Annotated in this window: 57 protein-coding genes and 1 pseudogene (1 of these 58 running past the window's edge); 39 read left to right on the top strand and 19 right to left on the bottom strand. The window is 69.4% G+C overall.

Features of this window, described 5'->3' with window-relative positions:
- From snpA to ACWGIH_RS07985, 3 genes and pseudogenes are all read left to right on the top strand, one after another.
- A protein-coding gene (snpA, locus tag ACWGIH_RS07995; protein ID WP_453447240.1) for a snapalysin crosses the window boundary here: on the top strand, positions 1–308 show its end. The gene continues 385 nt to the left of window position 1, outside the view; 308 of the gene's 693 nt are visible here — the last part of the coding sequence; the start codon falls outside the window, past its left edge; the stop codon is at positions 306–308.
- Positions 309–577: 269 nt separating this feature from the next.
- Positions 578–1,105, top strand: a pseudogene (locus tag ACWGIH_RS07990) (DinB family protein).
- A 165-nt stretch (positions 1,106–1,270) separates the two neighbouring features.
- On the top strand, positions 1,271–1,783 hold the full coding sequence (locus ACWGIH_RS07985) for a hypothetical protein (protein ID WP_453447239.1): 513 nt from the start codon (positions 1,271–1,273) through the stop codon (positions 1,781–1,783).
- 131 nt (positions 1,784–1,914) lie between these two features.
- Here ACWGIH_RS07985 and ACWGIH_RS07980 read toward each other — a convergent pair whose 3' ends face one another.
- Positions 1,915–2,928, bottom strand: coding sequence for a saccharopine dehydrogenase (locus ACWGIH_RS07980; RefSeq protein ID WP_453447237.1), 1,014 nt, complete (start codon positions 2,926–2,928; stop codon positions 1,915–1,917).
- A gap of 85 nt (positions 2,929–3,013) precedes the next feature.
- On the opposite strand from ACWGIH_RS07980, the gene ACWGIH_RS07975 reads away from it, so the two are divergent.
- Positions 3,014–3,598 (top strand): TetR/AcrR family transcriptional regulator, encoded by a 585-nt coding sequence (locus ACWGIH_RS07975; RefSeq protein ID WP_453447235.1) that lies wholly within the window; start codon positions 3,014–3,016, stop codon positions 3,596–3,598.
- A gap of 71 nt (positions 3,599–3,669) precedes the next feature.
- On the opposite strand, the gene ACWGIH_RS07970 is transcribed toward ACWGIH_RS07975, so the two are convergent.
- Positions 3,670–4,893: a glycosyltransferase family 2 protein gene (locus ACWGIH_RS07970; protein ID WP_453447234.1), complete on the bottom strand. Its 1,224-nt coding sequence runs from the start codon at positions 4,891–4,893 to the stop codon at positions 3,670–3,672.
- Positions 4,880–5,155 (bottom strand): hypothetical protein, encoded by a 276-nt coding sequence (locus ACWGIH_RS07965; RefSeq protein ID WP_453447232.1) that lies wholly within the window; start codon positions 5,153–5,155, stop codon positions 4,880–4,882. Before ACWGIH_RS07965 ends, ACWGIH_RS07970 begins: the two co-directional genes overlap by 14 nt.
- A 94-nt stretch (positions 5,156–5,249) precedes the next feature.
- Here ACWGIH_RS07965 and ACWGIH_RS07960 point away from each other — a divergent pair, with 94 nt between their 5' ends.
- Positions 5,250–5,690, top strand: coding sequence for a DUF6325 family protein (locus ACWGIH_RS07960; RefSeq protein WP_453447230.1), 441 nt, complete (start codon positions 5,250–5,252; stop codon positions 5,688–5,690).
- Between the two features lie 27 nt (positions 5,691–5,717).
- The gene (locus ACWGIH_RS07955) at positions 5,718–6,038 is read left to right on the top strand and encodes an SHOCT domain-containing protein (protein ID WP_453447228.1); all 321 of its coding nucleotides are present in this window, start codon (positions 5,718–5,720) and stop codon (positions 6,036–6,038) included.
- A gap of 93 nt (positions 6,039–6,131) precedes the next feature.
- Here ACWGIH_RS07955 and ACWGIH_RS07950 read toward each other — a convergent pair whose 3' ends face one another.
- From ACWGIH_RS07950 to ACWGIH_RS07935, 4 genes are all read right to left on the bottom strand, one after another.
- On the bottom strand, positions 6,132–6,608 hold the full coding sequence (locus tag ACWGIH_RS07950) for an ATP-binding protein (protein ID WP_453447227.1): 477 nt from the start codon (positions 6,606–6,608) through the stop codon (positions 6,132–6,134).
- A gap of 239 nt (positions 6,609–6,847) precedes the next feature.
- Positions 6,848–7,468, bottom strand: a complete 621-nt coding sequence (locus tag ACWGIH_RS07945) for a dihydrofolate reductase family protein (RefSeq protein WP_453447225.1) — start codon at positions 7,466–7,468, stop codon at positions 6,848–6,850.
- On the bottom strand, positions 7,468–7,974 hold the full coding sequence (locus ACWGIH_RS07940) for an SRPBCC family protein (protein WP_453447224.1): 507 nt from the start codon (positions 7,972–7,974) through the stop codon (positions 7,468–7,470). Before ACWGIH_RS07940 ends, ACWGIH_RS07945 begins: the two co-directional genes overlap by 1 nt.
- Positions 7,975–7,977: 3 nt before the next feature.
- A complete protein-coding gene (locus ACWGIH_RS07935; protein WP_453447222.1) occupies positions 7,978–8,319 on the bottom strand; it encodes an ArsR/SmtB family transcription factor in 342 nt (113 codons plus the stop codon).
- A gap of 273 nt (positions 8,320–8,592) precedes the next feature.
- On the opposite strand from ACWGIH_RS07935, the gene ACWGIH_RS07930 reads away from it, so the two are divergent.
- The 3 genes from ACWGIH_RS07930 to ACWGIH_RS07920 all read left to right on the top strand — a co-directional run bounded on the left by ACWGIH_RS07930 (position 8,593) and on the right by ACWGIH_RS07920 (position 10,277).
- Positions 8,593–9,090 (top strand): ATPase, encoded by a 498-nt coding sequence (locus ACWGIH_RS07930; protein WP_453447221.1) that lies wholly within the window; start codon positions 8,593–8,595, stop codon positions 9,088–9,090.
- On the top strand, positions 9,087–9,428 hold the full coding sequence (locus ACWGIH_RS07925; protein ID WP_453447219.1) for an ArsR/SmtB family transcription factor: 342 nt from the start codon (positions 9,087–9,089) through the stop codon (positions 9,426–9,428). Before ACWGIH_RS07930 ends, ACWGIH_RS07925 begins: the two co-directional genes overlap by 4 nt.
- Positions 9,429–9,548: 120 nt before the next feature.
- The gene (locus ACWGIH_RS07920; protein WP_453447327.1) at positions 9,549–10,277 is read left to right on the top strand and encodes a DUF899 family protein; all 729 of its coding nucleotides are present in this window, start codon (positions 9,549–9,551) and stop codon (positions 10,275–10,277) included.
- 140 nt (positions 10,278–10,417) lie between these two features.
- Here the strand turns inward: ACWGIH_RS07920 and ACWGIH_RS07915 are convergent, their stop codons facing one another.
- The 4 genes from ACWGIH_RS07915 to ACWGIH_RS07900 form a co-directional block, all read right to left on the bottom strand.
- On the bottom strand, positions 10,418–10,792 hold the full coding sequence (locus ACWGIH_RS07915; protein WP_453447218.1) for a VOC family protein: 375 nt from the start codon (positions 10,790–10,792) through the stop codon (positions 10,418–10,420).
- 165 nt (positions 10,793–10,957) lie between these two features.
- Positions 10,958–11,773: an SAM-dependent methyltransferase gene (locus ACWGIH_RS07910; RefSeq protein WP_453447216.1), complete on the bottom strand. Its 816-nt coding sequence runs from the start codon at positions 11,771–11,773 to the stop codon at positions 10,958–10,960.
- A gap of 81 nt (positions 11,774–11,854) precedes the next feature.
- Positions 11,855–12,106 (bottom strand): DUF397 domain-containing protein, encoded by a 252-nt coding sequence (locus ACWGIH_RS07905; protein ID WP_453447214.1) that lies wholly within the window; start codon positions 12,104–12,106, stop codon positions 11,855–11,857.
- Positions 12,103–12,969, bottom strand: coding sequence for a helix-turn-helix domain-containing protein (locus ACWGIH_RS07900; RefSeq protein WP_453447213.1), 867 nt, complete (start codon positions 12,967–12,969; stop codon positions 12,103–12,105). The genes ACWGIH_RS07905 and ACWGIH_RS07900 overlap by 4 nt, the downstream gene beginning before the upstream one ends.
- Positions 12,970–13,290: 321 nt before the next feature.
- On the opposite strand from ACWGIH_RS07900, the gene ACWGIH_RS07895 reads away from it, so the two are divergent.
- Both ACWGIH_RS07895 and ACWGIH_RS07890 read left to right on the top strand, forming a co-directional pair.
- Positions 13,291–13,770, top strand: coding sequence for an ATP-binding protein (locus tag ACWGIH_RS07895; protein ID WP_453447211.1), 480 nt, complete (start codon positions 13,291–13,293; stop codon positions 13,768–13,770).
- A 49-nt stretch (positions 13,771–13,819) separates the two neighbouring features.
- Complete coding sequence (locus tag ACWGIH_RS07890) at positions 13,820–14,200, top strand: hypothetical protein (RefSeq protein WP_453447210.1); 381 nt, start codon at positions 13,820–13,822, stop codon at positions 14,198–14,200.
- A 207-nt stretch (positions 14,201–14,407) separates the two neighbouring features.
- On the opposite strand, the gene ACWGIH_RS07885 is transcribed toward ACWGIH_RS07890, so the two are convergent.
- Positions 14,408–14,788: a nuclear transport factor 2 family protein gene (locus tag ACWGIH_RS07885; protein WP_453447209.1), complete on the bottom strand. Its 381-nt coding sequence runs from the start codon at positions 14,786–14,788 to the stop codon at positions 14,408–14,410.
- A 438-nt stretch (positions 14,789–15,226) separates the two neighbouring features.
- On the opposite strand from ACWGIH_RS07885, the gene ACWGIH_RS07880 reads away from it, so the two are divergent.
- From ACWGIH_RS07880 to ACWGIH_RS07870, 3 genes are all read left to right on the top strand, one after another.
- Positions 15,227–18,040, top strand: coding sequence for a glycosyl hydrolase (locus ACWGIH_RS07880; RefSeq protein WP_453447208.1), 2,814 nt, complete (start codon positions 15,227–15,229; stop codon positions 18,038–18,040).
- 234 nt (positions 18,041–18,274) lie between these two features.
- The gene (locus ACWGIH_RS07875) at positions 18,275–19,117 is read left to right on the top strand and encodes a lysozyme (protein ID WP_453447206.1); all 843 of its coding nucleotides are present in this window, start codon (positions 18,275–18,277) and stop codon (positions 19,115–19,117) included.
- A gap of 70 nt (positions 19,118–19,187) precedes the next feature.
- Positions 19,188–20,804: a hypothetical protein gene (locus ACWGIH_RS07870; RefSeq protein WP_453447205.1), complete on the top strand. Its 1,617-nt coding sequence runs from the start codon at positions 19,188–19,190 to the stop codon at positions 20,802–20,804.
- A gap of 3 nt (positions 20,805–20,807) precedes the next feature.
- Here the strand turns inward: ACWGIH_RS07870 and ACWGIH_RS07865 are convergent, their stop codons facing one another.
- The gene (locus ACWGIH_RS07865) at positions 20,808–22,049 is read right to left on the bottom strand and encodes a PucR family transcriptional regulator (protein ID WP_453447203.1); all 1,242 of its coding nucleotides are present in this window, start codon (positions 22,047–22,049) and stop codon (positions 20,808–20,810) included.
- 706 nt (positions 22,050–22,755) lie between these two features.
- Here ACWGIH_RS07865 and ACWGIH_RS07860 point away from each other — a divergent pair.
- The 18 genes from ACWGIH_RS07860 to ACWGIH_RS07775 all read left to right on the top strand — a co-directional run bounded on the left by ACWGIH_RS07860 (position 22,756) and on the right by ACWGIH_RS07775 (position 39,439).
- Positions 22,756–24,192 carry a DUF6801 domain-containing protein gene (locus ACWGIH_RS07860; RefSeq protein ID WP_453447202.1) on the top strand — a complete coding sequence of 479 codons (1,437 nt, stop codon included), beginning with the start codon at positions 22,756–22,758 and terminating at the stop codon, positions 24,190–24,192.
- A gap of 98 nt (positions 24,193–24,290) precedes the next feature.
- Positions 24,291–25,307 carry an ABC transporter ATP-binding protein gene (locus ACWGIH_RS07855; RefSeq protein WP_453447200.1) on the top strand — a complete coding sequence of 339 codons (1,017 nt, stop codon included), beginning with the start codon at positions 24,291–24,293 and terminating at the stop codon, positions 25,305–25,307.
- Positions 25,304–26,101, top strand: a complete 798-nt coding sequence (locus ACWGIH_RS07850; protein WP_453447199.1) for an MlaE family ABC transporter permease — start codon at positions 25,304–25,306, stop codon at positions 26,099–26,101. Before ACWGIH_RS07855 ends, ACWGIH_RS07850 begins: the two co-directional genes overlap by 4 nt.
- 3 nt (positions 26,102–26,104) lie before the next feature.
- Positions 26,105–26,935 carry an MlaE family ABC transporter permease gene (locus ACWGIH_RS07845; protein WP_453447197.1) on the top strand — a complete coding sequence of 277 codons (831 nt, stop codon included), beginning with the start codon at positions 26,105–26,107 and terminating at the stop codon, positions 26,933–26,935.
- Positions 26,932–28,251, top strand: coding sequence for an MCE family protein (locus ACWGIH_RS07840; protein WP_453447195.1), 1,320 nt, complete (start codon positions 26,932–26,934; stop codon positions 28,249–28,251). Before ACWGIH_RS07845 ends, ACWGIH_RS07840 begins: the two co-directional genes overlap by 4 nt.
- Entirely contained in the window at positions 28,248–29,282 is a 1,035-nt protein-coding gene (locus tag ACWGIH_RS07835; protein WP_453447193.1) for an MCE family protein, read from the top strand. The genes ACWGIH_RS07840 and ACWGIH_RS07835 overlap by 4 nt, the downstream gene beginning before the upstream one ends.
- Positions 29,279–30,322 (top strand): MCE family protein, encoded by a 1,044-nt coding sequence (locus tag ACWGIH_RS07830; RefSeq protein ID WP_453447192.1) that lies wholly within the window; start codon positions 29,279–29,281, stop codon positions 30,320–30,322. The genes ACWGIH_RS07835 and ACWGIH_RS07830 overlap by 4 nt, the downstream gene beginning before the upstream one ends.
- Positions 30,322–31,506: an MCE family protein gene (locus tag ACWGIH_RS07825; RefSeq protein WP_453447191.1), complete on the top strand. Its 1,185-nt coding sequence runs from the start codon at positions 30,322–30,324 to the stop codon at positions 31,504–31,506. Before ACWGIH_RS07830 ends, ACWGIH_RS07825 begins: the two co-directional genes overlap by 1 nt.
- Positions 31,503–32,654, top strand: a complete 1,152-nt coding sequence (locus ACWGIH_RS07820; RefSeq protein ID WP_453447189.1) for an MlaD family protein — start codon at positions 31,503–31,505, stop codon at positions 32,652–32,654. The genes ACWGIH_RS07825 and ACWGIH_RS07820 overlap by 4 nt, the downstream gene beginning before the upstream one ends.
- On the top strand, positions 32,654–33,865 hold the full coding sequence (locus ACWGIH_RS07815; protein ID WP_453447188.1) for an MlaD family protein: 1,212 nt from the start codon (positions 32,654–32,656) through the stop codon (positions 33,863–33,865). The genes ACWGIH_RS07820 and ACWGIH_RS07815 overlap by 1 nt, the downstream gene beginning before the upstream one ends.
- A gap of 14 nt (positions 33,866–33,879) precedes the next feature.
- Positions 33,880–34,380 (top strand): hypothetical protein, encoded by a 501-nt coding sequence (locus ACWGIH_RS07810; RefSeq protein ID WP_453447186.1) that lies wholly within the window; start codon positions 33,880–33,882, stop codon positions 34,378–34,380.
- A gap of 37 nt (positions 34,381–34,417) precedes the next feature.
- Complete coding sequence (locus ACWGIH_RS07805) at positions 34,418–35,008, top strand: hypothetical protein (RefSeq protein ID WP_453447184.1); 591 nt, start codon at positions 34,418–34,420, stop codon at positions 35,006–35,008.
- A 19-nt stretch (positions 35,009–35,027) separates the two neighbouring features.
- Positions 35,028–35,573: a hypothetical protein gene (locus ACWGIH_RS07800; RefSeq protein WP_453447182.1), complete on the top strand. Its 546-nt coding sequence runs from the start codon at positions 35,028–35,030 to the stop codon at positions 35,571–35,573.
- Positions 35,574–35,584: 11 nt separating this feature from the next.
- Positions 35,585–36,232 (top strand): hypothetical protein, encoded by a 648-nt coding sequence (locus ACWGIH_RS07795; protein WP_453447180.1) that lies wholly within the window; start codon positions 35,585–35,587, stop codon positions 36,230–36,232.
- Between the two features lie 30 nt (positions 36,233–36,262).
- Positions 36,263–36,841: a hypothetical protein gene (locus ACWGIH_RS07790; protein ID WP_453447178.1), complete on the top strand. Its 579-nt coding sequence runs from the start codon at positions 36,263–36,265 to the stop codon at positions 36,839–36,841.
- A gap of 22 nt (positions 36,842–36,863) precedes the next feature.
- Positions 36,864–37,514: a DUF5819 family protein gene (locus ACWGIH_RS07785; protein ID WP_453447177.1), complete on the top strand. Its 651-nt coding sequence runs from the start codon at positions 36,864–36,866 to the stop codon at positions 37,512–37,514.
- Positions 37,511–38,533: an HTTM domain-containing protein gene (locus ACWGIH_RS07780; protein ID WP_453447175.1), complete on the top strand. Its 1,023-nt coding sequence runs from the start codon at positions 37,511–37,513 to the stop codon at positions 38,531–38,533. Before ACWGIH_RS07785 ends, ACWGIH_RS07780 begins: the two co-directional genes overlap by 4 nt.
- 159 nt (positions 38,534–38,692) lie before the next feature.
- Entirely contained in the window at positions 38,693–39,439 is a 747-nt protein-coding gene (locus tag ACWGIH_RS07775) for an SAM-dependent methyltransferase (RefSeq protein WP_453447173.1), read from the top strand.
- Between the two features lie 55 nt (positions 39,440–39,494).
- Here the strand turns inward: ACWGIH_RS07775 and ACWGIH_RS07770 are convergent, their stop codons facing one another.
- Positions 39,495–40,643: a DUF6801 domain-containing protein gene (locus ACWGIH_RS07770; RefSeq protein ID WP_453447171.1), complete on the bottom strand. Its 1,149-nt coding sequence runs from the start codon at positions 40,641–40,643 to the stop codon at positions 39,495–39,497.
- Between the two features lie 104 nt (positions 40,644–40,747).
- Positions 40,748–42,019 carry a DUF6801 domain-containing protein gene (locus ACWGIH_RS07765; RefSeq protein WP_453447169.1) on the bottom strand — a complete coding sequence of 424 codons (1,272 nt, stop codon included), beginning with the start codon at positions 42,017–42,019 and terminating at the stop codon, positions 40,748–40,750.
- A 452-nt stretch (positions 42,020–42,471) separates the two neighbouring features.
- Between ACWGIH_RS07765 and ACWGIH_RS07760 the strand changes: the two genes are divergently transcribed.
- Complete coding sequence (locus ACWGIH_RS07760; RefSeq protein WP_453447167.1) at positions 42,472–43,464, top strand: DUF6801 domain-containing protein; 993 nt, start codon at positions 42,472–42,474, stop codon at positions 43,462–43,464.
- 155 nt (positions 43,465–43,619) lie between these two features.
- Here the strand turns inward: ACWGIH_RS07760 and ACWGIH_RS07755 are convergent, their stop codons facing one another.
- From ACWGIH_RS07755 to ACWGIH_RS07745, 3 genes are all read right to left on the bottom strand, one after another.
- Positions 43,620–44,660 (bottom strand): COG1470 family protein, encoded by a 1,041-nt coding sequence (locus ACWGIH_RS07755; protein WP_453447165.1) that lies wholly within the window; start codon positions 44,658–44,660, stop codon positions 43,620–43,622.
- A 158-nt stretch (positions 44,661–44,818) separates the two neighbouring features.
- Positions 44,819–45,988, bottom strand: a complete 1,170-nt coding sequence (locus tag ACWGIH_RS07750; RefSeq protein ID WP_453447163.1) for a DUF6801 domain-containing protein — start codon at positions 45,986–45,988, stop codon at positions 44,819–44,821.
- A 517-nt stretch (positions 45,989–46,505) separates the two neighbouring features.
- A complete protein-coding gene (locus tag ACWGIH_RS07745; protein WP_453447162.1) occupies positions 46,506–46,742 on the bottom strand; it encodes a hypothetical protein in 237 nt (78 codons plus the stop codon).
- Positions 46,743–46,834: 92 nt separating this feature from the next.
- Here ACWGIH_RS07745 and ACWGIH_RS07740 point away from each other — a divergent pair, with 92 nt between their 5' ends.
- The 6 genes from ACWGIH_RS07740 to ACWGIH_RS07715 all read left to right on the top strand — a co-directional run bounded on the left by ACWGIH_RS07740 (position 46,835) and on the right by ACWGIH_RS07715 (position 54,211).
- Positions 46,835–48,046 (top strand): glycosyltransferase, encoded by a 1,212-nt coding sequence (locus ACWGIH_RS07740; RefSeq protein WP_453447160.1) that lies wholly within the window; start codon positions 46,835–46,837, stop codon positions 48,044–48,046.
- Between the two features lie 98 nt (positions 48,047–48,144).
- A complete protein-coding gene (locus tag ACWGIH_RS07735; RefSeq protein WP_453447158.1) occupies positions 48,145–49,401 on the top strand; it encodes a lipase family protein in 1,257 nt (418 codons plus the stop codon).
- A gap of 35 nt (positions 49,402–49,436) precedes the next feature.
- Entirely contained in the window at positions 49,437–50,642 is a 1,206-nt protein-coding gene (locus ACWGIH_RS07730; protein ID WP_453447156.1) for a lytic transglycosylase domain-containing protein, read from the top strand.
- A 92-nt stretch (positions 50,643–50,734) separates the two neighbouring features.
- Positions 50,735–51,106, top strand: coding sequence for an iron chaperone (locus ACWGIH_RS07725; RefSeq protein WP_453447154.1), 372 nt, complete (start codon positions 50,735–50,737; stop codon positions 51,104–51,106).
- Between the two features lie 195 nt (positions 51,107–51,301).
- Complete coding sequence (locus tag ACWGIH_RS07720) at positions 51,302–52,594, top strand: ATP-binding protein (RefSeq protein ID WP_453447152.1); 1,293 nt, start codon at positions 51,302–51,304, stop codon at positions 52,592–52,594.
- 99 nt (positions 52,595–52,693) lie between these two features.
- The gene (locus tag ACWGIH_RS07715) at positions 52,694–54,211 is read left to right on the top strand and encodes a hypothetical protein (protein ID WP_453447150.1); all 1,518 of its coding nucleotides are present in this window, start codon (positions 52,694–52,696) and stop codon (positions 54,209–54,211) included.
- Between the two features lie 135 nt (positions 54,212–54,346).
- Here the strand turns inward: ACWGIH_RS07715 and ACWGIH_RS07710 are convergent, their stop codons facing one another.
- Complete coding sequence (locus ACWGIH_RS07710) at positions 54,347–54,943, bottom strand: DinB family protein (protein WP_453447149.1); 597 nt, start codon at positions 54,941–54,943, stop codon at positions 54,347–54,349.
- Between the last annotated feature and the right edge of the window lie 233 nt (positions 54,944–55,176).

The raw sequence follows: 55,176 nt of genomic DNA, 5'->3' as shown, positions 1-55,176 counted from the left end.
GCGAGGGCAACGATTCGCGCGGCTCGTACGCCTCCACCGATGGGCGCGGTCACGGCTACATCTTCCTGGACTACCGGCAGAACCAGCAGTACAACTCCACGCGGGTCACTTCTCACGAGACGGGTCACGTGCTGGGTCTGCCCGACCATTACTCGGGCCCGTGCAGCGAACTGATGTCCGGCGGCGGCCCGGGCACGTCCTGCACCAACGCCTACCCCAACGCGACAGAGCGCCAGCGGGTGAATAACCTGTGGGCCAGGGGAATCGCCACTCTCAAGGACAAGGGTGAGCTGACCAAGGTCCACTGACCGGGCACTACGCCACCGCAGGGCGCACGGTCACCAACCGCCAACTGCCCCCCGGGGTGACCGCCCCGACCGCGTGCGGCGCGCCCTCCTCCGACGCAGGTCGCCCTGCCTCGGGGGAGGGCATCGCGCTTCCGCGGCCGACTCGGGTGCGTGGGTACCTTCGTACGCCGTCCGGATGTGTCGCTGCTGGTGATGGGAGGGGTGATCGCAGGCGTTCGTCGTCGGCGAAGGCCCGTGTAAGTCAGGCCGGTGTGTGCCAACTTGCAGACATGACTACGACACCGGATGGACGCACTGTCCCGCCCGCGCATGCTGGTGAGCGCGCCATGCTGGAAGCGTGGCTCGACTTCCACCGTGCCACTCTCGTTCTGAAGTGCTCGGGCCTCGAAGATGATCAATTACGGTTGGCTTCGGTTGCGCCGTCGTCGATGACCCTGCTGGGCCTCGTCCAGCATCTGGCTGTGGTGGAGCAAAACTAGTTCCAGCGGGTGTTCGCAGGCCAGGACCTGCCCGCAGTCTTCGAAGAGAGCAATGTCGACGGCTTTGCGCTTGCGGAAGACCGAGGACTCGAGGAAGCCACGGCGGTCTGGCAGAGGGAGGTTGCTAGGGGACGTGAGCTCATCGCTGCGGCTTCACTGGACGATGCCGGTCATCTCTCGGAGCGGGACGCCGGGTACCTAGGTGATGCAGGGGTCTCGCTGCGCTGGATCATGCTTCACATGATCGAGGAGTACGCACGCCACAATGGCCATGCCGACCTGATCCGAGAACGCATCGACGGGCTCGCCGGGACGTGAAATATGGATGGGGGCACTCGGAATGGTCTGGCCGAGGCAGTCTGAGGGCAGAGCCATCGACGCACGCGCGCGGCCAGGTGCCCGGTGAAAATCGCTCGCCTGAGCGGTGGCGTGAGGGGGTAGGTCCTTCGGAAGCGAACGAGAGGGTGGCGGGTGGAGGCTGGCATGGCGGCGATACTCGGTGCGGCAATCGGCGCCGTCGGTGGCCTGCTCACCCTCAGCACCCAGCTGCGGACCGTCGATGCTCAGCACCGGGCGGAGGAGAAGCGTTGGGTCGCGGACTTGCGGCGCGAGACGTACACAAGCTTCGTCACGTGCGCGAAGGAACTGTCCAACGCCGTCTGGAAAGCGTCCGATCTGTTGCACAGAGAAGGCACTGTCGAAGACTGGGAAAGCGCCCGCAGCAGCGTGCACGACGCCTGGACGCAGTTCAGCGCTGCTGCGGCTGCCGTGACGATAGCCGGCCCGCACTTCGTGGCTGTGGCGGCCGAAGATCTGCGCGAGGCGCTGAGGCAGTGGGAGTTGCTCACCGGAGTGTGGATACGCGCAGCGATCGAGGGCGGAACCGGGCGGCTCGACGAGCATGACGCACGATTCATGGCGGCGTTCGAGGCCAAGAAGCCCTTGGAGGCGGCGTTCCAGACCGTCGCACGTCGGGCGTTGGACACCGAAACGTGAGGTCGATCAGAGACTGAGGGGATCGCAGCGACAGCCCCTCACGGAGGCGCGCGGCGAATCGGGATCTCGGATGCTGATGTGACCGCCTCGTACGTGAGTCCGCGTGGGGAGCGGATTTTGTGGAGTGAGGGTCAGCTGCCGCCGGATAGGTCGGTGAAGGAGGCGCCGGTCTCTGCCATCCGTTCGACCGCATAGGCCGGGTCGATGAGTGCCTCGGGAGTGTGGATGCCCGGCATGACGGGTTCGCCGCGTAATTCGAGCAATCGCTCGACGCCGAGGGCGATGCCAAGTGCGGTCAAGGGCCGCTGGCCTGCGGGGTGGACCAGGCAGTGGCTCGTGCTGATCGGCGCACCTGCTGGGTCTGCTCCTTCGAGGTCGATCCGGACCTCGAAGGAAGCGGGGTCGCCGCGGCGCCGGCCCGCGGACTCGCCGACGGCGAAGTCGAAGCGGACGTTCGGCGCGTCCGTCGCGAGGGCGAGGCTTGGTACGTCGAGGATGGCGATGCTCTGGCCGGTCAGGACGGTGCCGTCGCTACTGCGCACATCGGCCTGTGCGTCGGGGCCGTTGATCCAGGTGAAGACGCCGTCTCGGCGTACCAGTCCCGCCGAGGTGACGGTGGACCAGCGCTGGAGATCCGCTCTTCCCGCTGGCCCGCCGGTGTCCAGGTCGTCCAGAAGAGCACTGATCCGGATGGTGTCGACCCGGTCGAGGTGCCGGGCCGCGTGCAGTGCCGCGAGGGTGACGGTACCGGCGCAGTAGTGGCTGGCCATCAGGATCGGTGCGGCGCCTGCCCGTTGGGCGCCGACGACGACCTCCGGCGCGATGTCCGTCAGGCCGCTGGAGATGCTGAGGTAGGGCAGCCCGCGATGCTGTGCGTAGCGCAGGCCGTGCAGGTGGTCGTCCCATAGCGCGGCGACCACCGCCGAGTAGCGGTGATCGGCAGGGAGGCCGAGATCGCCGCGTCGCAGATCGATGGTCACGGCCGTTGCGGCGCCCAGTTCGTCGGCTACCCGCTGGGTGCGGCCGATGTCACGGCCCGCGATCGTCAGCGGCAGTGCCGGATGCCATTGGCGCAGGAGGGCAGCGGTTGCCGCGCCTGCCTGACCCGTGCCGCCCAAGATCAGTACTGATTCCGCCTGTCCCACTTGGGTTCCCCTTCACATCCATGAAGCTACATTTTGTAACCTACGTTTTGTAGCTTAGGTTGGGGCGTGAACGCAAGGGAGGACCATGGCCACCACACCGACCCGCCTGTCCAAGCAGGCCAGGCGGGAGCAGCTCCTCGACACCGCCGTGGCGATCGTGCGCACCCAGGGGACGGACGGTTTGACGCTGGTCACCCTCGCGGAGGCAGCCGGGGTCAGCAGACCGATCACATACGACCACTTCGCCACGCGTTCCGGCCTGCTGCTCGCGCTCTACCGGCGACTCGACGAACACCACCGGGCCGCGATCCGGCAGGCGTTGCAGGATGCCCCGCCCGGCGCTGCGGAGGTCGCCCGTGTCATCAGCGCCGCCTACTTCGCCTGCACCACCGATATGCCAGAGCTCGGCGCCCTCTCCGCCGCGCTGAAAGGAAGCCCGGAAATGGCGGCGGTCCAGCACGAGTTGACCGACAACTACACGGACCTGATGGCCACGGCGTTGCTGCCGTACTCCGGGCTTTCGCGCCAAGCCCTCCAACTGCGTTGCGTCGGCGTGCTGGGTGCGGCCGAGGCGCTTGCCGCCGAGCTGAACCGAGAGCGGGCAACCGACGGCGAAGCGGTCAGCGCGCTGGCCGACTTCATCGTGAGTGGCCTCGACGAGCTGACGTAGGGGAGTTCGCGGCGGGCGGTGGAGTGCTCCAAGAGGGCCGGGGGGGGAGATGGGTTTCCGGTACGTAGCGCCTAGAGCGAGCTGCGTGGCAGGTCCCAGACGACCCTCTTGTCGCGTGGGCCACGCAGTAGGCCCTTGGTCTGGGCGGTGATCGCGGCCAGGGCGTTGATCGTCCAGTAGGCCAGCGGGTAGATCGGGAGGAGGAGACAGGCGTACAGGAGCTTGGGGTCGAGGTGGCGTTCCACAAGAACGGCGACGGCGATCTGGAGGACCGCGACGACGGCGATGCCGACACCCCAGGCGATCATCCAGCGGAACTTGGTGTCTCCGGGATGGGTGATCCAGTGGACGACGCCCCACACGGTGGCGACCAGCATGGTGATCACCCAGAGGTAGGAGAGCAGCGCCTCCAGGGCGATCGGCCACAGGGCCCAGTGGCGGGGGCGGAAGACGGTGCGGGCGTGGGTGCCCAGGACTTCGCCCTGTCCGCGCGCCCAACGGGTGCGCTGGGCCCAGATCCCCTTGACGTTCTCCGGGACCTGCATGCCGACCAGGGCATGAGGTTCGAAGCCGGTCAGGTGGCCCGCTTGGAGGAGCCGCCAGGTGAGCTCGATGTCTTCGGTGGCCATCTTCGGGTCGTAGCCGCCGATGGCGAGGACGGCGTCGCGGCGGAAGAGGCCAAGGACGCCCGCCACCGTCCCCACTCGCCCGGCCAGGGCGTGGGTGCGGCGCATCAGGCCGATCAGTGAGGCCGACTCCAGCATCTGCATGACGGTGATCACCTCGCGCCGGTTGGTCACGCGCGGGCTGCCCGCGATGGCCGCGTAGCGGGGGGAGCGCTGGATACGGGCAACGAGATAGCGCACGGCATCGGCGTGCAGATGAGTGTCCGCATCGGTGACCAGGACGAGGTCGTGGCGGGCGCGGCGCATGCCGTCGTTGAGGCGGTCGGCCTTGCCGACATTCACGCCGTCGTCGAGCACGGAGATCCGGAGGTCGTCGCCTGCCGCGGCCCTGGCCGCGGCCACTGTCCCGTCCCCGGAGCCGTCGTTGAGAATGAGAACTTCGAGGTCGGGATAGTCCACGGCCTTGAGCGCCGCGATGCAGCGGGCGATCACTCGTTCCTCGTTGTAGGCCGGGACCAGGATGGTCACCCCGGGCCAGCCGCCCGGCGGAACGGTGAGGGCCGAGCGCTCCTCCAGGACGCGGAAGAGGACCCCGCCCACCATCCACGCGGCACCCGTCACCACCGGATAGAACGCCAGGAAGACCAGCAGGACGTCAAGGAAGCTCACGGCGCTCCTCCCGGTGCCGCATCGCGATGCAGCAGGCCAGCGCGACAGCGAAGACGCACCAAGAGACCACCACGGCGAGCAGCAGATGGCGCAGGATGTAGCTGTGTCCCAGCAGGACGACCGCAAGGACGCCTGCCGCCACCCAGACCAGGGTGCCGAGCGCGAACGCGACGACCCTGCGGTTCCGGGAAGCGGGACGGTTGGGCTCGAAGCTGACGCTGCGGTCTGGCCGACGTGACCGGCCTGGTTGCCGAGCATTCATTGGGTGCACCTCTTCGCGTGGCTCGCGCGTCGCGCATTTGCCACCTTATGCTGCGTAATGTCCGCACTGCATTTCAGGGGAAGGTGGCCCGACCGTGCCCAGTGGCTTGTATGTCGACTCCGTCGGACCGGTCGATGTCGCCGTGGTCGCCTTCGAGGGCAACCGCTTCAACGGCGACGTGGCACCGGCGCTGAGGGAGTTGCAGAAGAACGGCACCGTACGCGTTCTCGACCTGAGCTTCGTCCGCAAGGCGGCCGACGGCTCCCTCGACATCCTCGAACTGGCCGACGAAGAGGTGGCGGACGCGTTCCAGCAGGTGACCGACGACCGGTTCGACCTCCTCAGCGACGAGGACCTGCGGTCCGTCGCGGACACCCTCCCCCCGGAGTCGTCAGCGCTCGTCGTCGCCTGGGAGAACACCTGGGCGGCCCGCCTTGGGGCGGCGGTGCGTGAGTCCAGGGGTGAACTGCTGTTCCTGGAGCGCATCCCGAGGGAAGCCGTCGTCGAGGCCGTGGCCGCGCTCGACTCCGAGTGACAACGAGACACGAGAGCGAGGTTCGGCATGCCGCAACGATTTGGACGGCCCGGTCTTCTGGGCACGATCGCGCGCACCGCGGTGATCTCCGGCACCGCGACCGCGGTCTCCAACCGTGTGGAGCGCGGAATCGGCCGGCGAGACATGCGTCGGCAGGCGGACGCGCAGGCTCAGCAACAGGCGTGGACGGACCAAGTGCGGGCGCAGACGACGGTGCCATCGGCGCCGGCGTCCGCTCCCGCGACGGACCGCGTCTCGCAGCTCACCGCGCTCGCCGACCTGAAGGCCCAAGGGCTGCTGACGGACGCGGAGTTCGCCACCGAGAAGGCGCGGGTCCTGAACTCCTGATGTGTCTGCGGCAAGGTTTGCAAGGTTTGATCGCTGACGCGACCTCAGGATGATTCAGCCGTTGGTGAGGATGACCGGGAGATGGCGTAGCTGTCAGGTCACTTGGCAGCCGGCCGCGTCACCGCCCGGGTCGTCGGCCAGGACGATGGCCGTCGTGATGCGTTTGCCGACCGGCTCGCGGTGGACCGCGAAGCTGCGGCACATCGCCATGACGAGTTCAAGGCCGTGCTGACCGATCCGCGTGGGGTCCGGTCCCATGATCAACGGCAGTGTCGTGCTGCTGTCCCACACGGTCACCTCCACGGCCCCCTCGTTGACCTCCAGCGTCAGAAGACATGGCCCTGGGGCATACCGATGGACGTTGGTCACCAGCTCGCTCACCACCAGCTGCACTGTGCCCATCGCCCGCTCCGACACCGGCAGCCCGTGCACCGCTTGGACCGTCGTCAGGAAGGCGCCGGCCATGTCACGAGCCGCAGCGATCTCCGCGCTGCCCTCGAACGCGGCAGAAACCGACAGCGGGTGGCCTGCGAGCAGATGCTGCCCTTCGTCGTACCCAGCCAGGTCCATGCAGACCGCCTCACGTTCGAAACGGAGTCGAGTTTACATTTCCGGTACCCCGTAACTCTCGCCGTAGTCCTGGCATTTCGGAACGGCGGCCCCCACGCCGCCCGGTTTCCCGCCGACGCCGGCCACGCATGCCCGCCGGAACCCTGCTGCCGCGGCTCCGGGTAGCCCTGCTTCTCCAGCGCCTTGGGGGTGTCCGGGAATCAGCTGCCCTCGCCGGGTGAGCGCTGCGGCCGGGACAGTCACCGCTCCCGGACGGCGTAGGTCAGATGCGTCACCCTCGGGGAGGGCTCTGAGCGGATCTGCTCCAGGGCCACGCGGCTTGCGTCCACGCCCTCGAACAGGCGGATTCCGGAGCCGAACAGCACGGGGGAGAGCGCGATGGAGAACTCGTCGACCAGGCCGGCGTTCACGTACTCCAGGATCGTCGCGCCGCCGCCCGCGATGCGGACGTCCCGGTCGCCGGCGGCCGCGCGGGCCTGGTCGAGGGCGGAGTCGATGCCGTCGTTGACGAAGTGGAAGGTGGTGCCGCCGGGTCGCTCCCAGGGGTCACGCTTCTCGTGCGTCACGACGAAGACCGGCGTGTGGAACGGTGCCTCCTCCGGCCACATCTGCTCGCCGGCGTCGAACATGTTCTTGCCCATCACGCTCACGCCGGTGCGCTCGAACGTCTCCCGCACGATGTCGTTGTCGCGTCCTTCCTCACCGCCCCCGCCCAGCTTCAGGTTCTCCCGGAAGAACCGCTGCGGAAAGACCCACTGCTGCAGCTCCATCCACTGCCGCCCCATCAACTCCTCGGAGGACTCGGGCGCGATGAAACCGTCCAGCGACATCGACACGCTGAAGAACACCTTGCCGGACATCAGCCCTCCGCCCCCTTCCGGGCGATCTCGGTGACGTAAGCAGCCAGGTTGCCCAGGGTCTGCCGACCGGCCTCGATCGCGTGGTACTTCTCGACCGCCTCGTCGCGCAGCTCCTTGGTGGGGAACAGCGTGTGCATGGTGATCCGGGTCGTGGTGCCGTCGGGCTCGAACGTCAGGATTGTCTCGAAGGCGTTCGGGTCGTCGCGGGTCTCGCCGTGAAGCAGTGCGATCCGCTCCGGCGGGGCGATCTCGGTCCAGGTGATCCACTCCTGGTAGTCCGTCCCGTCCGGTCCGTGCAGCACGAAGTCCCATGCGCCGCCGACGCGGAACTCGAACGCCCGCGTGGTGGTGGTGAACCCTTCCGGTCCCCACCATCGCGACAGGTGCCGCACCTCGGTGAACGCCTCGAACACCAGCTCCCGTGGGGCGTCGATGGTCCGGGAGATGACGGTCTCGCGGTCGGCTGTCGCCGTCTGTGCCGGCGTCCCGTGTTCTGTCGTGCTCATCAGCTACTCCGCTTTCCTTGTCTGCTTCAGGTCCTGCACGTAGGCGTCCAGTCGGTCGAAACTCTCGTTCCAGAACTGCTCGAAACCGCCGGTCCACTCGTGGACGGGCCGCAGCCCGCCGGCGTCGAGTTCGTACAGGCGCTGCTTGCCTGCCTTGCGGTCACGCACCAGCCCGACCTCCCGGAGCACCCGCAGGTGTTTGGACGTCCCCGGCTGGGTCATCCCCAGCTCCTCTGCCAACTCCGTCACCGAGCGCTCACCCGCCCGCAGCAGTGCCAGGATCTCCCGGCGCTGCGGTTCGGCGATCGCGTTGAAGACATCCGACGTCGTCGCTGCTCGTGCCATGGATCAATCGTATGCCCATAACGGCATACGTCAAGGGGGGGGGTGGTGTGATCGACCGAGGGGTGGTGACGCGCTGGATGGCGCCGTCCCTCGGCTTGCGAAGTCGGCGTGACCCGACGCTACTGCAACCCATGGGTTGCAGTAGTCTCCCTTGATGTGCAATCGTTGGGTTGCAGGTTGTTGTACGGGGTGATGCGGGGAGTCACCCCGACACCCTGGGCGACCCGAGCTTGCGCATGACCCGGACTGACTACGGAGAAGGGTAAGAAAGCCATGAGCGACACCACCTACACCGACACCGAACTCGCCGAACTCGACTCGATAGCCCGGCAGATCGACATCGACGCCCCGGCGGACCGGGTCTGGGAGTTGGTTGCGCGCCCCGGCTGGTTTGTCAACGACGGCGCAGTCGACGCCGAGCCGGACCTGCGTCACGAGGGCGACGTGACCGTCGTCTGCCATCCGACGCTGGGCGAGTGCCGGTTCCGGACCGTGACGCTGGACAAGCCGCGCTACGCCGCGTTCCGCTGGATCGGCACCCCGTTCCGGGATGAGTCGACGCCCTCGACACTCGTCGAGTTCTGGATCGACGAGCGGGGTGAGGGCGGGGTGACGCTGCGCGTCGTCGAGAGCGGGTTCTCCGGCCTCGCCGACGACCCGGCGACGTGGCTGAAGGAGCGCGCGGGTAACGACAAGGGCTGGCTCACCGAACTGCAGGCCGCGAAGGTGTTCGTCGAGAACCCCGCGCCGATCCCGACTGCGCAGCCGTGACTGTCGCCCTCCCGGTCGTGTGTGCCGCGCTCGGCGATCCGATGCGCTGGCAGATCCTCACCCGGCTCGGCGAAGGCCCGATGTCGGCGTCCGCGCTGGCCAGGGAGCTGCCGGTGAGCCGACAGGCGATCGGCAAGCACCTGGAAGTACTGCGCGAGGTCGAACTCGTCGAGTCCGAGCAGCGCGGGCGCGAGGTCGTCCACCTCGCCGTCGGCGCCCGGCTCGGCGCGCTGGCCCGGGAGCTGGACCGAATAGGCCGCTCATGGGACACCCGCCTGCTGCGGATCAAGGAACTGGCGGAGCGTCCCGACCCGGACGCTCCTGAAGCCTCCGGCTGACGGAAGCCGACCGAGGTCTCATGGCTGAGCCCTCACGACTGAGGCCTCACGGCTGATGGTTGACGACGATGGGACACGATCGTGACCGAGCACGAAAGCAGGACGAAGGGCCCCGACCGCATGCCGGCGAAGCCGCCGGTGACGGAACGGGCCGCCTTCCAGGCCCAGTTGGACGAACTGCGGATCCGCGAGAAGGCACACACGCGGGAAGGCGACGCGATCGCCGCAGCTCGGCGCCGCCTGCCCATGGTGGAGGTGGCCGCCGACCTCGAACTGACCGGACCGGACGGGCCGGTCAAGCTGCTCGACGCGTTCGAAGGACGCCGGCAGCTCATCGCCTACTACTTCATGTGGCACGACGGCCATGACGCGGCCGGACAGTGCGAAGGCTGCACCTGGGTCACCACCCAGGTGCAGGAGCTGTCCTACCTCCACTCTCGCGACATCACCTACGCGGTCTTCTGTCAGGGCCCGTACGAGGAAAGCCGCCGGTACCAGGAATTCATGGGCTGGGAGGTGCCGTGGTACTCGGCCTTCCCGGCACGGGACGAGCTCCTGGTCGGACGCCGGGCAGGCATGATGCATCTGGTCTGCTACCTGCGCGACGGCGACCGCGTCTACGAGACGTACTGGACGACGCTGCGCGGCGTGGAGGAGATGGACTACAGCTACGCGCTCATGGACCTCACCGTGTACGGGCGCCAGGAGCTGTGGGAGGACTCGCCCCCCGGCTGGCCGCAGGACCTGGACGCGCCCCCCGACCAGCCGATGCGGAGCAACGGACGCCCCATCTCTCAGTGGTCCCGCATCAAGGCCGGGCGTTCCGACGACCTCACGCCTCGGCCTTGACGCGGTCGGGCCCAGATGCCCGGGTGCTCGACGATCAACTGGATCACCCAGCTGGATCACCGGTGATCTCGCGTAGTCGGGAGTCGAGTCGCGTACTCCTCAGGCGAACTTGGTGACGGCGATGTGCCAGTTGCTCTCGCTCAGTGGTAGCAGAGGCAGAACGGATGACCGGCCGGGTCCGCATAGACGCGCCAATTGGCTCCCGCGTGGATCTGATCCGTCCGTTCCAGCACGGTCGCGCCGAGGGCGAGCGCCCGCTTCTCCTCACCGTCAAGGTCGTCCACGTCGAAGTCCAGGTGGACCTGCTGCGGGTGCTGCTGGCCGGGCCACTCCGGCGGTCGGTAGCCGTCCACCCGCTGACAGGCCAGCGGGGTCCCCTCGAAACCGTGCACCTCGATCCAGTCGCGATCCTCCGGGTCCTGCACCACCCGGCCGCCGAGGAGCTCCGCGTAGAACTCAGCGAGCCGTACCGGATCGGCGCAGTCCAGCGCGACCGCCTGCAGCTTTCGAATCAATTTCCAGCCCCTCGCTCTTTGACCGCTTCCGTGCCGCTTTCGTGCCGCTTTCGTAGGGAGGGATCTTATCCACCGCCACGCTCGCGGCCCGAAGGCTCACGGAGTCACGAGCTCCATGGCTGCCGACGCAGCGGCCGAACGGCCCGGTTCTCGGCGTGTTCCCGGTCAGCGTTTGATGGCCACTCCCGCCAAGAGGCTGATCTGAGCGTCCGTGGGCTCTGTCCCGTCGGCGGGTTCGGTGGGGCGCCAGCGATGGCAGCAGCAGATGCCGGGCTCGATCAGGTCGAGTCCGTCGAAGAAGGCGCGGATGTCGCTGTGTGAGCGGAACTGGACCGGAGTCCCGGAGTTGGCATAGGCCTCGGCGACGTTGTTCCAGGTGACGGGGTCGAAGTCGGGCGTGCAGTGGTTCATGGCGAGGGCGCTGCCGGGGGCCAGCGGGTCGAGCAGCCTGCGCACGATGGCGTAGGGGTCGTGCGGGTCGGTCACAAAGTGCATGAGTGCGTTGAGGGAGAGGGCGATGGGCTGGCCGAAGTCCAGGACGTCGCAGTCCTCTACGGCGCTCATCAGCGCATCGGGGTCGGTGACATCGGCCTCGACGTAGGCCGTGCGTCCCTGTGTCGTGCTGCGCATGAGGCGTTCGGCGCACTTGAGGACGAGGGGATCGTTGTCGGCGTACACGACGCGGGCGTGGGGCGTGGTGGACTGGGCGACTTGGTGCAGGTTGGGTTCGGTCGGGATACCTGTGCCGATGTCCAGCCACTGGCGGATGCCGTACTCCTGGGCCAGCACACGGGTGGCCCGGTGCATGAACGCCCGGTTCTCGCGGGCGGTCACGGGAAGGCCGGGGTGGGCCTTGGCGGCGATCAGAGCCGCCTCTTTGTCGACCTCGAAGTGGTCCTTGCCTCCGAGGAAGTAGTCGTACATGCGGGCCGAATGCGCCTTGCTCGTGTCGAGATGCCGGCCGGCCTGGCTGGGGGTCATGTTCTTCCCTTCATGCGTGGATGTGTCGGCCCGCAGGCCAAGAAGGGCACCGGTCTGGTCTCCCGTATGCCCGTCGCAGGGTCACCCGGCGGTCAGATGATCGGCCAGGCCCTCTTTGACCCCGCGCAGGAACGCGGCGATCTCCTCCGGCGCGCAGATCAGTGCTGGCCCGTCAGGATCGGTCGACTGCCGTAGGGCCACACGGCCGTCGGCGAGCTTCTTCGTCTCGACGCACTGCCCGCCGTTCGGCCCGCTCCAGGGGTGCTCCCAGCCCTGCTCCCCGAGCTCGCGGGCCGGCATCCCGTTGTAGACACCCTCGTCGGTCACCGTCACGAGTACTCCTTGCGCATGTGCTTCAAAAGGTTCCTGCTGTCCTCGGACGACGTCAGTAGCGCCATTCTGGAATGCGCCTCGAGGTGGGCGACGACGTCCGCGCGTTGGTCCAAGTAGAGGGCAGCCGAGAGGAGTTCGCTGTACACGACGTCGGGCAACTCGGGTTCCTCGAACCGGAAGTACGTGAACGGGGCACACGCCCCGACGTGCGCACCCGCGGCGAAGGGCACGATGTCGAGGCTGATGTGGGCGAGTTCGGAGACCTCCAGGAGCCGCTCGATCTGCTCCCGCATCACGTCAGGGCTGCCCACTTGGCGGTGCAGGACAGCTTCCTCCATGACCACCCACAGGGTGGGTGCGTCGTCCCCTTCCAGCAGGCTCTGGCGCCGCAGTCGCAGTTCGACGCGGCGTGTCAGCTCCTCCTCGCTGCCGTTGGGCAGTCCGCCGCGCAGTACGGCGCGGGCGTAGTCGGGGGTCTGCAGCAGGCCGGATACGTACTGGGGTTCGTAGGTGCGCAGGGTCTTGGCGCCCGTCTCCAGGCTGACGTAGGCGGTGAACCAGCTGGGAACCGCGTCGCGGTAGGAGTGCCACCAGCCGGGCTCGTTGGCCTGCTCGGCCAGGTCGACGAACTCGTCGATCTCCCGGTGGTCGGCGCCGTAGGTCTCCAGAAGCTTTTCCACGTAGAGAGGTTTCAGGGCGACCTCGGCCTTTTCCAGCCGGCGGATCGTCAGGGTCTTGACGCGCAGTGCTCTGGCCGCGTCGTCCAGGGAAGCGTCGGCACCGAGCCGCATGTCCCGAAGCCGACGGGCGAGGATCATGCGCAGGACGGTCGGAGCGCTGGTGCTGGAACGGCCTTCGCTCACCGCCAAACCTCCTGAGGGCTCATCAACAACACCATTCTGACAGTGACTTGATGACGACGCCAGGGTGACATCTGCCGGGTGAAATTATCAGGGAGTCGGTTGCAGCGTGAGGTGATCACGCGCATAGTCGGCATATGCGCGGTCGCCTCACAGCCCTGACGCGGCATCCGGCCCTGGCCGGATGCGGGACGGTGATGCCCTCTTCGCCACGCCACCACAGGCACAGGGCACCTGACCGTGCACCCGCCTCGCACTGCTCGAGCTGCAGCCCGCACCCCCACATCGCGCCTGCCCCGAGACAGGCCCTGGAAGGCGAATTTCTTGACTCTGCCCACGCACTCAACCCCGGCCGAGCCTGTCGGCTCGACCACGGCCGTGTCGCGACGCGAGTACTGGTTCGGCCTGCCCGCCGTGCGCACCAGCGCGAGAGCCGCCCGCGACACCGTTCGCCACCGGCTCCGCGCCTGGCAGGTGACCGGCGCCACCTGCGGCGACGCGGTATTGCTGGTTTCGGAGCTGACAACGAACGCGGTACTTCACACCGACAGCGAAGAGGTCCTGTGCGGCCTCACGCTGACCGGCGGCGAGCAGCGCCTACGGATCGAACTCCACGACGAGGGCCGCACCCCGGTCCGCCCGCCCGAGCAGCGAGCCGATTCCTGGGACGAGAGTGGGCGAGGCCTGTTCCTGGTCCAGGAACTCGCCGACCGCTGGGGTTCCGCGCGCTCGGCGTGGGCCGAAGGCACGGTCGTGTGGGCGGAGTTGACGGCAGCCCCCGGGTGGCGGCAAACCGCCCGATAGCGACCCCTTCGCGCGGCGATCCCCCTCGATTCACCCAGAGAAGGCACCCATGAGTCCCCCCGGCGACACCTCGTCTCCCGTCGTGCTGTACGTATGCGCCGACCGAACTCCGGGCCCGCACGGGACGGCCACGCAGTGCGCGCGGACAGAGGGCCACGCGTTCGCCCAGGAGCGAGGATTGACGATCGCCGAGGTCGTCACGGACACCTACGGTGAGCCCGACCCGGCCCAGCGCAGCGGGTGGCGACGTGTGCGCCAGCTCGTGCAGAAAGGCCACGTCACCGCAGTACTCGTCCGCTGGCCCAGTGCCATCGCGCCGGAGTCCGCGGACGAACTCCGGCGCGACGAAACGGCCTGGCTCCAGCGCCGCGGTGTGCGCGTCCGGTATACGTGGGCGCCGCTGTCCTCGGCGGGCGACGAAGCCTGGTGATCCCGCGTGCTAGGTGTTCATGGGACATGGCTGGGACATGACTCATGACTGGGGTGTGGTGTGGTGGCTGGGCCTGGAATCGAGTCCTGCGGCCGGGGACTGTGCTCGATCACAGCGGCGACCTGCGCGGCTCAAACCCTGCGGAGCCTGCCGTCATGCAGCCCATGCGCCAAGATCGTGCGCCGAACACCGGCCTGGAATGGTCGGCTAGTCGGCGTACACCGGCGTGAGGTCGATGTAGATGCGCCAGTTCTGCGCCTTGCCGCCGCGGAAGGTGAGGATGTCGGCATTGGGCACCGTGATCTGCCTGCCGTCTGTCCGGGTGTAGGTGACCTCGGTCTGGACGATGACGATGTCGTCGATTTCCCAGGTTCGCAGCAGGCGGTGCGAGAGCCCGGCGATGGTGGCGAAGAAGTCGGCGACACCCCGCCGTACCGCCAGGCGGCCGATCAGTTCAGGGCTGTTGGCGAAGCGGAACACCACGTCCTCGGTGAGGTGGGCGACGAACTTGTCCGGGTCGAAGGTGTCGATGTCTCGAAAGATGCGCGCGACGTCACGGCGCCCTTCCGTCGCTCGGGTGCGGTCCACGGTGTTCTCCTCCGGTCCGAAGGCGTGACGGGCTACCCAGCGCGGGCGGCGCCGGAGGCGCACGTAGTTTGATGGGGGCAACTCCCTTTTGGTGTATGGGAGTTGTTGCAGCATCCCAAGAATGACCGGATGGTGCGACCTGAACGGCGCCCGGACGGAGATTGCCCGAAAAGGGGTACCTGCAGCCATTGGCGCGACTGCGCAGCTGGTCGGGCGGGGGTGGCAGCGCGGGGCAGGGGTGAGGGGTGTGGCCTTCAGGAATACCTGGCGGCCACACCTATGTGCCGTCATCTCATGAACTCAGCGCTTCACCGCGTGATCGGCAACTCCCATTCCTGTCACGGATATTGACACCCTCCCTTCGGGAGTCCTACGTTCACCGCGCCTGAGAGCGCTCTCAGCAGGCGTTCCGGTCAAGACTTCGAGGAGCTGCCCCCCATGCCCACCAACCGCCGCACGTCCCGCGTGTGGCCACCCCTCAGACGCGCCGTCGCCGGCTTCGCCTCGGCCGCGCTCGCCGCCACCGGCCTGGTCGCCCTGGCCGCCGCGCCTGCCTCCGCCGCCACCGTTCCGGTCGGCTCCGGCAGCTACTCCGACACCCGCCCGGCAGGCACCGTCGGCCCCACCAACAACGTCGGCGGCGCCGTCACCCCCAAGGTCACCGCCGCCGCCAAGGACAAGCCCGTACCCACCAACGACTGGTGGTCCTCGCTTGCCTTCCAGCGCTACCCGGACAACCCGTACTCCACCCCGATGTACGGCCACCCCCTCACCTACCAGGCGGCCTCAGGCGGTCTCGACGTCGGCTACCCGACCTCGGCCGCGGTCGTCGGCGACGGCCGCCAGTACGAGTACGCCCACAAGAGGGACCTCACCCTCGGTCTGACCGGCCTCAACTCGCCCGACACCAAAGCCGATTCCTGGTCCGACTGGACCGTCACCCCCTACTGGTCCGACGGCACCCGCACCCTGCGCACCACCATCGGCCACGGCCTGCCCTTCGTCTACGCGACCGGCTCCGGTGGTGACGCCCGTGTCACCACCGCCAACGCGCCCACCGTCTTCTCCGACCAGGGCAACGTCATCGGCATCACCGTCGGCGGCCACCACTACGCGCTCTTTGCCCCCTCCGGCACCGACTGGACCATCTCCGGCTCCACCCTCACCGCGCCCCTGACCTCGGCGAAGAACTACTTCTCCGTCGCCGTCCTCCCCTCGACCGGCGACCTCGCCACCTACAAGAAGTACGCGTACTCGTTCGTCACCGGCTCGAAGGTCTCCTGGTCGTCGACGGCATCCGGCCAGACCAAGGCCACCTACGCCCTGGAAACCACCCCGAAGGAGGGCACCGAGACCGGCACCCTCCAGGCGCTCTACCGCCACCAGTGGCAGGCCACCGACTCCGCGCTGACCAACCTCACCTACGTCTCCCCGCGCGGCACGATGAAGGTTCGCGAGGGCGCCTCCTTCTCCACCACCCAGAAGGCGTCCCCGGTCCTGCCGACGCTGCCGTCCGTCTCCGCCGTGGACAAGGCCCGTCTCACCGGCTACCTCAACGACGTCGCGAACGCCTCCGACCCGTTCAACGGCGCGACCGACACGTACTGGACGGGCAAGGCCCTCGGTCGTCTCGCCCAACTGGTCCCGGTCGCCGACCAGATAGGCCAGACCGCGACCCGTGACAAGCTGATCGGCCTGCTCAAGGGCAAGCTCCAGGCGTGGTTCACGGCAGGCGGCGGCCACGAGTTCAGCTACGACAAGGACTGGCGGACCCTGATCGGCTACCCGGCCTCGTACGGCAGCGACGCCGAACTCAACGACCATCACTTCCACTACGGCTACTACATCTACGCCGCCGCCATCGTCGCCCAGTACGATCAGGCCTGGGCCGCCGACTCCGCCTGGGGCGGCATGGTCAAGACGCTGATCCGAGACACCGCCAACCCCTCCCGCACCGACTCCGCCTACCCCTTCCTGCGTGGTTTCGACGTCTACGCCGGCCACAGCTGGGCCTCCGGCCACCAGGGCTTCGCCGCCGGCAACAACCAGGAGTCGTCCTCCGAGTCCACCCAGCTCAGCGCCGCGCTCGTCCTCTGGGGATCGGCGACCGGCGATGCCTCACTGCGCGACCTCGGCTCTCATCTCCTGACCACCGAGTCCGAAGCGATCGCCCAGTACTGGTTCGACGCCGACGAGCAGGTCTTCCCCTCCGGCTTCGGCCACGACACGGTCGGCATGGTCTGGGGCAGCGGCGGCGCCTACTCCACCTGGTGGACCGCGAACCCCGAGGAGATCCACGGCATCAACGCCCTGCCCATCACCTCCGGCTCCTCCCTCCACCTGGCCGCCCACCCGGCCGCCATCAAGCGCAACCTCGCCGAGATGGAACGCGAGAACGGCGGACCGGCCGTCGAATGGCGCGACATCCTCTGGGAGTTCCAGTCCCTGGCCGATCCCGCCGCCGCGAAGTCCAAGTGGGATGCGGGCAACGGCTCCTACACCCCCGAGGCCGGCGAATCCAAGGCCCACACCTACCACTGGCTCACCACCCTCGACACACTCGGCACCCCCACCCCCTCGGTGACCGGGTCCATCTCCACCTCCGCCGTCTTCACCAAGGGCACCACCCGCACCTATGCCGCCCACAACTACACCTCCTCGTCCGTCACCGTCACCTTCTCCGACGGAGGCAAACTGACCGTCCCGGCCCGCTCCACGGCCTCCGGCAACGGCACCGCCCCCGAGGATCCGGAGGATCCCACCGACCCGCCCACAGGCAATACCTTCCGCCTCACCACCGGTGGGGCCCTCACCACCTCGACGTCCACCACCACCGGATCCGACACCATCGCCTCCGCCGGCGGTGCCAACCACGACGGCAGCCCGAACCAGCCCCTCACCTACGTCATCAAGAACGTCAACGGCAAGGTGAAGTCCGGCAGCGCGACCGGCTTCCGACTCCAGGTCGACGCGGGAACGACCGTCGCCCTCGGCCAGCAGGCCCGCGTCTCCTACGACCTGACGGGCGACGGGACGTACGACCGCGTGGAGACGTACCAGTACTTCGCGAGTGACCCGGTCACCGGCTATGAGGAGTACACCCAGGCCAAGGGCCTGAAGTCCGCCACAGGCAGCCTCGGGGAGCTGAAGGGCGGCAGCGTCCGCCTGGAGGTCTGGAACGCCATCGGCAACGGCACGGCGAAGCTGAAGACGGGGGCCGCGGACACCGTGGTGGTCATTCCCTACGAGTAGCGAGCGACGGAAAGGGACAGCCCAATCCTCACCATGCCGCCGGACCTGCGAGATCGACGCGGGTTCGGCGGCTTCCCGGCTCCTCTTCGGTCAGCCGCGCCAGTGTCCTCTCCGTGGGGGAGAGGAGTTGCACCGTAGGGCGGTTCAGGTGACGTGAGAGGGGTTCTCCGCGCGCCCCTCGGTGGATGGCCCCTGCCTCCATGCAGGCTGAGCGTTCCCCCGAGGAGGAGTCTCATGTCTGTGTCTGTGCCCGCCCGTACACCTCGCCGGATGTCGACTGTCCTCACCGCTCTGGGTGGCGGAGCGTGTGCTCTCGCTCTGGCGCTGTCCGGTACCGCAAGTGCCGCACCGCCGGCACCCGAGCCCTCTCACCCCGAAGATGACTACGCCGGTTCCCAGATCCTCAAGCATGAGGCAACGACCAGGGGCGGCGTCGGACTCGCCGCAGCCGGAGGCATCGAGGGCGTGGACGTCAGCAGTCACCAGCGCAAGGTCGCATGGCCCACGCTGTGGAGGTCCGGGGTGAGGTTCGCCTACGTCAAGGCCACCGAGTCCAAGAGCTACAAGAACCCGTACTTCACCCAGCAGTACACCGGGTCGTACAAAGTCGGCATGATCCGTGGCGCCTACCACTTCGCCACCCCCAACACCTCGAGCGGCGCCACCCAGGCCCGCTATTTTCTCGCCCACGGCGGTGGCTGGTCCAAGGACGGCAAGACCCTTCCCGGCGCGCTGGACATGGAGTACAACCCCTACGGAGCCACCTGCTACGGACTGAGCAAGCAGGGCATGGTCAACTGGGTCAGGGACTTCTTCAGGACCTACAAGGCCAAGACCGGCCGTGACGTCGTCCTGTACACGTCCACCAACTGGTGGAAGACCTGCACCGGCAACTACACCGGGTTCGGCAAGACCAATCCGCTGTGGGTGCCGCGCTACGGTTCGTCTGTCGGAGCCCTGCCCGGGGGATGGAAGTACCAGACCATCTGGCAGTACACGTCAAAGGGACCGACGGTCGGCGACCACGACCGGTTCAACGGGGACCTTAGCCGCTTGAAGGCCCTGGCGACCGGCTGACCGACGGTCCCGCAGGTGGGCGCGCTGGCTCGTCCGCCTGCCAAGGATCTTCGAACGATACGCTCCTGCGGTGCACCTCATACCCGATGACCCGTTCCCTGAGATAGGCCACCCGTACACGACCGACGTGAGTGCGGACGGCCGCTGGATCGCCGTCAGTTGCCACGCGAGCGGCCGCCGAGGTCTGGGTCGGGTTGTCGTCTACCGTACGAGCGATCTCGCTCTGTGGGACCAGATCGTGTGGGGGCAGAGCGTCGAGGGTCTCACCTTCCATCCCGTCCTGCCGCTGCTCGCCGTGGGCACCGAGGAGGGGGATGAGTTCGAACTCCGGGGCGGACTGCACCTGTACGCAGTGGAGACCCGGCGCCGTGTCGACGTGGCCGTCGCCGGGGCCGGCGTCACCGCTCTGCGCTGGCGGGACGCGCGTTGCCTGGAGGTGACGTGCGCTCGCCCGGTCATCGACTTCGAGGACCTGGGCCGAGTGACGTACACGCGCTCCGCCGTCGAGCGCGACGACTGGCACGGCGTTACCGCTGACGTGCTCGCGGCGCAGGTCTCCTGGCCGCAGACACCGGTGGAGGTCGACTGGGGCAGCATCAAGGGCCCGGGCATCGAACAGCCGCAGCGTTACCTTGCCGGCGTCGCCGCCGAAAAGGGCCGCGCCTGGGCACGGCGGACCGGAACGTCCCTGGTGGAGGTGCTGGGGGATGGCCGGATGCTGGTCACATCGTCGGGCGGCGCCTTGGTGGAGTGCTGGTCGCCGCGCGGCGACCTGCAATGGTCGGTGCCGATGCCTGACGACAGCCCGTTTCAGCGCAACGGCTGTCGCTGGTACGTCACACCGGACGAGGAGAGCGTCTGGGTCACCGTTCTGGAGGGCGACAGCAGTGACCGGCGCACCCTGCTGCGCCGGTTCGCCCTCGCCGACGGCACCCAACTCGCCGAACTGCGTTACGACTTCCCGGCCGCCATCGCTGCGCGCACGGACGGTGCCTGGGTGGCCCGGGACTCCAGGGAACTGTTCCCCGGACCGAACTGGCCGCCGTACGAGAGCGTCGTACTCACGCCTTCCGGGCGACGGCTGGCCACCCTGGCGCTGGGGGAGAGCGGCAGCTCCTACGACTTCCCGGTGCGGCACTCGCCGCATCTGCTCTTCCTGTACGGCGTCGGTGCCGCGGACGTAAGGGCGGAGCTGTTGGAGAAGTGGGTCGTGCGGGCGGACTCCAACGGGATCGAGCGACTGTTCCCGCTCGCCTGGGACGACTCCCTCGGCCCCTTCCTGCGCGGCGGTCCCGCCGTGTACGTCGATGACGAGGCCGGGCCAGGGATCGTCCACACATGCACGGCGCGCGACGGCACCCACCTCGTACGTCGTGCCTACCCGGGCGGCGCTGTGGCCTGGGCCCACCACTTCGACGCGCAGGTCACCGGAGTTGATGTGCACGGCGGCCTCGTCCACGCCGTGACCGCAGCCGGCGCCTGCGAGCTGCTCACGCTGCGCGCGGCGGACGGCACGGCGGTGGGACGCAGGGCGCTCACCCATGGCGGACACCTCTACACCCCGACTTGCCTGAGTGCCGGTCCGGACGGTGACCTGGTGATCGGCACGGCGGAGGGGCGGCTGATCAGGACGAGTCACCTGGCTGTGGGCTCTGATGCGCACTCCGGCGCGGATTCGCCTTCCTGAGGGTCAGCCGGTGACGGGCTGCGGCCCCGGTCGGCGAGCCGTAGCACTGTTGCGGGAGCGCAACTCCAAGGCGCGCAGGACCAGTTCGGTGGCGAACCGGTCGTCCGGTGAGGCCAGCAGGTCGCCGAAGACCTTCTCCAGATTGCGCAGCCGGTAGCGGACCGTCTGCGGGTGCAGGTGGAGCGCATCGGCCATCTGCAGGACATTTCCGCGGGTGTCGAGCCACGCGCGCAGGGTGCTGATGAGCCGGTCGCGCTGATTGGCCGTGAGGCCCGCCAGGGGGGCGAGCTGCTGCCGGGCGAGCGCCGAGATCAGACCGGGGTCGGCGAAGAGGGAGAGGGCCACCAGATGGTCCTGGCAGTGGATGTACGAGGCGGTCTCCAGGACGCCCGCCTCGGAGAGGCTCAGGGCTCTTCGGGCCCAGCGTAAGGACTCCGCCGCGTCCGCCAGCGGGACGGTCAGTCCCACGGCTGCGCGGATGGTGTGCGGGGCCGCGTCCATGAAGGCGCGGCGGTGTTCGTCGACGGCTCCGGGGATCAGGGCGTGCGGCAGCGAGGAGCTCAGGTCGACCAGGACGTCCTCGGCGATGGCGCCCCGGTCGGGTCGGCCCTCCGTGCTGAACGCGATCGGAGTGACCTCGTCGGGCAGCTGCCACTTGGCGCGCTCCGCGAGTTCGACGAGGGTCGCCCGGGGGACGGACACATCGGACAGGAGGTGCTTCAGGAGCCGCTGGCGCTGGATGTCCTGGCCCTGTTCCATCTCCGCCCGCGCCTCCTGGTAGCCCTCGCGGGAGACCTCCATGAGGTTGTCCACGTAGGCCAGCAGGGCGTCGGCGAAGGAGAGCATGAGGCCGGCCGGCAGGTTGAGCCGCCGGAGCACCCCCTTGGCCCGGTTGAGGGCGAGCCGGGCGCCGAGCCGGAAGATGGCCTGCATGGTGTCCAGGCTGCGGCCCTCGTAGGCCTCGAAGCGGCCGAACATGCGGCACACCTTGTCGCGTTGGACGGTGGAGGTGTCCGGGGAGGCGACCTGATCCACGAAGCTCGTCAGGTTGTGCTCGACGATGAGATGTACGGCCCGGGAATAGGGGCCGTCGAGGACTTCCGCGTATTCGGGGTAGGACCGGTGGATCTCCTCGATGACTTCCTGGATGAGTCCGGGCAGTTCTGGGCGCATGATCGCGGCGAACTCGCGGGGGAGGGTGGACGCTGGATGTCCCGCGTCCCCCGCCTTTAATGCAGTAGTCATGGAACTCCCCTAACTCCGCCCGTGATCGAATCCGCTGACCGGTAGTGTCCGGGGACGGCATCGGTCCCCGAGGACCCCGGTGGTCGCCGGCCGGCGGCGGGTCATAAGTGATCTTGGCGCTGTGGAACCCCTGGCACGGTAGACCATGGGCAGCCCGTGTGCACCCTGCCCATCACTCTCTTTCGGACAACACCATTCCGCTGGTGCCGTGTTCAGGGCGCCCTGCTTGAGCGGGGTCCGTCAAGAGGTCTGCAGGGGAGTGCTCATCGCGGGATGAACCTCTTCCGCGGGTTGTTGTCAGGGTGACAAAAGTGGGTGCCCGTCATGGGTTGTGTTCGGGTGAGGAGAGGTGGGTCCGTCCTTCGTCAAGAGGCCGGGCGCTGAGTACTCATCTCTGGACGAAGTCGCTCTCGGATTTGCTGTGCCGGGGACAAGTAAATGCCTGGTGTTTTCGGGCCGGGGTGCTTTTCCAATTCGGCCGTTGCGCCGTTCAGTTACCCGTGCGTAAGGTCCGATTCGAAAGTCGAACAGGAAGCGGATCGGGTCTTATTGGACGGTATTGCCCGATGCCTGCTTCGGTCCTTCGTGTGCGGATGCCCCTTCGCGCAAATGGTCCAGGCTCCTCCCGGACCACGTGAGGACCACTCCATCGGACCCCGCGGCGGCCCCCCTGCCGCGGGGTCCGCCCTCTGATCGGAGAGCAGCGATGACTGGTGCCCTGAGCGGTCGGCGCACCGCACGGGTGGCCGCGGTCGCCGTAGCGGCGTGTGTGCTCGGCCTGTTGCCCGGTTCGGGCTCTGTCGCGCGGGATCAGCGGGAGGCCGAGCTCACGGCCGCGTACGACTGCGCCCTGCCCTCGGGCACCCGGCAGGTCGAGGTCGCCCTCAGCGCCGCGTTTCCCGAGCGGGGCACGGTCGGAAAACCGATCAGGCCCACGAAGGCGCGTGTGGAGATGATCCTGCCGCGGCCGGTCGTGGCCGAGCTGCTGCCCGCAGGGACGGCATCGGTCGCGGGGACGGCTGTGCTGGCCACGACGGTCGCCCAGGGGCGCGAGCGGGCGCAAGCCGATTGGGCGGACCTGGCTTCCGCCGAGGTGCGGCTGCCCGCACGGGGCGCCGTTGAGATCGGCCTCGGCGGCGACGTGCCCTATGTGACGGTCGGCTCCGCGGGCGATGTCACTTTTACGGCCGGGGAGTTGGACCTCACTCTCACTGCCGTCGCCGGTGCGGGCACCGGCGACGCGGGCCCGCGGTCCGCCCGGGCCGAGCTGACCTGCACCCCGGCCAGGGATGCGGAAACGCTGCTCGCGGCCGTTCCTGTCGGGGCGCCCGCCTCAGGAACGCCCGCGGCGCCGCCCAGCGACTTCACCGCCCCGGACAGCGCTGCCCCGCGCGATACCTCCGAGGGGATCGAAGCCGGGCCGCAACCCCGCGCCGCCACCGGCGCCTGCCCCGCAGCGCCGCCCCAGGGCAAGCTCGACCCGGAGCGGCTGCCGGCGGTTCCGCCGGGCGGGGAGGTCAGCGAGCTGGAACCGACCTCGATGTGCGCGGTACCGGCGGGCTTCGCCACCCTGCGCAAACTCAAGAGCTCGGCCCTGGTCAACGACCCGCGCGCGCAGCGGGTCGGTCTGATGCATCTGGCCATGCGGATGCGCGAGGTCAGGGCGCCCGACTACGTCGAGTACGACCACCTGGGCGTCATGCAACTTCCCGACACCGAGGGCACGTTCCTCACCTTCGGCTTCCAGCCGATCACCGCCAAGGTCCGCTTCGAGCCCGAACCGGCGACCATCGTCAACATCATCCGGCCGGGCAAGCCGCCGGTGACCAGGGTCGGTTACCGCCAGCATCTGCGCCTGTTCGACGTACGGATCAACGGGGTGCCCTTGGACGTCGGGCCCCGCTGCCGCACCTCGCGGCCCGTCGAGACGGAACTGACCGGCAGCTACCCGGTCAGCGCGGGCGGCCTGCTGCAGGGCGAGCTGACCATCCCGGCACTCTCGGGGTGCGGCGCGCACGGCGAGGACCTGGACGCGCTGCTCTCCGGGGCGGTCTCCGGGCCCGGCAACGCCCTGAAGATCCGCCAGGGGCGCGTCTGCGGCGCCGGATCGGTCTGCAAGATCCCGGAGCTTCCCGATCTCTGACCGCCGAGCGAGCCGCAACACGGCGACAGCACAGGGCCACGAGCACGAGGCCGAGACCTGAACCACGAGCAACCCCGAACTCTGAGCAAGGAGGTGCGATGGGAGTCGAAGTGGTCGTCGAAGGACTGACCAAGTCGTTCGGCAAGCAGAACATCTGGCAGAACGTGACCCTGACCCTGCCGCGCGGCGAGGTCAGCGTGATGCTCGGCCCGTCGGGCACCGGCAAGACGGTCTTCCTGAAGTCGATCGTCGGCCTGGTCCGCCCCGAACAGGGGCACGTCCTCATCGACGGCGTCGACATGGTCAACAGCCGCGAGCGGGACGTGTACGAGGCCCGCAAACTGTTCGGCCTGATGTTCCAGGACGGCGCGCTCTTCGGCTCGCTCAGCCTCTTCGACAACGTCGCCTTCCCGCTGCGCGAGCACACCCGCAAGAAGGAATCGGAGATCCGCCGCATCGTCATGGAGCGGCTCGAACTGGTCGGCCTCGCGGGCGCCGAGAAGAAGCTGCCCGGCGAGATATCGGGCGGCATGCGCAAACGCGTGGGCCTGGCCCGGGCCCTTGTGCTCGACCCGCAGATCATCCTGTGCGACGAGCCCGACTCGGGGCTCGACCCGGTGCGCACGTCCTATCTCTCGCAGCTGCTCATCGACATCAACGCGGAGATCGACGCGACGATGCTCATCGTTACCCACAACCTAGACATCGCGGCGACCGTCCCGGACAACATGGGGATGCTCTTCCGCCGCAACCTGGTGACCTTCGGGCCGCGCGAGGTGCTCCTGACCAGTGAGGAGCCGGTGGTCGAGCAGTTCCTCAGCGCCCGCAGGGCGGGGCCCATCGGCATGTCCGAGGAGAAGGACCAGGCCACCTTGGACCTGGAGGCCGCGCACGGCATCGTCGCCGGGCCTCCCGCCGAGCGCACCATCGTGCCGCAACTGGCGCCCACTCCCGGGCTGCCCGAACGCCAGGCGGTGCGCCGGCGCCGGGAGCGTGTCCAGGGCATGCTGCACGAACTGACGCCCGCGGCCCGCCGCGCCGTCGAGGCGAGCCTGCGCGAGGGCGACGCCCCCACCTTCGCCGCGCCCCGGGTGGTCAGGGGAGCGGCCACATGAGCGCGCCTTCCGCCCCGCGTCAGCCTCTGCCGGGCCTGGGCGTGCTGCGCGAGATCGGGCACCTGTTCGCGCTCGCCGTCAGCGTGCTCCGGCTGATGTTCAAAAGGCCCTTCCAGTGGCGCGAGTTCGTCGAGCAGTTCTGGTTCATCGCCAGCGTCACGATCCTGCCCGCGATGCTGGTGACGATCCCCTTCGGAGCGGTCATCGCCCTCCAGGTGGGCTCTTTGATCGAGCAGTTCGGCGCCCAGGCCTTCACCGGCGGCGCCAGCGTCCTGGTCATCATCCAGCAGGCAAGCCCGCTGATCGTCTCCCTGCTCATCTCGGGCGTCGCCGGGTCGGCGATCTGCGCGGACCTCGCCTCGCGCACCATCCGCGAGGAGCTGGACGCCATGCGGGTCATGGGCGTCTCGCCCGTCCAGCGCCTTGTCGTGCCCCGCGTACTGGCGGTGATGCTGGTCGGGCTGCTCCTCAACGGCCTGGTCTCCGTGGTGGGCACCCTGGGCGGCTACTTCTTCAACGTCGTGATGCAGAACGGCACCCCGGGCGCGTACGTGGCCAGCTTCTCCGCCCTTGCCCAGCTGCCCGACCTCTACATCAGCGAGTTCAAGGCGCTGATCTTCGGCTTCATCGCCGGTGTGGTGGCCGCCTACCGCGGACTGAACCCCAAGGGCGGCCCCAAGGGCGTGGGCGACGTGGTCAACCAGTCGGTCGTCTTCACCTTCCTCATCCTCTTCTTCGTCAACATGGTCCTGACGGGCGTCTACCTGCAGCTCGTCCCCCCGAAGGGGCTGTGACCCATGGCCCTGACGCAACGCGACGGCAAGAGCCGCGCCTTCGCCTGGCTGGACCGGCCCGGCGACGAACTCCTCTTCTACCTGCGGGCGCTGATCTGGATTCCGCGCGCCGTGCGCCGCTACCCCAAGGAGATCCAGCGGCTGCTCGCCGAGGTCGCCTTCGGCAGCGGCGGCCTCGGGGTGATCGGCGGCACCGTCGGCGTGATGATCGGCATCACCGTCTTCACCGGCACGGTCGTCGGCCTGCAGGGCTACGCGGCGCTCAGCCAGATCGGCACCGACGCGTTCACCGGCTTCGTCTCCGCCTACTTCAACACCCGCGAGATCGGCCCGCTGGTCGCCGCCCTGTCCCTGTCCACCACGGTCGGCGCCGGGTTCACCGCCCAGCTGGGTGCGATGCGCATCAATGAGGAGGTCGACGCCCTGGAGAGCATGGGCGTGCGCTCCACGCCCTTCCTCGTCAGTACCCGCATCGTGGCCGGCGCGATCGCCGTCATCCCGCTGTACGGCATCGGTCTGCTCGGTTCCTACCTGGCCTCACGGGCGACGACCGTGCTGTTCAACTCGCAGTCCACAGGCACCTACGACCACTACTTCAACCTTTTCCTGGTCCCCACGGACGTGCTCCTGTCCTTCCTCAAAGTGCTGATCTTCAGCGTGCTCGTGATCCTCGCGCACTGCTACTACGGCTTCCGCGCCTCGGGCGGCCCTGCCGGGGTGGGGGTGGCCGTCGGCCGCTCCGTGCGGACCGCGATCGTGCTCATCAGCGTCACCGACTTCTTCCTCAGTCTGGCGCTGTGGGGCGCCACGACCACGGTGAAGGTGGCCGGATGAGCGCCCCGCCGAAGACCCTGACGCGCCCGGTGGCGACACCTGCGGTGCGCACGCGTCCCACGGAGGGCGCCCTCGCCCGCCGCAGACGGCTCGCCGGAGTGGTGTACCTCGTGGTGCCCGCCCTGCTGGTGTGGCTGTCGATCGCCGTGTACGACAAGGAGTTCACCGACTCCGCGACCGTCATCGTCGAGACGGGCCGCGCCGGCAGCGAGATGCACCCCCACGCCGAGGTCAAGCTGCGAGGCGTCGTCGTCGGCGAAGTCGAGAAGATCGAAACGGGCGGCCGCACCGCACGGCTCACTCTCGCCCTGCAGCCCGACAAGATCGGCCGGGTTCCCTCCGACGTCCGGGCCCAACTGCTGCCGACCACCCTGTTCGGGCAGCGGTACGTGGCCCTGGTCCCGCCCGACCAACCCTCGGCGCGCCCGCTGGCCGCGGGCAGTGTCATCCCGCGGGACCGCAGCCGCAGCGCCGTCGAGCTGGAGCAGGTGCTCGACAACCTGCTGCCCCTGCTGACCGCCGTACAGCCGCAGAAGCTGTCGGCCACGCTGTCCGCCCTCGCGCAGGCCCTCGAAGGACGGGGGCAGAAGCTCGGCGAGTCACTGGTGGAGCTCAACGGCTACCTGAAGGACTTCAACCCCCATCTGCCCTCCCTGAACCGCGACATCAAGCACCTCGTCGAACTGAGCGACACCTATGCCGATGCCGCCCCCGAGCTGGTCCACGCTCTGCACGACGCCACCACCACCAGCGCCACCATCGCCGCCCAGCGAGCCGACCTCTCCACGCTGTACGCGTCGGTCACCAGCAGCTCCCAGGAGACCGGCAGCTGGCTGCGCGGCAACCGCGCCAACCTCATCCGGCTGACCGCCACCAGCCGCCCGACCCTGCAGATCCTCGCCCAGTACGCGCCCGCCTTCCCCTGCACCCTGAGCACGGTCGCCGACTTCGTGCCGGCCATGGACGCCGCCCTGGGCAAGGGCACCGACAGGCCGGGCCTGCGCGTCGATGTGCGGGTCGTCCCCTCGCGCGGTGCCTACGCGCCGGGCCGGGACACGCCCCGCTACGAGGCAGGGGGCGGGCCGCGCTGTTACCCCGTCCCCTACACGGGCGGCTCGTACGCCGCGCAGCAGAGCACGGCCACCACCCTGAGCGGGGTGCCCGGCGGGCTCGGTGTGGCCAACTCGCCCCAGGAGAACGCCCTTGTCACCGAACTGCTCGCCGCATCGGACAAAGACCGGCGCGGCTCCCTGCCCGACTGGTCGAGCGTGCTCGCAGGACCGGCCTTCCGCGGGGCGGAGGTGAAGCTGAAGTGAGCGGACAGCGCAGCCTGACCGGCCCCGCCGTCAAATCGCTGATCTTCATCGTGGTGACCGCCCTGGCCACCACCGTGCTCGCTCTGAGCGTCTCGGGCAGCGACGTCGGAGGCACCCGCAGCTACAAGGCCTGGTTCACCGATGCCACCGGGCTCAACGAGGGCGACTCGGTGCGCATCGCCGGAGTGGAGGTGGGCCAGGTGTCCTCGGTCGAGATCGTCCAACGCCGCTATGCGCAGGTGGAGTTCACGCTGGAGGGGCAGCGCAGGATGCCTGCCTCCGCCACGGCGTCCATCAAGTACCTGAACATGCTCGGGCAGCGCTTCGTCGATCTGCGCCGTGGCGCGGGACCGGTCGGCCGCAGCCTGGAGCCGGGGCAGACCATCCCGCTCAGCCGCACCACCCCGGCGCTCGACCTGACCCAACTGTTCAACGGGTTCCAGCCGTTGATGCAGGGGCTCTCCCCGAAGGACACCAACGAGCTCGCCGGGTCGATCGTGCAGGTCCTGCAGGGCGAGGGAGGCACGGTCGAGAGCCTCCTTGCGACCGTCGGCTCGCTGACCACCACGGTCGCCGCCAAGGACCGGGTGATCGGGGAGGTCATCAGCAACCTCAACCGCGTCCTCAAAGCGGTCAACACCCGGCAGAAGGGCTTCACCGAACTCATCGGCACGGTCGAGGAACTGGTCTCCGGTTTCTCCGATGACCGCAGGACCGTGGGCCGGTCCGTCGACTCGCTGGCCAAGCTCAGCGTGAGCACCGCGGATCTGTTCGGCACGAGCCGGGCGCCCCTGAAGGACGGCATCCGTGATCTGGGGCGGGTGTCCAAGACCCTCGCCGACAATGAGCCCCTGGTCGAGAACTTCCTGGAGAAGACACCGCAGAAGATGGCCGCCCTCTCCCGGACGGCCTCCTACGGCTCCTGGCTGAACCTGTATCTCTGCGAGGCGAAGGTCAGCGGTGTCTCGACCTACGACGACAGTCCGCCGCCGACCGGGCTCGCGATCAAGGATGCGAGGTGTCGCGCATGAAGCTGCCCCGGTTGCGGCGCCCCCGCATCAAGCCCGTCAACGAGCGCAACCCGGTGTCCGTCGCCCTGGCCGGGCTCCTCGCCATGACGCTCATCGGGCTGCTCGCCTACAACGCCGAATCGCTGCCCGTGATCGGCGGCGGCACCCGCTACACCGCCGACTTCCGCGATTCGGTGGGGCTCAAGGCGGGCGACGAGGTGCGGATCGCCGGTGTGCGTGTCGGCAAGGTGGAGGACGTCGCCCTGGACGGCCCCAAGGTGAAGGTCACCTTCAAGGTGGAGGACGCCTGGATCGGCGACCGCAGCACCATCGGCATCGCCATCAAAACCCTCCTGGGCGCCAAGTACCTCGCCGTCGATCCGCTCGGCAGCCGCAAACAGGACCCCGGCAAGCGCATCCCCACCCGCCGCACCACCTCTCCGTACGACGTGATGGAGGCCTTCAACGGCCTGAGCCGCACGACCGGTGCGCTGGACGAGGAGCAGCTCGCCAAGAGCTTCAAGGCCGTCTCGGGGGCCTTCGAACACACTCCGCCACACGTCCGCAAAGCCATGAAAGGCCTCTCCGCGCTCTCCCGGACCGTCTCCACGCGCAACGACGACCTGTCCGAACTCCTCGACGGCTCGGCCCAGTTCACCACGTCGGTGAACAGCAAGAAGAAGCAGTTCGAGCGGCTGCTCGACAACGGCAACCTGCTCCTTGAAGAGGTACGACACCGCCGCAAGTCCATCCACGCGCTGCTCACCGGCGCCCGCGACCTCGGCACCGAGATCAGCGGCCTCGTCGGCGACAACGAACACCGGCTGGGTCCCGCGCTCGCCGCGCTCGACCGGGTCACCGGCGTCCTGAGCAAGAACCAGAAGAACCTCGACAAGGCCCTCGCCGCCGCCGGACCCTACTACCGGCTCGTCGGCAACACCCTGGGCAACGGACGCTGGATGGACGGCTACCTGTGCGGCCTGGTCCCCAAGGACTACCTGCCCGCGGGCACCGGCCCGGCCGGCGGATGCATGCCGCCGAAACAGGGAGGCGGACGCTGATGGCCCGCACACCGACACTCGAGCGCGCACCCGGACACGCACGACAAGGGATCGGCGAGCGGATCTCCGATGCCACCGGCGCCCTGTGGGGCGGACGGCTCACCGCCATCCTCATCGTCCTCACGCTCCTGGCGGCAGGCGGCATCGTCGGGGTGACCGCCCTCGCGCGCGGCGGGGACGGCAAACACCTCACCGCCTACTTCGACCGGGCCGTCGCCGTCCACGAAGGATCCGACCTCAGGGTCCTCGGGGTGCGTGTCGGCAGCGTCGACGAGATCCGGCCCGAGGGCAGACAGGTCCGGGTGCGGCTCACCCTGGATGAAGGAGTCAAGGTGCCCGCCCGGGTGCAGGCCGTCGTGGTCGCACCCAGCGTGGTGTCAGGACGGTTCGTGCAGCTCAGCCCCGCCTACAGCAGCGGCCCGCAGATCCGCGACGGGGACGTCATCGGCGCCGAGCACACGGCGACCCCCGTCGAGGTCGACGAACTCCTCAAGAGCGTCACCGAGCTGAGCGACGCCCTGGGCCCCGACGGCGCGAACAAGGACGGCGCCCTGGCGGGACTCGTCGAGGCCGGGGCGAAGAACCTCGACGGCAACGGCAAGGACATCGGCGACACCATCCACCAGCTCGGCGGCGCCTCCGCCGTGCTCAACGGCAACAGCGGCGACCTCGTCACCACCATCGAGCAGCTGGGGGAGTTCATCAGCATGCTCAAGCGCAAGGACGGCCAAGTGGCCCGCGCCGAGCAGCAGCTGTCCGAGGTGGCGGGCTTCCTCGCCGCGGACAAGACCGACCTCGCCGGCGCCCTCAAGGAACTCGGGACGGCCCTTGGCCAGGTCAAGGGCTTCATCCGCGACAACCGGGGCCGCCTGAAGTCGAACGTCGACAAGCTGGCGGGCCTGACCCGGTCCGTCGTCGAGCAGCGGGCCTCGGTGGCCGAGGCCCTGGACGTCCTGCCGCTGGCCGCCGCCAACCTCGGCCAGGCGTACAACCCGCGCACCCGCACCATCGACGGCCGCGCCAACATCAACGAACTGGCCCCGGTGAGCGGCACCACAAACGGCGGCGCCGAGGACCTCGTGGCCGTCCCCCCGAAGCGGGCCAAGAGCCTGCCCGTGCTGCCGCTGCCGCCGGTCGGCACCGTGTACGGCACGGCGGGCAACGCCGGGGGAGGCCGGTCATGAAGCGCCGTACCGCACGCATCGCGATGAGCCTCTCCCTGAGCGTGACCCTGCTCGGCCTTGCCCTGGGCGCCGGCGGCCTGCCGGACTTCGACGGTCTGCAGGATCTGCCGCTGCCCGGCGGAGCCGACCTCGGCGAGCACCCTTACGAGGTCACCGCGGAGTTCCGCGACGTCGTCAGTCTCTTCCCGCACTCCGCGGTCAAGGTCAACGACGTCGAGGTCGGCCGCGTGAGCCGGATCTCCCTCGCCGACAACGGCTGGGCCGCCCGCGTCACCCTCAAGGTCAACGGCGGCGTGCGGCTGCCCGCCAACGCCTACGCCAATCTCGAGCAATCCAGCGTCCTGGGCGAGAAGTACGTGCAGCTCGCCGCCCCCCAGGACATGCGCGCCCGCCCCGACCTCCAGAACACCAGGACCGGCACCACGGCGGCCTACACCGGCAACCGGGGCCGGCTGCGCGACGGGGACGTCATCCCGCTGGCCCGCACCAACCGCAACCCCGAGATCGAGGAAGTCTTCGGCGCCCTGTCGATGGTCCTCAGCGGCGGCGGCGTACAGCAGATCCAGACCATCTCCCGCGAACTGAACAAGGCGCTCGGCGGCAAGGAGGGCGAAGTCCGCTCCGTGCTGCGGCAGATCAACACCACCGCGAAGAGCCTGGACAAGAACAAGAAACACATCACCGCAGCCCTCGACGGCATGAACCGGCTCTCCACCACCCTGGCCACCCGCGACCGCGAGATCGGCGAGATCCTGCGGGACCTGCCGCCCGGCCTGAAGGTCCTCAGCGACCAGCGCTCCTCCCTCGTGAGCATGCTGCGCGCCCTGGACTCGCTCTCCACGGTCGCCGTCGACACCGTCGACCGCACCAAGGACGACCTGGTGGCCGACCTCAAGGCCCTGGCCCCGGTCCTGAAGAACCTCGCCGACTCGGGCGCCGACCTGCCCGAATCGCTGCAGGTGATGTTCACCTATCCGTTCACGGACGAAGTGCTCAGCGGAGTGAAGGGCGACTACCTCAACGTCTACCTGAAGATCGCTGCCGCCCCCGGAACGGAGATCGTGCCACCCCTCCGCGGGGGCGGCACCGCCACCCGCTCGTCCCTGCCGCTGCCCGCGGTCACCGGAACCTCAGGAGGCGACTCCTAGTGCTCACCCGCGCCACCCACCTCAAGAACATCGCCTTCCTGGTGCTGGGCATCCTCGTCCTGTCCTACATCGCGACCACCTACGCCGATCTGGGGCGGTACGTGGGCGCCCGCGACTACTACACGGTCAAGGTCCAACTCGTTGAGACCGGAGGCCTGTTCAGCCACGGCAACGTCACCTATCGGGGCGTCGACGTCGGCCGCGTGGAAGCCGTCGAGCTGACCCCCGACGGAGTCGAGGCCCGTATCCGCATCAAGGAATCGGCGCCGAAGATCCCCAGTGACGTGGAGGCGAAGGTCGCCAACCTCTCGGCGGTGGGCGAGCAGTACCTCGACCTGAGCCCGCGCACCGACGGCGGGCCCTTCCTCGCCGACGGCTCGGTCGTCCCGCGCGGGGCCACCCGGACCCCGGCTCCGGTCACCGACGTACTCACCAGCGTCGACCGGCTGGCCTCCTCGGTCGACACCGCCGCACTGCGCACGGTCGTCGACGAACTCGGCAAGAGCTTCGAGGGACGCGGACAGGACCTGCAGATCCTCATCGACACCAGCAGCGAATTCATCCGGGCGGCCAAGAAGTCCCTGCCCGCCACCACCCGGCTCCTCATCGACGGCGAGACGGTCCTGCGCACCCAGAACGAGCAGTCCGACGCCCTGAAATCCTTCGCCGGCGGAGCCGCCGAACTGGCCGCCCAGCTCAAGGAGTCCGACCCCGACCTGCGCCGTCTCATCGCCCAGACCCCGCAGGCCGCCACCCAGTTCACCGCCCTGCTGCAAGACACCGACCCCGGCCTGAGTGTCGTGCTGGCCAATCTCGTCACCACCTCCGAGCTCCTGGTGACCCGCCAGCGCGGCACCCGCGAACTGATGGTGCGCATCCCGCAGGTCGCCTCCACCGGAGCGAGTGCCGTCGGCCCCGACGGCGTGCGCTTCGGCATGATCACCACGTTCTTCGAGCCGCTGCCCTGCACCGCCGGATACGGCGGCACCACCTACCGCAACGGCCTGGACACCTCACCGGCCCCCGCCAACACCAAGGCTGCCTGCACCGCAGGACCCGGCAGCGGTCAGAACGTCCGCGGTTCGGGCAACGCACCGCGCGGCGGTGTGCCCGAACCCGCCCGGCCCGGCTCGGACGGGACGGGGCAGCGCCAAGCGCCGTCCGACAGCCCCACCGACCTGGGCGGCCTGCTCGGGATGGGCGCGTCATGAGGAAGCGGGGAGCCATGGGACGACGGAGCGCATGGGCGGCCGCACTGCTGGCGGGGGCGCTGTTCTGCGGCTTCTCGGGATGGACGTACGCGCACACGCGGGCCGACACCGACCTGGCTTACGCCCGAGAGCGTGACAGTGCCCTGGACGCCGCCCGCAAGCACATCGCGGTGCTCAACACCATGGACGGCAAAGACGTACGGGCCTCGCTGCGCGCCTGGACCAAGGCGGCGGACGGGCCTCTCGCGGACGAGCTGCGGCGCACCGGCGACGACAGCGCCAAAGCCCTCGAACAGGAGGGCACCAGCACCCGCGGCACGGTCACCGACGCGGCGGTCATCTCCCTGGACAGCCGGGCGGGCACGGCGAAGGTCATCGCCACCGTCCGCGTCGAGGTGACCGCACGCACCGGCAAGTCCACCACCGACCGCAAACGCTTCGAGGCGGGCCTCGACGACAGCGGGGCGGGCTGGAAACTCAGCTCGCTGAGCTCGGTCCCCGTCACCGCCACATGAGCCACATGAGAGGGAGCAGCGCAATGAGGCGATGCATATGAGCGCCGGACTGAAGGCCCGCCGTGCGGCGGACGCCGACACGGCCGGCGAGGGCGTCGACGCGGACACCGAGGCCAGGCCCGCGCCCCGTCGCCGCGGGCGTCGCACACTGCCCGCACTCCTCCTGGCCGCACTGCTCCTGACCGGCGGCACCCTGCTGGTCCTCACCGACCGGAGCGCGAACGCACCGGGCGCAGCCAACCAGGCGCTGACCGACATCGAGCGGACCCGCCGGGTCATCGCCGACATCAGCGACGCACTCAGCACGGTCTTCACCTACACACCCGAGGACCTGGCCACCACCGAGCGGCGCGCGCACGACGTGCTGCGCGGGAAGGCGGCCAAGGACTACCGGGCCCTGGTCGGAAAGCTCCGCAGGCAAGTCACCGAACAAAAGCTGTCGCTGACCACGCAGGTGATACGGGCCGGAGCCGTCGAACTCACCGGCGACACGGCGCGGCTGCTGGTCTTCCTGGACCAGCGGGCCAAGCGCGAAGGCGCCAAGGCGACCACCGCGGCCGCCCAGCTCTCGATCACCGCGCGGCAGGCCGGCGGCCACTGGACGATCACCGACATCAAGGCCCGCTAGGGCACCACCGGAGAGAGACATGGCACGTACGACGACCCGACACCGTACGAGACTCTCGCTCGCCTCCGCGGCGGCCGCCCTCGCCCTGGGCTTCGCCGGCTGGACGGGCTCGTCCTGGTACGCGGCGGCCCACGACGACGCCGCGCGGTTCGCGGAGACCCGTGACGAGGTCCTCGCGGCGGGCGAACAGGCCGCCTTGAACATGAACACCCTCGACCATCGCGACCTCGAGCGCGGCCTGGACGCCTGGGAGCAGTCGGCCACCGGCAGCCTGTTGGGCGAACTGCGCAAGGGCAGGCCCGAGTTCGAGAAGCAGGTGCGCACCGCCCGCACGGTCACCACGGCCGAGGTGCTGTCGGGGGCCGTGACCGAACTGGACGAGCGCGAGGGCCGGGCGGGAGTCCTGATCGCGATGCGGATCACCGTCGACCCGCCGAAGAAGAAGCCGAGCACCAAGGAGAGCCGACTCCTTGGCGAGCTCACCCGCACCGGCGACGGCTGGAAGCTGAGCGGCCTCGGCCAGGCTCCCGCAGGCGAGACGCCCACCGACACTCCGTCCGACTGAGGGGCCGATCCATGTCGACGACACGCCATATGGTCAACCGGCAGCGGCGTCTTGCCGCGGTCAAGGCCCGCGAAACACCCCCGCCCGCACCACGGACCCCGCGTCCGCGCCCGACTTCCCGGGAAAGGCCTGCCCGGACCGGCCGCAGACCCGTGCCCTGGCCCGTGCTGCTCGCGCTGATCGCCGTACTGGCCGCGGCCTTCGCGGTCTTCGCCCACACCCGGGCCGGCGCTGCGCGGGACCTGCCCGCCCTGCGCAATGCGGCGCTGACCGACACGGCCCGCACCAGCGAGGTCAAGGGCACGGTCGGCCAGGCCGTCGATGCGGTCTTCTCCTACGATCACGCCGACCCGGACGGGACCGAGAAGGCCGCGGACAAGTACCTCACCGGCAAGGCGGTCGCCCAGCACCGGGAAATGCTCGCGCGGGTCCGCGCCCAGGGAGAGCGGCAGAAGCTCGTCCTGAGCACCACGGTCACACACAGCGGAGTCGAGGTCATCGACGGCGAGCGGGCCCGGGCCCTGGTGTTCGCCGACCAGAGCAACACCAGTACCGCCAAGGGCGGTTCGGCCACGCACGCGGCAGCGATGTTCGCCGTGGACGTGGTCCGCCGGGATGGGACCTGGCAGATCGCGAACATCGACACGTTCAGCAGGTGAAGGGGAGTCAGGCATGAAGGGGAGTCAGGCATGAGGAACACCAGACGCAAGCGGCTCAGCGCCGCGCTCTTGTCCGCCGCCCTCGGGGCCGCGGTCGCGGCGACGGTGGCCGGGTGCAGTTCACGCGTCGACGACGGTCCGCAGGTCGACTGGGCCTCGGACGTCTGCGACAGCGTGCAGGACGTGGGGTCCGAGTTGAAGCTTCCCGCCGCGGACCAGAAGGACGCCAAGAAGTATCACGCGGAGGTCGTCACCTTCATGGAGGCGCTCGACCGGCAACTGGGGGCGCTGGACAAGAAGATGCGGCAGGACGGCGCACCGCCCGTCGACGGCGGCGATGCCACGTACCAGAAAGCACTCAAGAACCTCCGCGGCGCCCGCAGCAGCCTCGCCGGCACCACCTCCGAACTCAAGAAGGCCAAGGTCACCGACGAGAAGTCCCTGAAGGCGGCGCTGAAGAAGGCGGGCGAGGGCATGGACAAGGCGGGCGGGTACCAAGGCCCCGCCCACGACTTCCGTGCCGACACCGCCCTCAAGCAGGCCTTCGCCAAGGCGCCGGAGTGCGAAAACCTGCCCGGTGTCGGACCCTCGGCACCGTCGGCCGGATAACGGCGGGACGCCCGTGGACGGCGTGACGGACCACACCGACCGGATGGCCGGCCCGGACCACGGGGATCGCCTGGCCGCGCCTCCCGACCCGCTGGCGCCCCGAGGCGTCCCGCTCGGCGGCCCGCTGAGCGCGGTGGGTCGGGGCGCCGCCCTGCTGATCATGCTCACCGCGCTGGCCCATATGGCGCTCCTGGCCCTGTACGTCAGCCCGGCCCTCTCCTCGGCCAACACCCGCCCGGCGCAGGCCCACGCGTGGCTGCAGCCGCTCTTCCCGCAGGACTGGAACATCTTCGCGCCCGACCCGCCCCGCGCCAACGCCCGTCTGGAAGCACGCAGTTGGCGCGCGGGCCAGCCCGGCCACTGGATCGACCTGACCGCCCGCGACATCGCCGCGCACCGAGGCAACCCGCTGCCCAGCCGAGAGGACCAGACCGTCCTGCGCAAGGCGGTCAGCGTCCACCTCGCGGGCTCGCCCCACACCCAGCTGAGGGCGCCGCTGACCCCTGCGGCGCAGTATCTGCGCAACGTCGTGGTCGTACGCCTGCAAGACCTCGGCGAGCCCCGCCCGGACGCCGTCGAGCTGCGTCTGCGCACCGCGTCCATCCCCCCACCCGGCGAGCCCGCACCGGTCGCGAGCCGCCGACCGCTGGGCACCTGGGAGGTGGTGCCGTGACGTTGCGCCAGGCCTCGGGTGCGGGGCCCGCCGTGGCCGAGGACGCCGGTCAGGGCGTGCGGGAGCGACTGCACGCCGTGGTTCTCGTGCCGTTCGGGCTGTACGGAGCCGCAGTCCTCCGCATCGGCGTCTCGGGCCTCTTCCTGCTGAACCTGCTCCGCGAGGCGGGCCACGCGGACCGCCTCTGGGGCCCAGGGTCCCCGTACACCCCCGAACTGTTCCGTGCCTCGGTCGAGGCACGCGGCGCCGACGGCCGGCTGTCCTGGTGGTACACCTGGCTGGGCACCCAGAGCCCCGACTACTTCTGGGCGGCCTATGTGCTGGCCGTCGCGGTCAGTGCGCTGTACCTGCTGGGCTGGCACACCCGCGTCATGGCGGTCCTTTTCGCCTTCGTCGTCGCGGGCTTCTCCATGCGCTCGACGGTCGCGAGCAGCGGGTTCGAGCTGCTGAGCCTCCTGTTCGCCAACTACCTGGTGCTGTGCGCCTCGGGCCGCCGATGGTCCCTGGACGCCCGCCGAGCCGCCCGTGCGACCTCCGCAGCCGTGACCCCGTACGAAGAGCTGCGCCGCCGCATCGTCACCGTCCTGCACAACGCGGGCATGGCACTGATCGGCTTCCAGGTGATGGTGGTCTACGGCACCGCGGCCCTCTACAAGATCCGTGGTGAGACGTGGCGGGACGGCAGCGCGCTGCATTACGCCCTGCGGCTCGACGACTTCGCGACGTTCCCGGAGCTCTCCGGCTGGCTGGCGGGGCAGGGGAGCGCGCTGGCGCTGGCGGCTTATGTGACCGTCGCCTCCCAACTGCTGTTTCCCGCCCTGGTGTTCGTGCCGCGGCTCAAGTACGCGGTCCTGGTCGTGATGCTGGGCACGCATATGGGCATCGGGCTGCTGATGGCGTTGCCGATGTTCTCGGCGATCACCATCGTGGGAGATCTGGTGTTCCTGCCGACGTCGTTCTGGCTGGGCGCGGCCCGAGCGGTGCGGCTGCCGCGCTCGTCCCACGCGACGAACCCGTAATCCGGTGGAGGCGTCGCCTCGTGGTGTTTACACTCGGCGGCTCAAGATCCATGCGTGCGAACGAGGTGTGTTTGATGACGGTCCGAGCCACGACTGCCGACTCCGGTCAGCTGTCGCCCGCACACGCCATGACCTCATCAAACCGAAGGAACACCCCAAGTGGATCTTCCACGCATCTTCACCATCCGCGAAAGTAGCCACCGCGTCCACAATCCGATCACCCCTGGCAAGCTCGCCGTCCTGGGCCATGCGCTGCACCTGGCACCCGGCACGCGCGTGCTCGACCTCGCCAGCGGATCGGGCGAGATGCTGTGCACCTGGGCCCGCGACCACGGCGTCACCGGGACCGGAGTGGACATCAGCACGGTGTTCACCGAGAAGGCCCGCGCCCGTGCCGTTGAACTCGGCGTCGCGGACCGGGTCACCTTCGTGCACGACGACGCCGCCGGCTTCGTCGCGGACGAGCCGGTCGATCTCGCCGCGTGCGTCGGCGCCACCTGGATCGGCGGCGGCGTGGCCGGCACCGTCGAGCTGCTCGGCCAAAGCCTGCGCCCCGGGGGCCTGATGCTGATCGGTGAGCCGTTCTGGCGTCGGGAAGTGCCGGATCTGGAAACCGCCCAGGCCTGCCACGCCGACAGCAGGGACGACTTCCTGGTTCTGCCGGAGCTGATCGAGCAATTCGGCGATCTCGGCTACGACGTCGTGGAAATGGTCCTTGCCGATCAGGACAGCTGGGACCGGTATCGAGCGGCACAGTGGCTCAATCTCCGCCGCTGGCTCGACCAGAACCCCGATGACGAGCTGGCCGCCGAGGTACGGGCCGAGCTCACCACCGATCCCGCCCGCTACACGCGCTACGAGCGGGAATACCTCGGCTGGGGGCTCTTCGCACTGATGGGCCGCTGACGGCCCGATGAGCGCGGGTCCGGGCGGCATCGCTGTCCGGACCCGCGCGTGGTCGCTACTTCTCGTACGTGAGGTCCAGGTTGAGGCTGTTGCCGGGCCCTGCCATGAACGTGCTGATGATGTCGTTGAAGCCGCCGCAGTCCTTCAGGCCGGGCAGGGTGTAGGTGCCCTTGAGCTTGCCGCCGGTGCGCGGCTGGAAGCGGCCCTGGCTGACGAGGTCGATCTCGGCGGGCTCTACGGTCTTGCAGTTCGGTCCGCCGCCGATGGGCAGGCCGAGCGCGTTCACGCCGGTGAGTTTGACGTACATCCGGGAGCGCGACGTGAGTCTGCCTGCCGTGTCTAGAGTCCCTGTCGTCGTGCCGGTCTGCTCGAAGGCGATGTCCGCGGTGGCGGGCAGGAGGCCGAGGAGGGTGAACTTGCCCTTGGTCGGGTCGAGTTCCAGGTCGGCGTCGAAGGTTCCCTTGTCCGGGTCGTAGCGGGTGTCGATGCCGCCGGCCAGCGGAGCGCTGCCCTTGGCCGCCTTGACGAACGAGTTGCCCTTGATGCCGTAACTCAGCTGCACCGGCTCGCCGCCCGGGTCCGGCGGGTCGGTCGGATCCGTCGCACCCGGTTCGACCTGGATGGTGTGCAGCGTCTTGTTCTGGTCGGCGGGATCAAGGGTGCACTCGGTCTCGAAGGTGTCGAGGGCCGTCTTGGCGCCGGTCGCATCCCGCGGGTTCATCGTCAGGAGCAGGCTGGTGACGTCGACCTTCACGCTGCCGGGCTGCCGGAACGTCAGTGCCGGGGCCTGCCCGGTGGCGGTCACGTCGAAGTCGGCGGGCGGCTGCGGCAGGGGGGTCTTCGGAAGGGTGTTGTCGAGGCCGATGTCCAGCGGGCCCTCCGGCATGTGTACGGTGACGCCCGCCGTGGCGACGCCTTCGAGGGTGGTGCCGCCGACGGTGCGCAGGGCGGTGGCCGCCGCCTTGCTGACCGTGGACACGGAGGAGACCCGGAAGGCAGGGATCTGCTCGCCGACCCGCACCTTGGCCGGCAGGTCCGCCGTGATGACGACCGTCAGCGGATCCTCCTCCATGAGCGGGAACACGCACGTGTAGGTCTGCGTCAGGGACACCGGGTCCGCGGCGGCCGGCCGGCCGGAGGTGAAGCCGATCAGCCCGGCAAGCAGCACGACGGCGGGGGCGGCCCGCCACGCTGTGGCGCGCAATCTCAGCACTGCATCTCCAAGTTCTCGGGGGAACGGGTCCGGCCCCCCGCCTCGAAAGGGCGGGGGGCCGGATCGGGACGCGGACTCACCGCTGGGGCGTGGTCCTAGCTCTTGTAGGTGAGGTCCATGTCGATGGTGTTGCCGGGCCCTGCCATGAACGTGCTGATGATGCCGTTGAGGGCGCCGCACCCCTTGATGCCGGGCAGGGTGTAGGTGCCCTTGAGCTTGCCGCCCTTGTACGGCTGGAAGCGGCCCTCACTGGCGAGGTCGACCTTGGCGGGCGAGGAGGTCTTGCAGTCGGCACCGCCGCCGATGGGGAGACCGAAGGCGGTGACGCTGGAGAGCTTGACGAACATCTCGGATTTCGACGTCAGGGCCCCGGCCGTGTCCAGCGTGCCGGTGGTCTTGCCGGTCTGCTCGAAGGCGATGTCCGCGGTCGTGGGCAGGAAGCCCATGATGGTGAACTTGCCCTTGGTCGGATCGAGCGTCAGGTCGGCGTCGAAGGTCCCCTTGTTCAGGTCGTAGCGGGTGTTGATGCCGCCCGTGAGCGGGGCGTTGCCGTTGGCCGCCTTGATGAACGAGTTGCCCTTGATGCCGAAGTTGAGTTTCACCGGGTCGTCCCCGGGCGGGTCCGTCGGCGGGTCGGTGGGCGGATCCGTCGGCGGGTCCGTGGGCGGGTCGGTCGGAGGGTCGGTGGGCGGATCGGTCGGCGGGTCCGTGGGATCGGTGCTGCCGCCGGTGATGGTCATCGTGTGCAGCGCGGTGGGCTGGCCCGCGTCCAGGGTGCAGTCCGCCGGGAACTCATCGCCGTTCGGCGGCAGTTGGACGGGGGCGCCCGACGCGTCACGGGCAATCATGTTGTGCAGCTTGAGGCCGGTCACGTCGAACTTGGCCGTGCCCTCGTTCTCCCAGGTCAGCAGGGAGCCGGGCGACTTGCCGGTGGCGGTGAGGGTGAACCCCGCCGCGGGGTTCGGGATGTCGCCCTTGGCGACGGTGTTGACGACCTTGATGGGAAGGTTGCCGGTGCCGCCGGGCAGGGTGACGTTGACATCGGCGGTGGCCTTGCCCTCGAGACTCACCGCACCCATGACGCCCAGGCCCTGTGCGGCGCGAGCGCTGACCTTGGCGACGGCCTTGATGTCGTACTCGGGGACTGTCTCGCCCACCTTCATGGTGGCGGGCATGTCGGCGGAGATCTCAACTTCGATCGGGTCGTTGCTGATGATCGGGAACTTACAGGTGTACTTCTGCGTGAGCTTGACCGGGTCGGCGGAGGCGGAACCACCGCTGAGGGTGACCAGGCCGGTGACGAGGCCGGCGGCCGCCACCGCGCTCAGGGCACCGCGTGCCCTGGCTTGTCTCTTGTGCACTCCCATGAGCTACCTCTCGGGCTACGTGAATGGGCACAAACGAAGGTCGGGTGTGCCATCTCCGCGATTCCGGACTCGCCGGCCCAGCTGTCCAAGGGAATCGGGAGACGTGAAATGCGCCGCTTCGAGGGAATCTGTCGACTGAAATGCCGCAGACGCTACGGCGGTGTTTCGAATACGCAAACTACTGATGAGTAGTTGGATGGTCAAGGCCTGTTCCTGCCCGCTGGCAGGGGAAGTTGAGGGCCCGGAAGTTTTGTGGCTCCGGTGAGTACGGGACAGTGCGGGGATGACAAATTGTGAGGCAGTCGCCACCGCACATTGCCGAACTGTGCCGATCGGGTTGACTGGCACCTTACTTGCCAGTAGTCATTTCTGGATTGTGTCAATTCTCAGAAATGGGGCCACACATGGGAGATCGCATGGGAGACCGCAGGGGAGAGCAACCGGGAAAAGTCATGGCGAGGCTGGTACGGGGATCGGCCCTGACCGGGGTTGCCGGGGTGGTGCTCGCGCTGACCGCCGGCGGCGGCAGCGCATCGGCTGAGCCGGTGTCCCTGACGCAGAAATACACCTGCAAGTTCCCGATCATCGGCAATGACGCCATCGAAGCCGCGATCACCACAGACATGCCCGCCACGATGAAAGTCGGCGAGACGGTCCCCGAGTACGACATCACGGCCGTCACGAAGGTCAGCGCGCGCGCCGCGCAGGGCCTCGGGGTGCTCGGCGCGGTCACGCTGGAGGGCAAGGCCACCGCCGATGTGGTCGTCACCCAGCCCGGCAGTGATGGCACGTTGCCCATCAAGGTTGTCAACACCGTTGCCAAGGCCGAGATCCCCGACCCCGCCGCGGCATTCGAGGTGACGGCGACCGGCAAGTCTCCCGGAGGGCTGCTGACCTGGGGCTCCGCGGGCGAGGCGGCCTTCGACGTGAAGGGCCTGAAGCTGCACAACATGATCGCCAGGGACGCGGCGGGCGCGCCCGTTCCGCTCCCGCCGAACGGCGACGAGTTCACCGCGGAGTGCACGCTCGACGCCGGTCAGAAGACGCTCCTGCACACCATGACGATCACCGGCGACGGCGGTACGGACCCCACGGATCCACCCACGGATCCGCCGACCGACCCGCCCACCGATCCTCCGACGGACCCGCCCACCGACCCGCCGACCGATCCCGCTGATCCCACGGACCCGACCGGCCCCGGCACCACGACCGGCGGCTCATCGGGCGATGGCTCCGGCACCTCGGGCGGCGCCGGATCGAGCGGCTCCGGATCCTCCGGCACCCAGCTGGGCACACAGGTGACCGGCGGCTCTGGCGCACTCGCGGCGACCGGCATGTCCGGCGTCGGCTTGACGCTGGCGGCGGCAGGAGGTCTGAGCGCCGCCGGTATAGCCGCCTTCCACTACCTGCCCCGGCGCATCAGGAGGGACGAGCAGACCATCTGAGGCTGCTGCTTCGCGGCACTCCCGGAGCCCCTGCGATCCAGGTGGCTCCCCGCCGTACGGCAGTGCAGACAGCGGGCCCGGAGCAGCGACGGCGCTCCGGGCCCGCTGTCGTTCCGTACGCGGCGACCGCGCGCCCCGCGAGGGGGTCGTACGGCTCAAGTCCGCGCGGCGGTGCGAGCCCTGCGGCGCCGCACCACCACCCCCACGACCAGGAAGAGCACCATCAGAACCAGCGTCACGAGAAGACCCCAGTTCACCGTGCGGTAGGCGGTGCTGCCGCTCTCCACCAGCTCGCCCTTCTCGTCGCTCGCGGTCAGTTCGACGCTGCCCCAGTCCAGCGGCGGTGGCGCGGCCCATTTCTGGGTGATCCGTACCCGCTGGCCCGGCATCAGCTCGGCCGGCAACTTGTTGCCCGCGCTGTCGAAGGACGTCCGGCCGAACAAGCCCTTCGCCTTGAGGTCGACCCGCGGCTCGAGCTGCACATTGCCGCTGTTGACGAGTGTGTACGTGACCGTGGCGTCCTTGCCGAGGCCGGGCACCAGCGGAACCTCGTAGTCGAAGCGGACGTCCTGGACCTTGAGTCCGGGTGCTCGCTCGCCGTTGACCTGCAGATAGATGCGGGCGCCGACAGCCTGCCGGATGCCAACGCCGGTGCCTTTGGACCGGGCGACGCGCTTGTCCAGGGCGACGACGGCTCCGGGATGGTCGCCGGGCGATGCGGTACGCGGAATGGCGACGGTGAAGGGCACGGTGGTCTTGCCGCCCGCCGGGACCGTGACCTCGGAGCGTTCGAGGCGCGTCCAGACCCCGACGGAGCGTTGCCTCTCGGTGGGCTCGCGCACCGCGAAGCCGCCGTCGCGGGGGGTGTTGTACGCGTCGGCGGCGTAGAGCAGGAAGGTCACCGGTTCCTTGGCGAGATTGGAGACGGTGACCTTGTCGTGCACGGTGCGCCCCGGATCAGCCTTCATCCGGAAGTACGCCCGGTGGGCGTGGCTCTTGCCGCCCTTCTTGTCGGCCTTGCTGTTCTTGCCGTTCTTGCTGGTCTTGTCGGCGGGGAAGACGGACCAGCGGCCGTTGTCGGCGGCGAACGCGTCCGGTGCCGGGCTCGCGGTGAGCAGGCCGAGCGCCAAGGCCAGGGCGGTGATGAGCAGGGCGGTGTATCTGCGATGCATGAGCTGCGTACGGACGAGGTGCATGCGGCCCCCAGAGCGACGAGATGCGAGGAGAAGCGACGGGACGGGAGGGGAATGGAGCGGAAAACAGGGCAGGGGAGGGGCAGTTGAGCGGGCGGTGGAATGCCGAAGAGGTGGACCGGCCGTCGCACGACGGTCGGTCCACCAGGCCGGGCGTAGGGTCAGGTCAGCGTCAGCGTGAGCACGGCCGCGTAGTCACCGGCGGCCGCGGTCGCCGGTACGTCGAGCGCGAGGCCAGCGCCGACGGTGAACTCGCCGCCGGTCTGGGCCGCGTCGGGCGCGCTCGCGAGCGTGGCGCCCGCCCCGCCGACCGTGCCCTGGGTGCCCGGCACGCAGGTACTTGCCGACCCCGCCGCCGTCTCGCAGGACGGTGTCCAGCCGAGCTTGTCCGCGCCGATGGTGCCGGCGCCGCCCGTGAAGTCGGTGACCTTCCCGGTGAGCGACCAGCCGGTGGCGCCGTTACGGGCGTCCTTGACGGTTACCTTCCGCAGATCGCCGGTCGAGCTGCCGCCCGCGCCCTCCTCGACCGGGGACAGCGCGACGGTGTCGCCCGCCTGGGCCATGGTGAGCTGACCGCCGCCCTGCTTGGGGGTCACCTTGGTGTTCACGTTCTGCTTGCCCGTCGAGGGGTCCGTGCCCGGGTCCGGGTCGGGTCCGGGGTCCGGGTCGGGTCCGGGGTCGGTGCCGCCGCCCTGGATCTCCATCGTGTGCAGGAGCGTCGGCTGACCTGCGTCGAGCGTGCAGGCCGTCTCGAACTCGTCGCCGAACGGCGGGAGCTGGACAGGATTGCCCGCGGTGTCGCGGGCGATCATGTTGTGCAGCTTGAGGCCCGTGACATTGAACGTGGCGGTACCGGGATCGGCCCAGGTCAGCAGGGAGCCGGGCGATTTGCCGGTGGCGTCGACGGTGAACGCCGCTGCCGGATTGGGGATGTTGGCCTTGGCGACGGTGTTGACGACCTTGATGGGCAGGTTGCCGGTGCCGCCGGGGAGGGTGACGTTGACGTCGGCGGTGGCCTTGCCCTCGAGGGTCACCGCTCCCATGACGCCCAGGCCCTGTGCGGCGCGGGCGCTGACCTTGGTGACGGCCTTGATGTCGTACTCGGGGACTGTCTCGCCCACGTTCATGGTGGCGGGCATGTCGGCGGTGATCTCGATTTCGATCGGGTCGTTGTTGATGATCGGGAACTTGCAGGTGTACTTCTGATTCAGCTTCAGCGGAACGGCCGAAGCGGTACCTCCGGTGACGGTGAGCAGACCGGTGACCAGCCCGGCGGTCGCGACCGCCGCCAGGGCGCCACGCACCCCGGCTCTCTTGTGATTAGCTCTCATGAGCTGCCTCTCGTACTGCGTGAACGAGCAGAACGGGTGAAGGAAGAATGGCCGTACATGTCGTTATCTTCGCCAGATACGGTCCTGTTTCGGATCGGTAAACTACTGACGGGTAGTTGGGCGGTCAAGGTGTCAATTACCATCAGAATTCAGCTGCCTGGTTTTGGGGGCTGCTTCATCCCTGGATGAGTAATACGCGACCCGAACTTGTACGTCGATGCCAAAACCCTGAGGTAAGTCCGGGTGACAACTGATCCCTGCTCCTTACTCACTCCGCAACAGATCTTCGGCACGCAGCGAAACGGCTCTTGACCGGCTTCTCTGTGCGCGGCTAGCTTCCGCATTCGGCTCGATTGTCAATGCAACGCAATTTCCTGTGCCCGCACCCGTGCATTGCCCGTGCCTGCACCTGTGCTTGTGCCTGTTTCGCCGAGCGGTCGGAGTTCTGATGCTGTCTTGTGAGGCAATCCCCGACCCGGTCCCGGGGTTGAGCCCTTCCGGCCGCGTGGACGGGAGATCAGCGAGCGCGGTGCGCCGGGCCGGAACCCTCGGCGCACCCGGTCTCGGCGGGGTCGGCGACCGGCACGTTCGCGAGAAGCTCGCCCGCCGGCCCCGCCCGTCCCGCCGCCTCTGCCAGCCCGGCCGCTTCGCCCATGACGCAGACGAACGCCGCCGCAGCGGGCTCACCGACACCCGCAATGCCCAACCGGCCCTGGGCATTGCGGGGTACACCACCCCCGGCCTGCTCGCTCATACCGCGGCACGACCGCCCACGGGCGCATGGCGCCCTCGAACCAAGCGCCCGTGCGCGACAGGCACCCGGCTGTTGCGCGGCGGCGATGCCCGATGAGCCGCTTCCTCTTCGTGATGCCGCCGCTCGCCGACCACGTCAACCCGGCATCGGCGGTCGCCGCCGAACTCGCCGTCCGGGGGCACGAGGTGGCCTGGGCCGGCCAGCCCGCCGCCCTGGAAGGTCTGGTGGCCGCCGGCCACCACGTCTTCCCCTGCGCGGGCACTCCTGGTGTCGGTGGACCCCGCGATCTGCGCGGCGTGGCTGCTCTGAGGTTCCTGTGGGAGGACTTCTTCGTCCCGCTCACGCACGCCATGGCGCCCGGAGTGACCGCTGCCGTCCTGGAGTTCGGGCCCGACGTGCTCGTCGTCGACCAGCAGACCATCGCGGGCGCACTGGTCGCCGAACGGCTCGGCGTCCCCTACGTCACTTCCTCGGCCACCTCAGTCGAGCTGTCGCGCGGCCCCAGCGACACCCCGCAGTTCGACCAGTGGCTCACCGACCTCCTCGACGGCCTGCGGCTGCGTCTCGGCGACCCCTCGGCCCGCTATGACCCGCGGTTCTCGCCGAGGCTCACGCTCGCGTTCTCCACCAGCGAACTCACCGGCCCGCAGGCGTCCGACCGCGGTCCGGTGCGCTTCATCGGTCCGGCTCTCGGCCAGGTACCCGACTCGCCCGCCGATGCCACCGACTTCCCCTGGGGCTGGGTCGACGGGGACGACGACCGGGCGCTGGTCCTGGTCTCCCTCGACACCGCCGACACCACGGTGGGCGCCCACTTCCTCGCCCAGTGCGTCGAGGGCATACGCGCCCGATCACGCGTACTGCGGGCCGTGGTCGTCGACCCCGACAACGTCCTCGGCCCACCGCGTGACGACGGCAATCTCCTGATCTGCCCTTCAGTGCCGCAACTCGCCCTTCTGGCCCGCACGGACGCCATCGTCTGTCACGCCGGACACCGCACCGTCACCGAGGCCCTGTGGCACGGCGTCCCCCTGGTGGTGGCGCCGGCCCGCCATGACCAGCCCGTCATCGCCGCCCAGGTCACCGCCGTGGGCGCGGGCGTGCGGGTGCGATTCGGCCGGACCGATGCCAAGGCCGTCGGATCCGCGCTTGACGCCGTGCTCGGCCGACCTCACTACACCGCCGCCGCTCGCCGTGTCAGCCACTCCTTCCGCGAGGCGGGCGGGGCCCCCATCGCGGCGGCACACCTTGAAGAGCTCGCCATCGCGGAGCAGGAGAACGCAGGGCAGGGACTGCAGATATAGCCGAGCGCAGCCCGCCGACCAGCCGCAAGCGGCCGCGAGAACGGCCCTGTCCCACAAGCCATCAGCCACCAGGTGCCACCGGCCCCAGAGGAACTGACATGCCGACACGGATATCCCGCCGGGCGGGGCGGCTGCCCGCCGTCCTCGCCCTGATCCTCGCGGCCTGCACACTCTGTCCGGGCACGGCGGGCAGCGAGCCCCGCCACGCTCCGGCGAGCAAGACCGCGCTGCTGCCGCCCGACGACTTCTACGTACCGCCGTCCGTCCTGCCCGACGGGAAGCCCGGCGACGTCATCCGCTCCCGCAAGGTCGAGCCCGGCACCCCGATGCCGCGCGCCCTGGCCGACACGTGGCAGGTGATGTACCGGTCCACCGACGCGCTCGGCAAGCCCCACGCCCTGACCGCCACCGTCATGGTGCCCAAGGGCGGCACGCCCGCCTCGCGGCCCATCGTCGGCTGGGGGCCCGGCACACAGGGGCCGGCCTTCCGCTGCGCCCCGTCCCGAATGATCGCCAAGGGCGCCCTGTACGAGCAGTGGGTCCTCACCGCCATGCTCAGGGCGGGCTACGCGGTCGCCGTCCCCGACTACGAGGGCTACCGGCCCGGGCCGAAGACCACGTACATGGTCGGAAAGTCCCTGGGCCCCGCGCTCCTCGACGCGGTCCGCGCCGCGCAGCGGCTGCCCGCCACCGGGCTCTCCGCCGACGCGCCGGTCGCCTTCCGCGGCTACTCCCAGGGCGGCGGCGCCGCGCTGTGGGCGGGCGAGTTCCAGCCCGACTACGCGCCCGAGCTCAAGCTCAAGGGCATCGTCGCGGGCGGCGTCCCGGCCAACCTGATGGAGGTGGCATTGCCGCTCAACGGCCGCCCCGGCTCCGGCTTCCTCTTCTACGCCCTGATCGGCCTCGACAACGCCTATCCGGAGCTCAAGTTCGGCGACGTGCTCAATGACGCGGGACGCGCCATGGTCGCAGACCTCGAAGCGGGTGGCTGCGCCCTCGAGATGATCAACAAGTATGGCAACAAGCCCCTGTCCGCGTACGTCACCCGCAGCCCGCTCGTCGACGCGCCCTGGGTCGCCCGCTACACGGAGAACACCCTCGGCAGCAGTCCGAAGATCAAGGTGCCGGTGCTCCAGTACCACGCGACCCAGGACGCCCTCGTCGAACCGAACCAGGCCGACGCCCTGCACAAGCAGTACTGCGCACAGGGCGTGCCGCTGACCTGGAAGACGTACGACAGCACGGCCCATCCGCCCGTGGCCGACCACCTCTGGCCGATCCAGGCGGCGAACGCCGAGGCCATGACGTATCTCGCCGACCGCTTCGCGGACCGGCCCGCCGCCCCCAACTGCTGAGCGTCGCAACTCCGAGAGGCGATCGAGTCATGGCAATGAGCAACAAGCACCGCAGGAAGGGCAGCGGCCGCATGCGCCGGGGCATGGCCGGCACCGTCGTCGCGGCCGTCGCCGTGGCCGGACTGACCGCATCGGGCGCGCCGGGCGGCCCACTCGCCGCGCCCCGCCGCGACGCTGCTCCGGACCGCGCCACCGGGAACGAGGGGTGGGCCCCGCCCGCGGGCCCCTCCGCCGACGCCTACCACACCGAACTCCCGCCCCTGCGCGGCAGCAAAGGGGCACCGGGTGGCGGGACCGAGACCCCCGAGGCGCGAACCCAGTCCGGCATCCCGGCCACCGTCCTCACCGCCTATCGCCGCGCCGAAGACGCTCTCGCCGACACCGACATCGGCTGCCACCTGCCGTGGCAACTGCTCGCGGCCATCGGCAAAGTGGAGTCGGGACAGGCCCGCGGCGGCCGGGTCGACGCGGACGGCACGACGCTCACCCCGATCCTCGGCCCTGTCCTCAACGGCAGCGGGTTCGCCCGGATCTCCGACACGGACGGCGGGAGATACGACGGCGACGCGACGTACGACCGGGCAGTGGGGCCGATGCAGTTCATCCCCTCCACCTGGGCCCGTTGGGGTGCTGACGGCAACGACGACGGCCGCGCCGACCCCAACAACATCCACGACGCCGCGCTCGCCGCCGGCCGCTACCTGTGCGCCGGACATCGCAACCTCGTCGTCAAGGCGGACCTAGACCGAGCGATCCTCAGCTACAACCACTCAACCGCCTACCTGCGCACGGTCCTGGCCTGGCTGGACTTCTACCGCCGCGGCGCCCACGAGGTCCCCGACGGCCGGGGCCCGTTGCCGACCAGCCCCGGCCCGGGCGGCAAGACCCCGGCGACCCGGCCGGCCGGCGGAGGCGGCCTGGTCGTGGGCCCCCAGCCGGCAAACCCGACGAATCCCCGCCCCGGCGATTCCGCCTCGCCGGACCCGACCCGCCCCGGCCCACGCCCCACCGGCCCCGGCCCGCGCCCCAGGCCTACCACTCCCGGGCCCACCGACCCGGGCCCCACCACCCCGGACTGTCCCTCCCCGACGACCCCCTCCGCAGACCCGAGCCCGACACACGAACCGTCCCCCTCCGACACCACGACGCCTTCGGATCCCCCTTCTCCTTCACCGTCCCCCTCACCGACGGGTTCGCCCTCGCCGACCGACTCAAGGCCCCCGGAGACCTGCAGCCCGTAGAGGAGCGGCCCCTGGGGCACGGCGAATTTCGACGGCGTGTCCCCTCACGCAGCGAAGGCCGGACATGAACCGGTCCCTGCCAGACTGACGCCGTGAACAAGCCCCAGACGATCGACGAGTACATCGACGGCTTCGACGGTCAGGCCCGTGAGCTGCTCGAGCAACTGCACGCACTGACCCGAGAGGCCGTGCCGGACGCGAGCGAGGCCATCAAATGGGGCCATCCCGCCTGGGTGCACCCCTCGGGAACGATCCTGTTCATGATCAGCGGCCACGCGAAGCACGCGAACTTCGCATTCACCCCCAGCACCCGCGAAGCCTTCGACGCCGAACTCAGCGATCTCGAGACCGGCAAGGGCACGGTCAAGCTCTTCTACGGCAGGCCGGTGCCGACAGCTCTCCTGCGCCGCATGATCGCCTACCGCGTCCGCGAACACGAGGAGGACGGGGTGCTGTGGATGTGACCCCCACGCCTCGCGGCCGGCAGGGCGCGACAGGCCGGCCCGGGCTGCCCTGCACGCGAGGCACCCATGCGCCCAGTGACGGTTCGTAGCAACACCCCCCGCGCCTTGTGCACAGTGGCACACGACCCGTGACCTCCCGCGCCTCTAGCCTCGCCGCACCGGCGCGACAACGAGAACGATCGAGGGGCGGGCCCTGTGAACTGGCTGATCCATGACTACCGCGAGAGCGATCTCGCCGCGGTGGTCCACCTGATGGACACCACGGCCGAACTCGGCCAGGAATCCGTCTTCTCCGTGGCGGAGTGCATCAGTGCCCTGACATCCCGCCAGCCGGGCGTCGTCGCCGTCCACCAGGGCGTGCCCATCGGGACGGCCCTCGCCTGCGTGGCGGGGGAGCGGGCCTGGGTGATGCGCATCGCGATCGCCCCGGCCTGGCGTGGGCGCGGCCTGGCCAGCGCACTCCTGGTCGAGCTGGAGCGCCGCCTGATCGCCGCGCGGGTCGGGCGGATCGCCTACGTCCTGCCCGAGGAGGACCTTTTCGGCGAGGGGCTGCTCAACGCGGGCTACACCCGTCGGCCTGCCGTCGCCTACTTCGAGAAGGTCGAGCCGGTGCACGGGCCCGCCGCCAGCGTCCTCGACGACCTCGGCGGCCGGCTGCTGCCCGGTGATCTGTGGGCCAAGGTCGTCGGCATGGAGCGGGAGAAGGACCTGATCGAACGGCGGGTCGTGCTTCCGCTTGCCGAACCGGAGCGTGCGGCGCTCCACGGTGTGCGCCCGCCGCGGGCGGTGGGCCTGTTCGGGCCACCGGGTACCGGCAAGACGACCTTCGCGCGCGCCATCGCCTCGCGGCTCGGCTGGCCGTTCGTGGAGATCCTGCCCTCCCGGCTGGCCGACGGGGGCAATCTGGCGGCGGCACTGCGCTCCGCGTTCGCGGCGATCGCTGAACTGGAACGCGTCCTGGTCTTCATCGACGAGGTCGAGGAGATCGCCCCCGTCCGCCAGGAACCGGCGCAGCCCGGCGGGATGCACGGGGTGACCAACGAACTGCTCAAGCTGATCCCGGGTTTCCGGGAGGGCGACGAGCGGCTCCTGGTGTGTGCGACGAACTCGATCCGCTCCCTGGACCCGGCCTTCCTGCGGCCTGGCCGCTTCGACTACCTGATCCCGATCGGTACGCCGGACAAGGCCGCCCGGGCGGCGATCTGGGCACGCTACACGGACGGGCGCCCGGAGGTGGACGTCGACGAGCTGGTGGCAGCCAGCGACCTGTTCACGCCCGCTGACATCGAGCACGCCGCCCGGATCGCCGCCCAGAACTCCTTCGAGCGTGATCTGGTCTCGCCCGGCGGGCAAAGGGCGGCCACGGAGGCATTGCCGGGCGCGAGTACGGCGGGCTACCTGGAGGCGATCGCCCAGTGCCGTCCCACGGTGACGCCGCAGATGATCGACCAGTTCGAATCGGACATCACCACACACGCCCGGTTCTGACCCAGCGCGAGCCTCCGGAGACTCTGTCGACTTTCCGGAGGCACCTGGCGGCTGGAAAACCGCGAGCCATTTGATCACGGCCCGGGCAGGATGCCCTCTGTGAACCATGTCCTGTGTGGTCTGGCCGCCAATGACGCTCTGCCATCCGAGCTGGTCGACCGGCTGATTGAGGGGGCGGACGATGACATCGCCGCGCACCTGGCTTGTCGCACGGACCTCAGCCATGCGCAGGCGGTCGCCCTGGTAGCGCGGGTCGAAGAGAGCGCCGTATGGCTTGCGTCCGAGGGGCGATTGACCGCTGCCGACATCGATCCCGCCGCGCAGCCACACGCCGCCCTCGCCCTCCTCGGCGAAGCAGTTGACAGCCCGCAATGGGCGCGCCTCTTCGCGGCCGATCCAGACGTCGAGCGCCGGGAGAAGCTGGCCGCCTGTTCCGGGCTCCCGCCCGATGTGGTGGAGACGCTCGCCGCTGACGCGGACGTACGGGTCGTCGCGGAGCTCGCCTTGTGGACTACGTCAGCGATCGCCGCAAGGCTCGCGGGGCATCCGCACGCCGAGGTCCGCCGCGCGGCAGCGGCCAACCAGGCAACACCCCCATCCCTGCTGGCGGCACTGCTCACCGGCGAGGGCCTGCCCCCGGCGCTGCGCTGCCTGGTCTGTGACCGCGAAGAGATCCCGTTCGTGCACGACCCGCATTGCCCGCGCACAGATTGTGATCTGCTGCCGGGTGCCTCCTGCGACGGCGGTCACGAGTCCACCGCGCACACGACGCAGCAGATGGCACTGCAGAACCCGGCCATACCCACCGACGCCGCCGTCCGCTTTGTCGATCACCCTTCCGCGCTGCTTCGTTGGGCGCTGGCCGCACGCTCCGATCTGCCCCCGGAGGCGTACGGACGGCTCGCCACGGACCCCCACCCTGGTGTCCGAGCCGACCTTGCCGCGAATCCCGCGATCGACGAGGCGTTGATACGAGCGCTGGCCGTCGACCGCGGCCACGATGTGCAGCGCGAGCTCGCCCACAACCCGCGTGTGCCTCTCGACGTGCTCATCGGTCTGGCCCGCACCACCAAGATCGGCGCTACCCTGCTGCCGCGGATTGCCGCCGCTTCTTGCGGCGAGGTCGCGGAGCTGGCTCAGTCGCCGGACCCCGCCGTGCGGACGCTCGTGGCGCAACGACGCGATCTTCCGACCGTAACCCGCGACGCGCTGGCCGCCGATCCCGACGCGAAAGTGGTCAAGTCCATCGCTTCGCACCCGGGCCTTTCCGAAGCGCAGCTGCGCGCCATGGTGGACCGGCACGGCGTGCATGTCATCGCCAAGGTGGCGGCCAACCCGGATGCGACTTCGGCCTTGCTGGAGGAGCTGACCCGGCACGAACCCCCGGTGAGGAAGGCGTTCCGCGAGGTCGCCCGGCACCGCAACGCGACGGGACCTGCGCTGCACAACTGCTTGGCGGACAAGCAGGCTCGGCCCCTGGCCGCCGCCCACCCGGCCCTTGCGCCACACGTCATCGCGGAGTTGCTCACCGACACCGACTGGCGGGTAGTGGAAGCCGCGGCCGCCAACCCGTCGCTGCCACTCGCCGTGATGTCAAGTCTGGTGCCGCAGCCGTAGGCGCTCTGCTCGCCAGGTTGAGTCGGGTGAAACGCCCGGCCCCAAGCAGTTCCGGGGCGCCCGAGCAGCCCCAGGCCGACCGGACGGCGCCGCAAGGCCGACCTATGAGTCAACGTAGCGGGCAGCAGGGCGAGATCAGCCGTTGACCTTCCGCGCCACGCGCTCCAGGCGGCTCCGGTGGTTCTCCCACCACGCCTGATCCTCCGGTGGCAAGGCGTCCTTGTCCTGCAGATACCCGACGGATCCGTCGATGAGCTCTCGTACGATGTCGGCGTGACCGGCGTGCCGCTGAGTATCGGAGATCACGCGCACCAGGATGTGGTTCAGCGTCACCTCCCGCCGCTCCTCCGGCCACCACGGGACGTGACCGATGGCGTCGAGCGGCAGCGTCGCGACCGTGCTGTTGGAGTGCTCCCACGCCTGACGATAGAGCCCGACGATCTGGTCCCGTGATTCGTCTTCGGTGGCCCACATGTCCGAGTTGGGCTCAGCGTCCTCGATGCGCCGCCAGGCAGGCGGGTCCGTGTCGAAGAACGGCCGCCCGAACGTGTCGCCGAAGTAGCCCATCTCCACGTAGGCGACATGCTTGATCAGTCCCAACAGGTTCGTGCCCGTGGGAGTCAGCGGGCGGCGGATGTCGTACTCCGAGAGCCCATCGAGCTTCCACACCAGGGCGTCACGCCCCTCTTGCAGGTATCGGAGCAGGTCTGCTTTCGGATTCGGTTTGATCATGCCGGGCAGTCTTCCACCGGGCACTGACAGTCGGGAGTGAACGCCGAACGCCGGGTCGGCCAGGCCAGGTTGAGGTAGGCGGACTTCTGGAAGGAGCCTGGCGCCGGCGTGCGGCACCTGGACGTGGCCCCGGCCGGGGGTGCGGGGGCCGGGGCGAAGCCGTGTGAGACACAGCGGGACGGGGGGGGCGCACCCAACCGGTCCACAAACACCAAGGAACCCCCCATGGCCCC

The organism is Streptomyces sp. NPDC054872, assembly GCF_053610705.1.
The sequence above is the reverse complement of the archived record's forward strand: the minus strand, read 5'-3'. Positions and strand labels throughout refer to the sequence as shown.

What these genes read in the sequence shown, in the direction of transcription:
- ACWGIH_RS07865 (WP_453447203.1), bottom strand. Translation starts at nt 22,049, where the DNA reads ATGACTACTGCATTAAAGGCGGGGGACGCGGGACATCCAGCGTCCACC.
- ACWGIH_RS07860 (WP_453447202.1), top strand. Translation starts at nt 22,756, where the DNA reads ATGACTGGTGCCCTGAGCGGTCGGCGCACCGCACGGGTGGCCGCGGTC.
- ACWGIH_RS07845 (WP_453447197.1), top strand. Translation starts at nt 26,105, where the DNA reads ATGGCCCTGACGCAACGCGACGGCAAGAGCCGCGCCTTCGCCTGGCTG.
- ACWGIH_RS07945 (WP_453447225.1), bottom strand. Translation starts at nt 7,468, where the DNA reads ATGTCCGGCAAGGTGTTCTTCAGCGTGTCGATGTCGCTGGACGGTTTC.
- ACWGIH_RS07730 (WP_453447156.1), top strand. Translation starts at nt 49,437, where the DNA reads ATGAGCAACAAGCACCGCAGGAAGGGCAGCGGCCGCATGCGCCGGGGC.
- ACWGIH_RS07875 (WP_453447206.1), top strand. Translation starts at nt 18,275, where the DNA reads ATGTCTGTGTCTGTGCCCGCCCGTACACCTCGCCGGATGTCGACTGTC.
- ACWGIH_RS07950 (WP_453447227.1), bottom strand. Translation starts at nt 6,608, where the DNA reads ATGGACCTGGCTGGGTACGACGAAGGGCAGCATCTGCTCGCAGGCCAC.
- ACWGIH_RS07765 (WP_453447169.1), bottom strand. Translation starts at nt 42,019, where the DNA reads ATGGGAGTGCACAAGAGACAAGCCAGGGCACGCGGTGCCCTGAGCGCG.
- ACWGIH_RS07710 (WP_453447149.1), bottom strand. Translation starts at nt 54,943, where the DNA reads ATGATCAAACCGAATCCGAAAGCAGACCTGCTCCGATACCTGCAAGAG.
- ACWGIH_RS07795 (WP_453447180.1), top strand. Translation starts at nt 35,585, where the DNA reads ATGTCGACGACACGCCATATGGTCAACCGGCAGCGGCGTCTTGCCGCG.
- ACWGIH_RS07840 (WP_453447195.1), top strand. Translation starts at nt 26,932, where the DNA reads ATGAGCGCCCCGCCGAAGACCCTGACGCGCCCGGTGGCGACACCTGCG.
- ACWGIH_RS07965 (WP_453447232.1), bottom strand. Translation starts at nt 5,155, where the DNA reads ATGAATGCTCGGCAACCAGGCCGGTCACGTCGGCCAGACCGCAGCGTC.
- ACWGIH_RS07735 (WP_453447158.1), top strand. Translation starts at nt 48,145, where the DNA reads ATGCCGACACGGATATCCCGCCGGGCGGGGCGGCTGCCCGCCGTCCTC.
- ACWGIH_RS07890 (WP_453447210.1), top strand. Translation starts at nt 13,820, where the DNA reads ATGAGTCCCCCCGGCGACACCTCGTCTCCCGTCGTGCTGTACGTATGC.
- ACWGIH_RS07825 (WP_453447191.1), top strand. Translation starts at nt 30,322, where the DNA reads ATGGCCCGCACACCGACACTCGAGCGCGCACCCGGACACGCACGACAA.
- ACWGIH_RS07810 (WP_453447186.1), top strand. Translation starts at nt 33,880, where the DNA reads ATGGGACGACGGAGCGCATGGGCGGCCGCACTGCTGGCGGGGGCGCTG.
- ACWGIH_RS07930 (WP_453447221.1), top strand. Translation starts at nt 8,593, where the DNA reads ATGAGCGACACCACCTACACCGACACCGAACTCGCCGAACTCGACTCG.
- ACWGIH_RS07790 (WP_453447178.1), top strand. Translation starts at nt 36,263, where the DNA reads ATGAGGAACACCAGACGCAAGCGGCTCAGCGCCGCGCTCTTGTCCGCC.
- ACWGIH_RS07910 (WP_453447216.1), bottom strand. Translation starts at nt 11,773, where the DNA reads ATGACCCCCAGCCAGGCCGGCCGGCATCTCGACACGAGCAAGGCGCAT.
- ACWGIH_RS07920 (WP_453447327.1), top strand. Translation starts at nt 9,549, where the DNA reads ATGCCGGCGAAGCCGCCGGTGACGGAACGGGCCGCCTTCCAGGCCCAG.
- ACWGIH_RS07880 (WP_453447208.1), top strand. Translation starts at nt 15,227, where the DNA reads ATGCCCACCAACCGCCGCACGTCCCGCGTGTGGCCACCCCTCAGACGC.
- ACWGIH_RS07985 (WP_453447239.1), top strand. Translation starts at nt 1,271, where the DNA reads ATGGCGGCGATACTCGGTGCGGCAATCGGCGCCGTCGGTGGCCTGCTC.
- ACWGIH_RS07805 (WP_453447184.1), top strand. Translation starts at nt 34,418, where the DNA reads ATGAGCGCCGGACTGAAGGCCCGCCGTGCGGCGGACGCCGACACGGCC.
- ACWGIH_RS07820 (WP_453447189.1), top strand. Translation starts at nt 31,503, where the DNA reads ATGAAGCGCCGTACCGCACGCATCGCGATGAGCCTCTCCCTGAGCGTG.
- ACWGIH_RS07755 (WP_453447165.1), bottom strand. Translation starts at nt 44,660, where the DNA reads ATGCACCTCGTCCGTACGCAGCTCATGCATCGCAGATACACCGCCCTG.
- ACWGIH_RS07855 (WP_453447200.1), top strand. Translation starts at nt 24,291, where the DNA reads ATGGGAGTCGAAGTGGTCGTCGAAGGACTGACCAAGTCGTTCGGCAAG.
- ACWGIH_RS07935 (WP_453447222.1), bottom strand. Translation starts at nt 8,319, where the DNA reads ATGGCACGAGCAGCGACGACGTCGGATGTCTTCAACGCGATCGCCGAA.
- ACWGIH_RS07850 (WP_453447199.1), top strand. Translation starts at nt 25,304, where the DNA reads ATGAGCGCGCCTTCCGCCCCGCGTCAGCCTCTGCCGGGCCTGGGCGTG.
- ACWGIH_RS07955 (WP_453447228.1), top strand. Translation starts at nt 5,718, where the DNA reads ATGCCGCAACGATTTGGACGGCCCGGTCTTCTGGGCACGATCGCGCGC.
- ACWGIH_RS07760 (WP_453447167.1), top strand. Translation starts at nt 42,472, where the DNA reads ATGGCGAGGCTGGTACGGGGATCGGCCCTGACCGGGGTTGCCGGGGTG.
- ACWGIH_RS07940 (WP_453447224.1), bottom strand. Translation starts at nt 7,974, where the DNA reads ATGAGCACGACAGAACACGGGACGCCGGCACAGACGGCGACAGCCGAC.
- ACWGIH_RS07975 (WP_453447235.1), top strand. Translation starts at nt 3,014, where the DNA reads ATGGCCACCACACCGACCCGCCTGTCCAAGCAGGCCAGGCGGGAGCAG.
- ACWGIH_RS07740 (WP_453447160.1), top strand. Translation starts at nt 46,835, where the DNA reads ATGAGCCGCTTCCTCTTCGTGATGCCGCCGCTCGCCGACCACGTCAAC.
- ACWGIH_RS07745 (WP_453447162.1), bottom strand. Translation starts at nt 46,742, where the DNA reads ATGAGCGAGCAGGCCGGGGGTGGTGTACCCCGCAATGCCCAGGGCCGG.
- ACWGIH_RS07800 (WP_453447182.1), top strand. Translation starts at nt 35,028, where the DNA reads ATGGCACGTACGACGACCCGACACCGTACGAGACTCTCGCTCGCCTCC.
- ACWGIH_RS07750 (WP_453447163.1), bottom strand. Translation starts at nt 45,988, where the DNA reads ATGAGAGCTAATCACAAGAGAGCCGGGGTGCGTGGCGCCCTGGCGGCG.
- ACWGIH_RS07830 (WP_453447192.1), top strand. Translation starts at nt 29,279, where the DNA reads ATGAAGCTGCCCCGGTTGCGGCGCCCCCGCATCAAGCCCGTCAACGAG.